Annotated in this window: 57 protein-coding genes (2 of these 57 cut by a window edge); 18 read left to right on the top strand and 39 right to left on the bottom strand. The window is 32.8% G+C overall.

The annotated features are described in order from the left end of the window. A protein-coding gene (gene gyrA / locus NQQ59_RS04715) for a DNA gyrase subunit A (RefSeq protein WP_144214371.1) crosses the window boundary here: on the top strand, positions 1 to 310 show its 3' end. 2,333 nt of this gene lie to the left of the window's left edge; the window shows 310 of its 2,643 coding nt (coding positions 2,334-2,643); its start codon lies beyond the left edge, outside the window; its stop codon occupies positions 308 to 310. A gap of 43 nt (positions 311 to 353) precedes the next feature. Next, a complete protein-coding gene (locus NQQ59_RS04710; protein WP_144214368.1) occupies positions 354 to 1,622 on the top strand; it encodes a tetratricopeptide repeat protein in 1,269 nt (422 codons plus the stop codon). A 66-nt stretch (positions 1,623 to 1,688) separates the two neighbouring features. Here NQQ59_RS04710 and NQQ59_RS04705 read toward each other — a convergent pair whose 3' ends face one another. The 7 genes from NQQ59_RS04705 to NQQ59_RS04675 form a co-directional block, all read right to left on the bottom strand. After that, positions 1,689 to 2,108, bottom strand: a complete 420-nt coding sequence (locus NQQ59_RS04705; protein WP_144214366.1) for an OsmC family protein — start codon at positions 2,106 to 2,108, stop codon at positions 1,689 to 1,691. A gap of 242 nt (positions 2,109 to 2,350) precedes the next feature. After that, positions 2,351 to 4,330, bottom strand: a complete 1,980-nt coding sequence (locus NQQ59_RS04700; protein WP_144214364.1) for a DUF349 domain-containing protein — start codon at positions 4,328 to 4,330, stop codon at positions 2,351 to 2,353. Between the two features lie 250 nt (positions 4,331 to 4,580). Further along, positions 4,581 to 5,327, bottom strand: a complete 747-nt coding sequence (locus NQQ59_RS04695) for a lipid A phosphoethanolamine transferase (protein WP_144214362.1) — start codon at positions 5,325 to 5,327, stop codon at positions 4,581 to 4,583. A gap of 68 nt (positions 5,328 to 5,395) precedes the next feature. Further along, entirely contained in the window at positions 5,396 to 6,148 is a 753-nt protein-coding gene (locus NQQ59_RS04690; protein ID WP_144214360.1) for a shikimate dehydrogenase family protein, read from the bottom strand. A gap of 2 nt (positions 6,149 to 6,150) precedes the next feature. After that, positions 6,151 to 7,545 (bottom strand): tetratricopeptide repeat protein, encoded by a 1,395-nt coding sequence (locus tag NQQ59_RS04685; RefSeq protein ID WP_144221491.1) that lies wholly within the window; start codon positions 7,543 to 7,545, stop codon positions 6,151 to 6,153. A gap of 207 nt (positions 7,546 to 7,752) precedes the next feature. Further along, entirely contained in the window at positions 7,753 to 8,946 is a 1,194-nt protein-coding gene (locus NQQ59_RS04680; RefSeq protein WP_144214358.1) for an aspartate aminotransferase family protein, read from the bottom strand. Between the two features lie 169 nt (positions 8,947 to 9,115). Then, positions 9,116 to 10,798: an OstA-like protein gene (locus NQQ59_RS04675; protein WP_257698140.1), complete on the bottom strand. Its 1,683-nt coding sequence runs from the start codon at positions 10,796 to 10,798 to the stop codon at positions 9,116 to 9,118. Positions 10,799 to 11,086: 288 nt separating this feature from the next. On the opposite strand from NQQ59_RS04675, the gene NQQ59_RS04670 reads away from it, so the two are divergent. Next, the gene (locus NQQ59_RS04670; RefSeq protein ID WP_144214356.1) at positions 11,087 to 12,958 is read left to right on the top strand and encodes an alpha-amylase family glycosyl hydrolase; all 1,872 of its coding nucleotides are present in this window, start codon (positions 11,087 to 11,089) and stop codon (positions 12,956 to 12,958) included. 146 nt (positions 12,959 to 13,104) lie between these two features. Here the strand turns inward: NQQ59_RS04670 and NQQ59_RS04665 are convergent, their stop codons facing one another. From NQQ59_RS04665 to rsfS, 8 genes are all read right to left on the bottom strand, one after another. Beyond that, positions 13,105 to 14,163, bottom strand: a complete 1,059-nt coding sequence (locus tag NQQ59_RS04665) for a glycoside hydrolase family 130 protein (RefSeq protein ID WP_144214354.1) — start codon at positions 14,161 to 14,163, stop codon at positions 13,105 to 13,107. A 68-nt stretch (positions 14,164 to 14,231) separates the two neighbouring features. Then, the gene (locus NQQ59_RS04660) at positions 14,232 to 15,011 is read right to left on the bottom strand and encodes a superoxide dismutase (RefSeq protein ID WP_144214352.1); all 780 of its coding nucleotides are present in this window, start codon (positions 15,009 to 15,011) and stop codon (positions 14,232 to 14,234) included. 7 nt (positions 15,012 to 15,018) lie between these two features. Further along, entirely contained in the window at positions 15,019 to 15,288 is a 270-nt protein-coding gene (locus NQQ59_RS04655) for an acyl-CoA-binding protein (protein WP_109192779.1), read from the bottom strand. Next, positions 15,289 to 15,942 carry a phosphatidylserine decarboxylase family protein gene (locus NQQ59_RS04650; protein ID WP_144214350.1) on the bottom strand — a complete coding sequence of 218 codons (654 nt, stop codon included), beginning with the start codon at positions 15,940 to 15,942 and terminating at the stop codon, positions 15,289 to 15,291. Continuing rightward, on the bottom strand, positions 15,932 to 16,822 hold the full coding sequence (locus tag NQQ59_RS04645) for a phosphatidate cytidylyltransferase (protein ID WP_144214348.1): 891 nt from the start codon (positions 16,820 to 16,822) through the stop codon (positions 15,932 to 15,934). Before NQQ59_RS04645 ends, NQQ59_RS04650 begins: the two co-directional genes overlap by 11 nt. A gap of 1 nt (position 16,823) precedes the next feature. Then, positions 16,824 to 17,429 (bottom strand): lactate utilization protein B/C, encoded by a 606-nt coding sequence (locus NQQ59_RS04640; protein WP_144214346.1) that lies wholly within the window; start codon positions 17,427 to 17,429, stop codon positions 16,824 to 16,826. Positions 17,430 to 17,545: 116 nt separating this feature from the next. Beyond that, the gene (gene ftsH / locus NQQ59_RS04635; protein ID WP_144214344.1) at positions 17,546 to 19,471 is read right to left on the bottom strand and encodes an ATP-dependent zinc metalloprotease FtsH; all 1,926 of its coding nucleotides are present in this window, start codon (positions 19,469 to 19,471) and stop codon (positions 17,546 to 17,548) included. Positions 19,472 to 19,486: 15 nt separating this feature from the next. Next, entirely contained in the window at positions 19,487 to 19,858 is a 372-nt protein-coding gene (gene rsfS / locus NQQ59_RS04630) for a ribosome silencing factor (RefSeq protein WP_007809313.1), read from the bottom strand. 95 nt (positions 19,859 to 19,953) lie between these two features. On the opposite strand from rsfS, the gene NQQ59_RS04625 reads away from it, so the two are divergent. Then, complete coding sequence (locus tag NQQ59_RS04625; RefSeq protein ID WP_144214342.1) at positions 19,954 to 20,682, top strand: biotin--[acetyl-CoA-carboxylase] ligase; 729 nt, start codon at positions 19,954 to 19,956, stop codon at positions 20,680 to 20,682. Between the two features lie 308 nt (positions 20,683 to 20,990). On the opposite strand, the gene NQQ59_RS04620 is transcribed toward NQQ59_RS04625, so the two are convergent. Together NQQ59_RS04620 and pyrE are read right to left on the bottom strand one after the other, a co-directional pair. Then, positions 20,991 to 21,383 carry an SRPBCC family protein gene (locus tag NQQ59_RS04620; protein ID WP_144214340.1) on the bottom strand — a complete coding sequence of 131 codons (393 nt, stop codon included), beginning with the start codon at positions 21,381 to 21,383 and terminating at the stop codon, positions 20,991 to 20,993. Positions 21,384 to 21,526: 143 nt separating this feature from the next. Beyond that, entirely contained in the window at positions 21,527 to 22,174 is a 648-nt protein-coding gene (gene pyrE / locus NQQ59_RS04615; RefSeq protein WP_144214338.1) for an orotate phosphoribosyltransferase, read from the bottom strand. A 7-nt stretch (positions 22,175 to 22,181) separates the two neighbouring features. Here pyrE and NQQ59_RS04610 point away from each other — a divergent pair, with 7 nt between their 5' ends. After that, positions 22,182 to 22,820, top strand: a complete 639-nt coding sequence (locus tag NQQ59_RS04610; protein ID WP_144214336.1) for an NUDIX hydrolase — start codon at positions 22,182 to 22,184, stop codon at positions 22,818 to 22,820. A 268-nt stretch (positions 22,821 to 23,088) separates the two neighbouring features. Here NQQ59_RS04610 and NQQ59_RS04605 read toward each other — a convergent pair whose 3' ends face one another. Then, positions 23,089 to 23,652: a hypothetical protein gene (locus NQQ59_RS04605; protein ID WP_144214334.1), complete on the bottom strand. Its 564-nt coding sequence runs from the start codon at positions 23,650 to 23,652 to the stop codon at positions 23,089 to 23,091. A gap of 130 nt (positions 23,653 to 23,782) precedes the next feature. Next, positions 23,783 to 24,508, bottom strand: coding sequence for a DUF6882 domain-containing protein (locus tag NQQ59_RS04600; protein ID WP_144214332.1), 726 nt, complete (start codon positions 24,506 to 24,508; stop codon positions 23,783 to 23,785). A 199-nt stretch (positions 24,509 to 24,707) separates the two neighbouring features. On the opposite strand from NQQ59_RS04600, the gene NQQ59_RS04595 reads away from it, so the two are divergent. Further along, positions 24,708 to 25,127: a helix-turn-helix domain-containing protein gene (locus tag NQQ59_RS04595; RefSeq protein WP_144214330.1), complete on the top strand. Its 420-nt coding sequence runs from the start codon at positions 24,708 to 24,710 to the stop codon at positions 25,125 to 25,127. A gap of 185 nt (positions 25,128 to 25,312) precedes the next feature. After that, positions 25,313 to 26,005: a hypothetical protein gene (locus NQQ59_RS04590; RefSeq protein WP_144214328.1), complete on the top strand. Its 693-nt coding sequence runs from the start codon at positions 25,313 to 25,315 to the stop codon at positions 26,003 to 26,005. 175 nt (positions 26,006 to 26,180) lie between these two features. Here NQQ59_RS04590 and NQQ59_RS04585 read toward each other — a convergent pair whose 3' ends face one another. Continuing rightward, positions 26,181 to 26,876, bottom strand: coding sequence for an HNH endonuclease (locus NQQ59_RS04585; protein WP_144214326.1), 696 nt, complete (start codon positions 26,874 to 26,876; stop codon positions 26,181 to 26,183). Positions 26,877 to 27,236: 360 nt separating this feature from the next. Between NQQ59_RS04585 and NQQ59_RS04580 the strand changes: the two genes are divergently transcribed. Both NQQ59_RS04580 and NQQ59_RS04575 read left to right on the top strand, forming a co-directional pair. Beyond that, positions 27,237 to 28,598 (top strand): DEAD/DEAH box helicase, encoded by a 1,362-nt coding sequence (locus tag NQQ59_RS04580; RefSeq protein WP_144214324.1) that lies wholly within the window; start codon positions 27,237 to 27,239, stop codon positions 28,596 to 28,598. Between the two features lie 164 nt (positions 28,599 to 28,762). After that, a complete protein-coding gene (locus NQQ59_RS04575; protein ID WP_113678277.1) occupies positions 28,763 to 29,206 on the top strand; it encodes a hypothetical protein in 444 nt (147 codons plus the stop codon). 397 nt (positions 29,207 to 29,603) lie between these two features. On the opposite strand, the gene NQQ59_RS04570 is transcribed toward NQQ59_RS04575, so the two are convergent. The 5 genes from NQQ59_RS04570 to NQQ59_RS04550 form a co-directional block, all read right to left on the bottom strand. Further along, complete coding sequence (locus NQQ59_RS04570) at positions 29,604 to 30,182, bottom strand: PhnA domain-containing protein (RefSeq protein WP_144214322.1); 579 nt, start codon at positions 30,180 to 30,182, stop codon at positions 29,604 to 29,606. An 88-nt stretch (positions 30,183 to 30,270) separates the two neighbouring features. Continuing rightward, positions 30,271 to 30,600, bottom strand: a complete 330-nt coding sequence (locus NQQ59_RS04565; protein ID WP_144214320.1) for a hypothetical protein — start codon at positions 30,598 to 30,600, stop codon at positions 30,271 to 30,273. Positions 30,601 to 30,792: 192 nt separating this feature from the next. Then, positions 30,793 to 31,251, bottom strand: a complete 459-nt coding sequence (coaD, locus tag NQQ59_RS04560) for a pantetheine-phosphate adenylyltransferase (RefSeq protein ID WP_026729362.1) — start codon at positions 31,249 to 31,251, stop codon at positions 30,793 to 30,795. Between the two features lie 120 nt (positions 31,252 to 31,371). Continuing rightward, on the bottom strand, positions 31,372 to 32,064 hold the full coding sequence (locus tag NQQ59_RS04555; RefSeq protein WP_144214318.1) for a DUF421 domain-containing protein: 693 nt from the start codon (positions 32,062 to 32,064) through the stop codon (positions 31,372 to 31,374). A gap of 173 nt (positions 32,065 to 32,237) precedes the next feature. Continuing rightward, positions 32,238 to 33,209 (bottom strand): D-alanine--D-alanine ligase, encoded by a 972-nt coding sequence (locus NQQ59_RS04550; protein ID WP_144214316.1) that lies wholly within the window; start codon positions 33,207 to 33,209, stop codon positions 32,238 to 32,240. A 321-nt stretch (positions 33,210 to 33,530) separates the two neighbouring features. Between NQQ59_RS04550 and NQQ59_RS04545 the strand changes: the two genes are divergently transcribed. Further along, positions 33,531 to 34,151 carry a PASTA domain-containing protein gene (locus NQQ59_RS04545; protein WP_144214314.1) on the top strand — a complete coding sequence of 207 codons (621 nt, stop codon included), beginning with the start codon at positions 33,531 to 33,533 and terminating at the stop codon, positions 34,149 to 34,151. After that, positions 34,141 to 35,184, top strand: coding sequence for an RluA family pseudouridine synthase (locus NQQ59_RS04540; RefSeq protein WP_144214312.1), 1,044 nt, complete (start codon positions 34,141 to 34,143; stop codon positions 35,182 to 35,184). The genes NQQ59_RS04545 and NQQ59_RS04540 overlap by 11 nt, the downstream gene beginning before the upstream one ends. 137 nt (positions 35,185 to 35,321) lie before the next feature. On the opposite strand, the gene NQQ59_RS04535 is transcribed toward NQQ59_RS04540, so the two are convergent. The 14 genes from NQQ59_RS04535 to NQQ59_RS04470 all read right to left on the bottom strand — a co-directional run bounded on the left by NQQ59_RS04535 (position 35,322) and on the right by NQQ59_RS04470 (position 46,897). Then, positions 35,322 to 36,560, bottom strand: a complete 1,239-nt coding sequence (locus NQQ59_RS04535; RefSeq protein WP_144214310.1) for an ATP-binding cassette domain-containing protein — start codon at positions 36,558 to 36,560, stop codon at positions 35,322 to 35,324. Between the two features lie 87 nt (positions 36,561 to 36,647). Then, positions 36,648 to 37,502 carry a sulfurtransferase gene (locus NQQ59_RS04530; RefSeq protein ID WP_144214309.1) on the bottom strand — a complete coding sequence of 285 codons (855 nt, stop codon included), beginning with the start codon at positions 37,500 to 37,502 and terminating at the stop codon, positions 36,648 to 36,650. Between the two features lie 9 nt (positions 37,503 to 37,511). Beyond that, positions 37,512 to 37,901: a DUF1398 domain-containing protein gene (locus NQQ59_RS04525; RefSeq protein WP_144214307.1), complete on the bottom strand. Its 390-nt coding sequence runs from the start codon at positions 37,899 to 37,901 to the stop codon at positions 37,512 to 37,514. Between the two features lie 126 nt (positions 37,902 to 38,027). After that, a complete protein-coding gene (locus tag NQQ59_RS04520; protein WP_144214305.1) occupies positions 38,028 to 39,017 on the bottom strand; it encodes an alpha/beta fold hydrolase in 990 nt (329 codons plus the stop codon). A gap of 105 nt (positions 39,018 to 39,122) precedes the next feature. Next, on the bottom strand, positions 39,123 to 39,965 hold the full coding sequence (locus NQQ59_RS04515; protein ID WP_222104876.1) for a maleylpyruvate isomerase N-terminal domain-containing protein: 843 nt from the start codon (positions 39,963 to 39,965) through the stop codon (positions 39,123 to 39,125). 4 nt (positions 39,966 to 39,969) lie between these two features. Then, positions 39,970 to 40,833, bottom strand: coding sequence for a mechanosensitive ion channel family protein (locus tag NQQ59_RS04510; RefSeq protein ID WP_144214303.1), 864 nt, complete (start codon positions 40,831 to 40,833; stop codon positions 39,970 to 39,972). An 88-nt stretch (positions 40,834 to 40,921) separates the two neighbouring features. Beyond that, a complete protein-coding gene (locus tag NQQ59_RS04505) occupies positions 40,922 to 41,305 on the bottom strand; it encodes a hypothetical protein (protein WP_144214301.1) in 384 nt (127 codons plus the stop codon). 12 nt (positions 41,306 to 41,317) lie between these two features. Next, positions 41,318 to 41,755 carry an acyl-CoA thioesterase gene (locus NQQ59_RS04500; RefSeq protein ID WP_057122622.1) on the bottom strand — a complete coding sequence of 146 codons (438 nt, stop codon included), beginning with the start codon at positions 41,753 to 41,755 and terminating at the stop codon, positions 41,318 to 41,320. Between the two features lie 80 nt (positions 41,756 to 41,835). Next, positions 41,836 to 42,255 (bottom strand): hypothetical protein, encoded by a 420-nt coding sequence (locus NQQ59_RS04495; protein WP_144214299.1) that lies wholly within the window; start codon positions 42,253 to 42,255, stop codon positions 41,836 to 41,838. A 32-nt stretch (positions 42,256 to 42,287) separates the two neighbouring features. Then, positions 42,288 to 42,749 carry an SRPBCC family protein gene (locus NQQ59_RS04490; protein ID WP_144214297.1) on the bottom strand — a complete coding sequence of 154 codons (462 nt, stop codon included), beginning with the start codon at positions 42,747 to 42,749 and terminating at the stop codon, positions 42,288 to 42,290. An 87-nt stretch (positions 42,750 to 42,836) separates the two neighbouring features. Beyond that, positions 42,837 to 43,304 carry a hypothetical protein gene (locus NQQ59_RS04485; RefSeq protein ID WP_144214295.1) on the bottom strand — a complete coding sequence of 156 codons (468 nt, stop codon included), beginning with the start codon at positions 43,302 to 43,304 and terminating at the stop codon, positions 42,837 to 42,839. A gap of 34 nt (positions 43,305 to 43,338) precedes the next feature. Continuing rightward, positions 43,339 to 44,610, bottom strand: a complete 1,272-nt coding sequence (locus tag NQQ59_RS04480) for a Na+/H+ antiporter (protein WP_144221489.1) — start codon at positions 44,608 to 44,610, stop codon at positions 43,339 to 43,341. Positions 44,611 to 44,621: 11 nt separating this feature from the next. Beyond that, positions 44,622 to 45,389, bottom strand: a complete 768-nt coding sequence (locus NQQ59_RS04475) for a hypothetical protein (protein WP_144214291.1) — start codon at positions 45,387 to 45,389, stop codon at positions 44,622 to 44,624. A gap of 20 nt (positions 45,390 to 45,409) precedes the next feature. Continuing rightward, entirely contained in the window at positions 45,410 to 46,897 is a 1,488-nt protein-coding gene (locus NQQ59_RS04470) for a TlpA family protein disulfide reductase (protein ID WP_144214289.1), read from the bottom strand. 284 nt (positions 46,898 to 47,181) lie between these two features. Between NQQ59_RS04470 and dnaK the strand changes: the two genes are divergently transcribed. The 7 genes from dnaK to NQQ59_RS04435 all read left to right on the top strand — a co-directional run. Beyond that, positions 47,182 to 49,065, top strand: coding sequence for a molecular chaperone DnaK (gene dnaK / locus NQQ59_RS04465; RefSeq protein WP_144214287.1), 1,884 nt, complete (start codon positions 47,182 to 47,184; stop codon positions 49,063 to 49,065). 165 nt (positions 49,066 to 49,230) lie between these two features. Then, positions 49,231 to 50,304, top strand: a complete 1,074-nt coding sequence (gene corA / locus NQQ59_RS04460) for a magnesium/cobalt transporter CorA (RefSeq protein WP_144214012.1) — start codon at positions 49,231 to 49,233, stop codon at positions 50,302 to 50,304. A gap of 66 nt (positions 50,305 to 50,370) precedes the next feature. Continuing rightward, on the top strand, positions 50,371 to 52,464 hold the full coding sequence (gene pta / locus NQQ59_RS04455) for a phosphate acetyltransferase (protein ID WP_144214010.1): 2,094 nt from the start codon (positions 50,371 to 50,373) through the stop codon (positions 52,462 to 52,464). A gap of 93 nt (positions 52,465 to 52,557) precedes the next feature. Beyond that, positions 52,558 to 53,742 (top strand): acetate/propionate family kinase, encoded by a 1,185-nt coding sequence (locus NQQ59_RS04450; RefSeq protein WP_144214008.1) that lies wholly within the window; start codon positions 52,558 to 52,560, stop codon positions 53,740 to 53,742. A gap of 22 nt (positions 53,743 to 53,764) precedes the next feature. Further along, entirely contained in the window at positions 53,765 to 54,190 is a 426-nt protein-coding gene (locus NQQ59_RS04445) for a DUF3995 domain-containing protein (RefSeq protein WP_144214006.1), read from the top strand. Positions 54,191 to 54,260: 70 nt separating this feature from the next. After that, the gene (locus NQQ59_RS04440; RefSeq protein ID WP_144214004.1) at positions 54,261 to 57,005 is read left to right on the top strand and encodes a helix-turn-helix and ligand-binding sensor domain-containing protein; all 2,745 of its coding nucleotides are present in this window, start codon (positions 54,261 to 54,263) and stop codon (positions 57,003 to 57,005) included. Positions 57,006 to 57,249: 244 nt separating this feature from the next. Beyond that, positions 57,250 to 57,671, top strand: the 5' end (the start) of a protein-coding gene (locus NQQ59_RS04435; protein WP_144214002.1) for a SusC/RagA family TonB-linked outer membrane protein. 2,584 nt of this gene lie beyond the right edge of the window; 422 of the gene's 3,006 nt are visible here — the first part of the coding sequence; the start codon lies at positions 57,250 to 57,252; its stop codon lies beyond the right edge, outside the window.

Below are 57,671 nucleotides of genomic sequence, written 5' to 3'. Positions count from 1 at the left end.
TAAATCAGGATTGACAATCAGAATGGCTATCGAGGATTTACGTGTTATGGGACGTGCAACTCAAGGTGTTAGATTGATTAATTTGAAAGGAAAAGATTCTATCGCTGCTGTTGCTAAAGTAATGAAAGACGATGCTGAAGAAGTGGTTGTTGATGAAGACGGAAATGTAATCGAATCTGCAATTGAAAGAGTTAAGCCAGATATGGAAGTTCTTGAAGACGATGGAACTGCAGAAGATGACGATGACGACTCTGATGATGAAGTAGTTGATGATGAAGATGACGCTGAAGAGGAAGAATCTGAAGAATAATTAAACAGAATAAAAAGAAATTTAAATACAAATAAATATCATTATGAAAAGTAAATATGTAATACTTGCTTCAGCGTTATTGATCTCTATGGCTTCTTTTGCACAAAAAGATCAAATTAAAAATGCTGAAAAAGCTTTAAAAGGAGGAGATGCTCAAGGAGCAGTTTCAATCTTAAATGATGCTGAAAATATGGTTGCAAATGCTAAAGATACAGAGCAGGCTCAATTCTATTTTGTAAAAGGAAATGCTTATTTGGAACTTGCTGATAAAAATATTGAAACAAGCAAAAATTTATCCCTTTCTGCTGAGAGCTACAAAAAATTAATTGAGATTGAAAAAACTTCTGGGAAACAGAAATTTTCAACTCAGGCGGCTACTTCAATTAGTAGTATTAAAGCTAAATTAATCAATTCTGCAATTGCTGATACTCAGTCAAATAAAAATGTTGAAGGAGCGAAAAAATTGTATGATGCTTATGCGTTAGACAGAAATGATACAATTAACTTGTACTATGCAGCTTCAACTGCGGTAAATGCACAAGATTTTGATCTTGCTTTGCCAATGTATGAAGAGTTGAAAAAATTAAACTATTCTGGAAAAGGAACTTTGTATTTAGCATTAAACAAAGCGAATAATAACGAAGATAACTTTGCAAATGCTAAAGAAAGAGATATGGCTGTGAAATTAGGTACACACGAAAAGCCTAAAACAGAAGCTATTCCTTCAAAAAGAGGAGAAATCTACAAAAATTTAGCGTTGATCTTAGTTCAAAAAGGACGTACTGAAGAAGCTAAGAAAGCAATTGCGGATGCAAGAAAAGCAAATCCAGAAGATACTTCTTTGATCTTAACTGAAGCTAATTTATATCTTGAAACTAAAGATTTTGACATGTACAAAAAATTAGTTGGAGAAGCTTTAGAGAAAGATCCAAATAATGCTGATTTAGTATTTAATTTAGGGGTAATTAGTTCAGGTGCAAAAAACAATGCTGACGCTGAGAAATATTACTTAAAAGCAATTGAAATCAATCCTAACTATACAAATGCTTACTTAAACCTTGCGGCATTGAAATTAGAAGCTGAAAAACCAATCATTGATGAAATGAATAAATTAGGTACTTCTGCTAAAGATATGAAACGTTACGATGTTTTGAAAGGGCAAAGAGAAACTGTTTTCAAAAGTGTAATTCCTTACCTTAAAAAAGCAAATGAATTAGATCCTAAAAACGAAGATGTTTCTAAAACTTTGTTAGGAGTTTATAGCGCTCTTGAAATGACTGCTGAAGCTAAAGCATTAAAAGCGAAAATGTAATAAGTCGTTTTGTAAATAAAAAAAAACCATTCGATTTCGAATGGTTTTTTTTTAATGCTTAATTTTTTAGCTAATTAATTCAGATGATAGCGTTATTGTTGTGTTTAACAATTTAGAAATCGGACAAATTTCTTTTGCTTTATTAGCTGTAGTAGTAAATTCTTCTGCAGAAATTGAAGGCACTTTTCCTTTTAAATCCAAATGAATTAAAGTTATAGAACCGTCTTCAAAAGTTACTGTCGCTTCTGTAGTTAAATCGTCTGCAGTAAATCCAGCTTCGTTTAATAAAAAGCTTAATTGCATCGTAAAACAGCCTGAATGTGCTGCGGCAACTAATTCTTCAGGGTTTGTTCCAACACCGTCAGCAAATCTTGTTTTAAAAGACAATTGTGCGTTATCTAAAGTAGTACTCTGTGTACTGATTTTTCCAGTTCCTTCCATTCCGGTTCCTTTCCAGTTGGCGTGCGCTTTTCTTGTAAATTTCATTTTTGTAGTTATTAAGATTAATAGAATATTTGTTATTTGTTTGATTTTCAATATTCAGTGGTCTATCAAATATAGCTAAAATTTTACATTTAATCTTTATGAATTTGTTAGGAGAAAGTAAAAGCATAAAAAAAGATGTAATGAATAGACATTGCATCTTTAAATTATAAAAAAAATAAAATTCCAAATTCCAATTGTAGTTAATTGGAATTTGGAATTTAAAAATTGGATTTTTTTGTGTCTTACTCTTGACCTAAGTTTCTCAATTGTTTCAGTTTGTCTTTCCAAACCTCAAGACTTTCCTTGTGAATGGCGATGTTTTTACGAACTTCTGTAACTATTGAATTTTCTTTTTTAGCGTTTTTAGTATTGGTAAAGAACTGGATGTTGTTTTCTAACTGGAAAATTTCATTTTGCACTTCGTCAATTTTACGCATAATAAAGATTTTTTCATTGTCTAATTTACGCGTATCGTTACTGTCAGATAAAGAATCTATACGGTTTGCAAAACGCATCATTTCAGACTCTTTTTTACTTAAACTTAATTTTTCAAAAAGTGCATCTAAGATTTTATTGAATTTCCCTTCGATGTGTCTTCTTGAAAATGGAACTTTTCCAAATCCTTTCCAGGTTTCAATATGTGCTTTTATAGCGTCTAAATCGGTTTTGTGATCTCCCGTTAGTTGGAAAGCTCTTAAAGTGTCTAGATAAGCCTTTTTATGGTCAAAAGCCGCTACTTCTTCACTGTTTTCTTCAGATTTATGTTCTTTAAGTTTGTCAAAATAATGATTGCAAGCATCCTTAAACTCTTTCCAGATTTTATCTGAATATTTTTTAGGAACATGACCGATTTGTTTCCATTCTTCCTGAATTTGTTTCATTACAGGAGTTGTAGTTTGAAAATCGGTACTTTCTTGCAATTCTTTTGCTTTAGCAACAAGCGCTAATTTTTTATTTAAATTATCGTTTTGGTCTTTTTTAATGTCTTTATAAAAAGAATTTTTAAAAGCATTGAAATTTCTAACAGCAGTTTTAAAAGCGGCCCAAGTTTCTTCATTTACCTCTGAAGGTACTTTTCCAGCAGCAAAAAACTCATTTCTTAAGTCTTCTACTTTTTGAATTTGTACCAGCCATTGTGAATGAGAATTTACTTTTTCAGTTCCTAAAACTTCGATTTTAGCAATTATTTCTTTCTTAACTTCAAGATGTTGCTGTTCATTAGCTCTTTGGTTTTCGAACAAAACTTCTCTCTTGTCGTGGATTTTTTTAGTCAATTCGCTAAATTGATTCCAAATCGTATCACGGTGTTCTTTAGAAACAGGTCCAATATCCTCTTTCCAAATACGGTGTAAATCTTGTAATTCGCGGAACGATTTGTTTACATCAGTATCGTTAACCAATTCCTCTACACGAGCAATTATTTTTTGTTTTAATTCTAAGTTGTGTTTAAAATCTAAATCTCTAGCTTCACGATCTAAGTGAAGATAATCGTAGAAATTTTCAACGTGGAAATGGTAGTTATTCCAAACATGATTGTATTTGTCTTTTGGAATAGCGCCGGCATTTTTCCATCTTTCTCTTAATTCATTAAAATGTTTAAGAGTATCTTTTATATTTTCTTGCGGATTGATAAGTTCTTTTAATTCTTCAACGATTGCTAAACGAGTTTCTAAATTCGTTTTTAGATTCGTTTGTAAATGTTTAAAATGATCGTTTCTCTTATCTCTAAAAACATTATAATATTCGTCAAATTTTAGTTTTAAAGGAAGATGATATTCGAATTCTTCATTTGGATCTGGATTAGAAGCAAGGAATTCTTCTTTCTTTTCTTCCAAAAGATGATGATATTGCAGTAGGAATGCTTTTTTGATTTCTTCAATATGATCTTTTACAGACATTACTTTGTCTGTATTGACCAATTTTTTTAGTTCATCAACCAATGCATCTAAAGAAAAGGTGTTATAATCCTGCATAGGAATGTCATGACGTTCTTTTAAAGTTTCGTCTTCACTTTCTTCAGCATTTGAATTTGTTATAACATCTAGGGCTTCCTGATGAACATTTTCATTAGTATCTACTGTTTCATGAACTTCTGAAGTTGGATTTTCAACTACAGTTTCAGAATTAGATATTTCAGTTGCGTCATTTTGTATAGAATCGTTTATTTCGATTCCAGATTTTCCGTCTGCTTCATGCAGGTTATCATTCTTTTCTTCTAACATCTTTAAATGTATAAGGTTTTTATTTTAAACAGTGCGAAAGATAGTAAAGGTGTTTCTAAATACAAAATAAATCGCTGGATTATGCTGTATTTTACCACGAAATTCTTATTCTTTAGCCTTATTCTATAGTATGTCTGGTCTGTTTTTTAAGATTGTATGAAGGATATGTAAATTTAAAATGTGCATTGTTTTGTGTATTATTTCTATATAAATATAAATTAATAAGGTTCTATTTATTTTTTTTGATTGTTTAGAAAAGAATCAAAACACCCATTTCAATTCCGAAATTATAAGTTCTGTTTGCTCCAAATCCAGCACTTGGATGTATGTAAACTAAATTTGTAGGCGTAATTTTTCTCCCAAATTCTACAAAAGCATTGTTTTGAAAGCCGTTTATGATGCCATTGTATCGAAATGCAACATCGCCAGCGACCCAATTTTTTCCGAAAAAATGAAAAAATACATTTTCAAAAAGAGTTGTACTTATATCATTGCGATCATCTTCGCCTGCAAAACTCGTTTGATATTCTAAGGTCGAAAGCCAAAGAAACTTTTTATTATAAAGGTATTTTCCATAAATAACTGCTGGCATAATAACCCATTTTCCAGTCCCAAAATTCGGATCAGCAGCTGTATTGGCATAAACTCTTGTTCGTAAAGCAATACCGTTACTGTTTTTCATGTACGGAATATAACTTATTCCCATACCAACATCTCCGATTGCCGTTTTATTTATGGAATTGGTATTTGCGGAAACTAGGGGAAGATCAAATCTCAAATTCCAAGCTTTATTGCCAATAGGGAGTAAAACACGAACTTGCGTGGTATTAATAGATCCGTTGTCAGTATCTAGATATTCGTCGAAGAGAAGAATTGTTTTGAGAAAATAATGATAACGTGGCTCAGAAAAAGGACTTTGTAAAGTATCATTTTCTTGAGCGGAAAGTAGATTGTGAAATAAAAAAAATAAAATGCTAAGTAATTGTATTTTTCTCATAACCACTTGTTTATAAGTGATTTAAAAATACAAAAAATACGTTAACATTTTATTTTTTATCTCTTGTTTTATTTGTTCCAGATTTTCCAGGCCTTTTCAGCTTGAAAAATCAGCATGTCGTGACCATTTTTTATAACAGCGCCCTTTTCTTTTGCTTTTCTTAAAAAAGTGGTTTCTGCTGGGTTATAAATTAAATCGTAAGCGATATGTTTTTCTGTAAAAAACTCATAAGGCAAGTTTGGGCAAGCATCAATATTTGGACTTGTTCCAACTGGCGTGCAATTGATTATGATTTGAAAATTGTCAAACGTAGTAGCATTAATCAAATCGTAGTCAATAATATTTTCTTTCGCTTCTCTAGAAACAAAAGTGTACGGAATATTTAGTTCATCCAGAGCAAAAGCAACACCTTTAGAAGCGCCTCCGGTTCCTAAGATAAGTGCTTTTTTATGATGTGGTTCCAATAACGGTTCTAATGATTTTTTGAAACCATAATAATCCGTGTTGTATCCTTTTAATTTTCCGTTTTTGGTAAATTTAATGGTATTTACAGCACCAATTAAAGTTGCTTTACGCGATAATTTATCTAAGAATGGAATAACTTGTTCTTTGTATGGAATAGTGACATTTAAACCTTTTAAATCTGGATTGTTTTTAACCAATTCAGTGAAATAATTAATTTCAGAAATGTCAAAATTCTCATAGCTGTTTCCAGCAAAAACTTCATTATTAAATTTTTCTGTAAAATAACCTTTTGAAAATGAGTAACTAATGTTGCGTCCTAATAATCCAAAACGTCTTCTTAATAAAATATCAACCATTCTTATTTACGATGTTTTTCTATATAATTTTTTACCATTTTTTTTGCCCAAACAACTGGAAACAGATCTTCTATTAAGATGTAATTCTCAAAATTAAGACGTAAGCCATTGCTTAAGTGAAATTTAGCTTTTGTATTATCCTGGATCATAAAATACAATCCAGCTAAGCGGTATTCAATTTCATTTTCTTCTGGAAAATATTCAGAAGCTTGTAATAAAGTTTGAATAGCAGTTTCAAATTCTCCTAAAAATTGAAGAATATCAACCCAGTACAACCAAGTATCTAATGCATAATCTCCAAATTCAACTGCTTTTCTAAAACCGAATTCGGCTTCTTCAAAAAAGTTCATGTGTTTGTTGATTGTAGCATATCTTTTCCAATACAAACGATTTTGATTGTCGATTGCCAAAGCTTTATTCACAAAAAACAATGCTTTTTGATAGTTTTTTTGGCGAAGATGAAAATCTGTTATTGCAATCCATCCTTTGTCTAAAAGCGGATCTTCATGTACCGTTTGGTTATAATATTGAATAGCTTTCGCTAAATTTCCAAGTTTTTCATAACATTTACCAATTCGAAGAAGTGCATACGATGTTGCATCGTCTAATTCGATGGTTCTGTTATAACTTTCAATTGCTTCATTGTATTTTTTCAGACGTTCGTAAGCTTTTGCTTTTTCCATAAAAGCACCTAAAAATTCATCATCAATCAGCGTTGCGTAATCAAATGCGCGAATGGCATTCTCATATTCTTTTACACCGTAATGAAGACGGCCAAGCTGATGCCACGCGATTTCGCTGTATGGATTTCTGTTGATGTAATCGTTAAGATATACAATAGCTTCCTGATTTTGATCTAAAAACTCAAAACAATACACCACGTTATAAAGAGCAGATTGATCTTCTAAGTCTTCTTCAAGACATTTGATAAAGCTCTCTTTTGCCATCTCGAGATTATCCATAAAAAGATATTCCATTCCAATCAAGTTGTATACATCCGCGTAATCATCGGTGTATTGCAATGCGATTTTTAAGAGTTCAACTGCTTTTTCGTGTTGATCTCTCTTCGAACATATATTGGCTTTCTGGATATAGATTTCCTCGTTGTTAGGTTCAATTGCGTACAACTCGTTCAAAAGCTTCTCAGCGATATCGAGTTTGTCATCATAAACCAGCATTTCTACTTGTACTAATTTTAAGCCTGTAGATTTTGGATGTTGGTCTAATGCAAGTTTTAAGGCTTTTTTTGCTAAATTAGCCTTGCCTATGTCTAAATAATGAAGAATGATTTCCTCGAATTCTTCAGAATCAAAAAAGAGTACTTTGTTAGTTTTTAACATCGACTCAAATTTAGATAGGGATAGGTTATAATCTTCTTCTTCGTTGCTTAATTGCATACTTCGTAATTTTGAAATTAGCCTATTATAAATTTAGGCAACCATATAATTGTTGTAAGGATAGGAAATTATTTGTTTTGAACAATTTAATTAACAATATATAGCGTTTTTTATTCTGTTTTGGGAAGAAAACTCTCTTGTTATTAGGGAGTTATCTTCTTGTTTGCTGTTTTTTTTTATTACCGACGAAAAATTTCGCTTTGGATTCTATTGGTTATTCTTTTTCATTATTTCATCCATAACTTCCAAAATAATCGAACAGCCTTCTCTGATTTCGTCTTCTGAAATAGTTAAAGGAGGTGTAATTCTTATGGCACATCCTTCAAATAAAAGCCAGAATAAAATAAGACCTTTGTCTTGACAATTTAAAATGACTTCGTTGGTAATTTCAGCCGATTCTGTCATGGCGGCCAGCATAAGTCCTTTTCCTCTAACTTCTGTTATCAAAGGATGTACCAAAAGCGATCTGAAGAGTTTTTCCTTTTCTAATGTTTCGGCCATTAAGTTTGTTTCAGTTAATTCCTGCAAAGTGGCTAAACAGGCTGACGCAATGACAGGATGACCTCCAAAAGTCGTTATATGACCCAATTTAGGGTTTTCGGTTAAAAGATCCATTCTTTCTGCTGAAGCTGTAAAAGCGCCAACTGGCATTCCGCCACCCATTCCTTTACCCATTACTACAATATCGGGAACAACGTCGTAGTTTTGAAAACCGAATAATTTACCTGTTCTTCCAAAACCTGGCTGAATTTCATCGACAATCATTAATGCTCCAACCTCATCACAACGTTTGCGGACTTTTTCAAGAAAATTATTTTCTGGCTGAATAAAACCTGCGCCTCCCTGAATGGTTTCTAAAAGAATCGCTGCAGTTCGGGTAGTTATTTTCTGTAAATCTTCTTCGTTGTTGAAAGTGATAAAATCAACATCTGGGAGTAAAGGTCTAAAAGCTTGTTTGCGTTCTTCAAATCCCATAACGCTCATAGAACCCATTGTGTTTCCGTGATAAGCATTATGACAAGATATTAACTGACTTCTACCTGTCGTTCTTTTTGCTAATTTTAAAGCGCCTTCAATAGCCTCTGTACCTGAATTGACCAAATAGGTTTTATTTAGAGATTCTGGAAGAAGTGAAGCCATTAATTTACAATATTGTACAGCTGGACTTTGTGAATATTCTCCGTAAACCATCACATGAGAATATTTGTCCAATTGATCTTTTATGGCCTGATTTACTCTTGGATGCTGATGTCCTAAAGTACAAGCTGAAACTCCGGCAACAAAATCCAAATATTTTTTATCGTTTGTGTCGTATATGTAAGAACCAATAGCGTGTGAAACCTCCATTCCAAGTGGGTAAGGGGAAGTCTGTGCCTGGTATTTTATAAAATCTGGATTCATTTTTTTTAAAGGTGCTTAGTTGCAAAGATACTGAGGTTGTAAGGTTTTTTTACTTTACGCTTAGGTTAACTTTTTTAGAGGATCAAAGTTGCAAAGGAACTAAGGTTCTAAGGTTTTTAACTTAAAGTAAACTGCGACTGCGACTGAAAACTGTGACTGCGACTAAAAACTATTTAGTTTTAGGCTTAGTTTCTTTCTTGACTGCTGGTTTTTTCTTGTCGTAATCTAACGTTTCCTTTCGGACTTTCATTGGAACATTTTTTCCTTTTTCCTCTTCTTCTTTACCTTCTTTAATCAGTTTTTCATTCATTTCATTTTCTTCGGCGGTAAAAATATCGTCTTTCGATTTTATTCTTTCGCTACCTCGCCAAACCATTCCTCTGAGTTTTCGGGCATTTTCAGGAAGTTCATCTTCGGGATAAATATCTCCGTCTACTTTGTTGAAAAACGTAATGGTTTCGACAGCATTATTTTCTAATATCATATTGATCTTACTGCTGACATTTTTATTAATTCCGATTAATTCATTGGCGTCATTCCGCATAAAATAGACGACTTCCGTATTTTTGATGACATCGACATCATGTAATTTTCCATCTCGGAATTTTCCAAATAAATTGAGTCCCTTGACCTGATTATAGCCGGTTCCGAGTGTGTCTTTGGAGATCAGGAAAGTGTTATTTAAAACTTTAAGCGAATCTATTTTTCGCGTAGTATTATCACCAATCAAGTGCATTATATCTCCGGTAATCTGGCTTTCACCATTCCACAAAATCGGATTTCCAATTAATTTGGTCAAAGCACTTTTTGAGTCAGAATGTATCGAGTCACATTTTCCGCTCATATCAATTTTATAAAAACGAACATTTTTATACGCTCTTAAAATTCTTTCCCCTTCTTTTCCGGTTACTAATAACTTTTGACCGTGAATATAAACCGAGTCATTTTCAACTAAATTAATAGCAACGGCTCTTTTGGTTACAAACATAGAATCTTTGAGTTTGTAAAGCTCGGCATAATGACCTTTTACGATTCCTTTATTGATGGAATCTGTAATTTTTACATTTCGTGTTGCCGATGCAAATTCAGTATTTCGATTATAAAATAAACTGTCGCCTTCTATGAGTCGATCATCGTATTTAATGTACGATTTCCTAAGAAAATGCGCCAGGTTTTTCTTCGTATCATAAAATCCTTTTTCGGTATAAATGTAATTTTCCTTGCTTGTAATGGTTGATGGTCCCAAAAGATAAGTGTGGCCAGAATTACTATAATAATCCAAATGATTCGATTTGATTATATATTTAGGATTTGTAATAGTAACTTCCGTTAGAAACTGGAATTTCTTTTGTTCAACATAATATCTTCCCGATTTACTGACCAAAGTATTGTCTTTGTTTACAATTGTTCCTTTTGTATTATAAAAAACTTCTTGTACGTTTCGGTCAAAATTAATGGTATCCGTTTGTAGAGTAGCATCTGGAGAAGTTAAAACGGCATTTCCTGTCGCAAAAGCTTTTCTTGCATTACCACTATATTCTGCATACTTACTATTCAAAAACAAAGTATCTCCCTGTACTAATTGTACATTTCCAAAAGCTTTTAAATAGTTTTCTTTTTGAAAGTAATACGCTTTGTTGCAGGTTAATACGACACCATCATGATTTACTTTTACATTTCCGGTAAGTAAAAGTGCATCAGGAACGTTCACCTGATCAACATCAGAATAATCAGCATTCTCGATGACGATGGTTTTAGGAGCTTGTGCAGGTTTTTTTTTTGCTTGCGCGAAAGTGAATTGAACGCTTAAAAAAGACAGACAAATAAATATGAAAAAGAGTGATTTCTTCAACTGATTAAATTTTTGTCAAATTTATAAAAAAGCTTACAACCTGTCACCGATATTAGGATTAATTTATAAATAGTCATTAACACTCCAATTGAAAAAATGAGTCTGATTTATTTTTTCAACAAAACAACGAACTCTCACGTTGTAGTTGTGCTGTTTTGGTTCTAAATGGCTCTCAGAGGAAAAGATCATGCGCTGAATTTTAAAAAATGAGGTACATTTAGAAAATTGTTTTTAAAACCTGTATCAGGTATTTAGAATTTTAAAGATTATATTAGAGTAACCCAAAATATGATAAGTAAAAGATTAATTACAGCTGGAATTACGTTAACTGTACTGTTTTCAGCATGTAAAACACAGGAATTGAAAATGAGTACAGCAAAAGAAGAAACTACAACAGAAAAAAAAGTTGTGGTCTATCAAGTTTTTACACGCCTATTCGGAAATAAAAATAAAACCAATAAACCCTGGGGTACAATTGAAGAGAACGGAGTTGGAAAGTTTAATGATTTTACAGATAAAGCGCTTCATGAAATCAAAGATTTAGGAGTAACTTATATTTGGTATACAGGTGTTCCGCATCATGCTTTGGTACGAGATTATACAGCTTACGGAATCTCAAATGATGATCCCGAAGTGGTAAAAGGACGAGCAGGATCTCCTTATGCGGTTAAAGATTATTATAATGTAAATCCTGATTTGGCCGTTAATCCTGCAAAACGATTAGAAGAATTTGAAACGTTAATTAAACGTACTCATAATACAGGTTTAAAATTGCTTATTGATATTGTTCCGAATCACATTGCTCGCAAATACGAAGGGAAGTCAAATCCTGAAGGTGTAAAAGATTTTGGAGCAGATGATGATGTGACGGTTGAATACAAACGTGATAATAATTTCTATTATATTCCAAGAGAACATTTTGAAATTCCAGATGGAGATATACCGTTAAATGGAGAAAAAAATCCGCTTATTGATGGACGATTTGATGAGAATCCGGCGAAATGGACAGGAAATGGTTCTAGAAAAGTAAAACCGGATCAAAACGACTGGTACGAAACGGTAAAAGTTAATTATGGAGTTCGTCCAGATGGGGCAAAAGATTTTCCTGAACTTCCTATTGGCTTTGATCAAAAATCATATCAAGAACATTTTGCTTTTTGGCAGGATAAAGAAGTACCTGATTCTTGGAAAAAATTTAGAGATATTGCTTTGTATTGGACTGCAAAAGGCGTTGACGGATTCCGTTATGATATGGCTGAAATGGTTCCGTATGAATTTTGGAGCTACATGAATTCTTCCATTAAAATGAAAAATCCAAAAGCTTTTTTATTGGCAGAAGTTTATAATCCGAATGAATATCGCAATTACATTCGTTTAGGAAAAATGGATTATCTGTATGATAAAGTAGAAACCTATGATAAATTAAAAGATATTATTCACGGAAAATCGTCTCCAGATGAATTGACAAGTATTCAAAATAGAATGACGGATATTGAACATCACATGCTTCATTTTTTGGATAATCATGATGAACAGCGATTGGCAAGTTCAGAATTTGCTGGAACTCCAGAAAGAGGAAAACCTTTAATGGTGGTTTCGGCAACTTTAAGCACGTCGCCAACGATGATTTATTTCGGACAAGAAGTAGGGGAGGCGGGACTTGAAGATGCTGGTTTTGGAAAACCTACAAGAACTTCAATTTTTGATTATATCGGAGTTCCAAATCATCAGCGTTGGATGAATGATGGTAAATTTGATGGAGGACAACTTTCAACTTCTGAAAAAGAACTTCGTGATTTTTACAAACGATTATTAAATTTTACCATTAACAGTAGTGCTTTGATGGGAAGTTTTGAAGAAATTCAAGCTGCTAACCGTCAAAATAATTCAAATTATGATGCTTTATTGTATTCGTATGTACGTTGGTCAGAAAATCAAAAGCTGATTGTAATTGCTAATTTCTCTTCTGAGCAAGCAAGCGAATTTGATTTAAAAATTCCTTCTTCAATTATTTCTAAATGGAATCTAAAAGACGGAGAATATGAATTAAATGAACAATTATATAAAACCAAAAAGTTTATTCTTAAAGTAGAAAATGGAGAAGGAGTGGCTAAAGTTGCGATTCAGCCTTTAGAATCTTTGATTTTGGAATTGAAATAAAGATTTAATTTAAACACATAGAAACATAGCTTTCAAAACTAATAAAAGGCGCTTCACTAGGTTTGAATGCACATAGTCGAGCTATGTGTGGAAACTAGTTTCTTTTGTATTCTTTTTTTTTTGCAAAAATCTATGTTTCTATGTGTTTAAATGCTTTTTAATAACGAAAGAATTTCTTTAATTGAAAATTGAGCTCCACAAACAAATTCGTCTGAAGCACCGTAATAAACAGTAAGTGTATCGCCATCAGATTCTAGAATATGGCCGTTTGTAAAAACAACATTTCCGAAAAAACCACTTAATTCATAATCGGTTTTAGGAAACATAATAGGAGTTTCGGTCCTTGAAATTACTTTTGAAGGATTTTTTAGATCCATTAAAAAAGCGCCTAAGCAATATTGATGAAATTCATTTGCTCCATGATAAATCTCCAGCCAGCCAAATTCTGTTTTTATTGGAGCAGCACCTGCGCCGACTCTTTTACTATCCCAATTTCCTTTTCTGGTTTTGATAATACATTTGTGATTTCCCCAATGAATGCCATCAGGAGACGAGGCAATCCAAATATAATTTCCGCCAATATCTACACTGCTCGGACGATGTAAAGCGTAGAACAAACCGTTTATTTTTTCCTCAAAAATAGCACAGTCTTTATTATGCGGTGGGAAAATCATTCCGTGTTTTTCAAAGTTTATCCAATCGGTTGTGGTGCGTAAACCTACCCCAACGCCATTCCCAGAAACCGAAGTAAAAGTCAAGTAATATTTTCCTTCAATGAAGGAAACGCGGCAATCTTCAATTCCAAAAGTTTCTAATATTCCTTCACCAACCAAATAAGGATAATCTTCTGGTTCGTAAAAGTGTTTTCCATCATCACTGCAAAGTAAACGGATGTGAGAAAGGGTGGTTAAATAATCAATTCCTTGGTAGTTAATTACACGTGCATCTGTAGCAACAAGTTCAGGATGATCTTTTAAAATTTCTATAATTTCAATTAAACCATTTTCTGTCAGTATTGGAAAAGAGATAATATCTTCAGCTTGTTTTGGTCTTTCGGCAACTCTTACTGCTAGCCAAGTTTTATTTTGAAACTGAAACACACCAGGATTTAGAAGGCAAGTAATTTCTAATCCTTCTCTGCTTGGAGGTAAATCTGATGGAGAAATTAATGGGTTTTCTGCAAAACGATTGGCAATATCTTTCATGTTCTTTGGATATAATAACATAAAAGGTATAAAAAAAAGCTGATACTTAATTCGTACCAGCTTCTTTTCTATACTTTTTTGACCTTTTTGAGAGCTTCAATATAATATTCGTTTACTTTTTCCCAATTGATATGTTCGTAAAAAGCGTCAATATAACTTCCTTTTCTGTTTTGATAATCCAGATAATAAGCATGTTCCCAAAGGTCAATTCCTAAAATTGGTGTTCCGGGAACTATAGCATTTTTCATCAACGGATTATCTTGATCCTGAGTTGTTGTAATTTGAAGTTTACCATATCGGTCAACCACTAACCAAACCCATCCTGAACCAAATTGCTTTTCAGATTGTGCTTTGAACTGATTTGTTAAGTTGTTAAAAGAACCAAATTCTTTATTAATAGAGCCTGAAAGAGTATCTTTTGGAGTTTGTTCTTTTGGACTTAAAATATTGAAATAAAGCGTATGATTGTAATATCCACCAGCATTTTGACGAAGTTTGGCGTTATTCAAATCCATCTTTTTTAAAATATCCTCAATCGGCATATTTTCAAATTCTGTCGATACGATTTCTTTGTTGAAATTGTTAGTGTAAGACAGATAATGTTTAGAATAATGCGTTTCCATAGTCAATGACCTTATTGCGGGAGAAAGACCATCATAAGCAAAAGACAGTTTGGTCATTTCAAAAGATCCGGGATCAGCTTTAACATCATTAGGCGAACCTATAGTGATTTTCTCTTCTTTTGTTGGAAGAGGAACCTCAACTACTTCAGTCAGCTTATCTTCTTTACAGGAAAATAATAGTAAAAATGAAGCTAAAGCAGTAAAAAGAACAACATTTTTCTTCATAATATATTTATTTTGATGTTAATGAATTAATGATCTCGATATAATTTTCTTTCGCTTCATCTACAGACATGTGACTGATTTGCATCCAAGCATTTGTTTTAAAAGCATCTCTTAAATCAAAATTCTCAGATTGATTGTAGACAGCTGTACCAAAAGTTGCTTGTTTATAAAATGCATAAAGTCTTAACTGCACATCTTGCGGCAGTGAAGCCTGAGTCATTGTCATTGCAATTTCTACAGCTTCCGCAAAGCGAATATCTAAATCTTTTTCTGTCATTTATGCTTTTGTAGCAATAATTGTTTTTCCACCAATCGCTTTTTGATTCAATTCAACGTTAATTGGTGTACCTAAAGGTAAAAATAAATCTACTCTTGATCCAAATTTAATGAAACCAGCGTCAGTTCCCTGAACAACCTGCATTCCTTCTTTAGCATAATTTACAATTCTACGAGCCAAAGCTCCTGCAATTTGTCTGTATAAAATAGCTCCGAAAGTTTCGTTTTCGATAACTACTGTAGTTCTTTCGTTTTCTTCGCTCGCTTTTGGATGCCAAGCAACAAGAAATTTACCAGGATGATATTTGCTGAATTTAATGATACCATCCATTGCGTAACGTGTTACGTGCACATTGATTGGCGACATAAAAATAGATACCTGTAAACGTTTATCCTTAAAATATTCTCCTTCATAAACTTCTTCAATAACCACAACTTTTCCATCAACAGGAGCCAGGATATGATCGCTGTTTCTAACGGCAATTCTTTTAGGATTTCTAAAGAATTGTAAAATAATGATTAGAATTACTAATGCTGCAATTTGAACAGCAGTTCTTAGCCAATTGATGTCAATGAATTTCTCAGCTAATAAAACCACAACAACAGTGAAAACTACACCTAATAAAATGGACGGGCCTCCTTCTTTATGAAACATAATATAAAATTTGATAAAATAAAAATATAATGGGTGCTACAAATATAACACTATCTAATCGATCTAGAATACCTCCGTGACCCGGCATGATGGAACCACTGTCTTTTACGCCGGCAATTCTTTTGAATTTGGATTCAATCAAATCTCCGATAGTGCCAAAAATACTGACAATTAAAGCAATACTGGTCCAGATTATAATAGACATACTACTAAACTCAGGATTGGGTTTAATATAGAGCTTAGAGATTAAAAATCCTGCAAATGCTGCAAAAACGACACCGCCAATAAAACCTTCGATGGTTTTTTTAGGAGAAACTCTCTCAAACAATTTATGTTTTCCCATTGATTTTCCAACTAAATAAGCAAAAGTATCATTGGTCCAGATTAAAACGAATAAGCCAAGAATAATCTTCGGGTTATAAGAATGTGTTCCAAAAGAAATTTTTACTATGAATAGAAAGGGCAGGGTGATGTAACCAAGAAGATACAAGTATTTTGAAGAAGTACTTATATTTTGTACAGAATCATAAAATAGAAAAATGATGCATTTGATTGAAACCACAAGTGTAATGGCAAGCAGAATTAAATCCATTTGCTGAATGTTTGTTTCTAAGCTTATATTCAAATTAAATGTATCGTTTAAAAACTTACTGGTCTGTTTGTTGTAATGAGTTACAAAGACAACTATGGTATAAACAAGTGTTCCAAAAAGTATAGAAAAGACTTTGTTTAGATTTACGATATTAGAAAATTCATAAATCGTAATGATTAAGAAAATACCAAAAAGGAGAATGAAGCTTTCAGTAGAAAACAATATCGAAGTTAATAGTAGAGCGATATAAACAGCACCAGAAATGGTTCTCTTAAGTGTTTCGTTCATCTTAAAGGTCTTCTAAAAGCAGTAAATAAAGGTTCTTAGCAACACTTCCGTATTGGGTAAAGTCTTCTTCTTTTGCTTTTTCGAAATATTTTATTGTGGTAATATTGGTAGGATAGTCTCTTTCGTATTTACGTTTTATAGCGCTTAGTCCGTCACTTTTCATTGGTAGGATTTGGCTTGTAGTTGCTATAATAACAATATTGGCTGGTAATTCGTTTGGTTTATTTTGTCGAATTTGTTTGGATGAAAATAAAATAGAACCTTCGTCGGCAATAAGGTTCTCACAGCTTGCCAATAAGAATCTTGGATTTGAAGGAGCAATGTAGAATAATTTATTTTCTTCTAATAAGCCAAAAAGGGATGGTTCATAGCATAAAGCTTCTTTTTCGAACCAATCATTTTCTTCTAATATGTTTTCAAACTGTTCAGTAACTTCACTCTTGTTTTCACAATACAAAAATTTACCTCCATTTTTCTTAAAATTGAAAATAAATTGTTCGTCCAAAGATAAATGGCTGTTCTGAGCAGATGTACCTGCATATTCGCTTTCGTTCTCTTCGTCAGAAGGGGCTTCACTCGAGCCAAATATTTTTTTGAAAAAATTCATTTTTTATATGAAATACTTTACATGTTAATTGAAAACGTTCAAAGATAAAAAAATCTTAATTCAAAAGGGACTTTTGAATTAAGATTTTGAAAATTTATTACGTTTTTCGTAATTATTTATGAAACTACTTCTTCTAAGTTTTTATCAAAAGTACGTTTCCCGAATATGTTTTCTAAGTCATCTTTAAAGATTACTTCTTTTTCAATCAGAATATCAGCAAGTTGGTTCAACTTGTCCTTGTTTTCTTCTAATATCTGGATAGCTCTTTGGTATTGTCCTTCAATTAATTCTGAAATTTCTGCGTCAATGATTTTTGCTGTTTCATCAGAATATGGTTTAGAGAAATTGTATTCGCTTTGTCCTGTTGAATCGTAATACGTAACGTTTCCAATTTTATCGTTCAATCCATAGATCGTTACCATTGCACGAGCCTGACGTGTTACTTTTTCTAAATCACTTAAAGCACCTGTAGAAATTCTGTCAAAAGTTACTTTTTCAGCAGCTCTACCTCCCATAGTAGCACACATTTCGTCTAACATTTGATCTGTTCTCACGATTTGTCTTTCTTCTGGTAAATACCATGCAGCTCCTAAGCTTTGTCCACGTGGTACAATAGTTACTTTAATAAGTGGAGCAGCGTGCTCTAACATCCAACTTACAGTTGCGTGACCTGCTTCGTGAATCGCGATTGCTCTTTTTTCTTCAGGAGTGATGATTTTGTTTTTCTTTTCTAGACCACCGATAATTCTATCCACTGCGTCAAGGAAATCTTGTCTGTCAACTGCTGGTTTGTTGTTACGGGCAGCAATTAATGCAGCTTCGTTGCAAACGTTAGCGATATCAGCACCAGAGAATCCTGGAGTTTGTTTTGCTAAGAAATCTAAATCAAGACCTTCAACTTTTTTGATAGGGGCCAAGTGTACTTTGAAGATTTCAGCTCTCTCGCGAATGTCTGGTAAGTCAACAAAAATTTGTCTGTCAAAACGTCCGGCACGCATTAAAGCTTTGTCTAAAACGTCAGCTCTGTTGGTTGCTGCCAAAACAATTACGTTAGAGTTTGTACCAAAACCATCCATTTCAGTTAATAATTGGTTCAAAGTGTTCTCTCTCTCGTCGTTTCCGCCAGACATGTTGCTTTTTCCTCTTGCTCTACCAACAGCATCGATCTCATCAATGAAAATGATAGCAGGAGATTTTTCTTTTGCTTGTTTGAATAGGTCACGTACACGAGATGCACCAACTCCTACAAACATTTCTACGAAATCTGAACCTGATAAAGAGAAGAACGGTACTTGCGCCTCACCAGCAACGGCTTTTGCTAATAACGTTTTACCAGTTCCCGGAGGTCCTACAAGTAAAGCTCCTTTAGGAATTTTACCCCCTAAGTTTGTATATTTTTCAGGGTTTTTAAGGAATTCAACAATTTCCTGAATTTCTTCTTTAGCACCTTCTAAACCAGCAACATCTTTAAACGTGGTTTTGATATCTGTTTTTTCGTCAAAAAGTTTAGCTTTCGATTTTCCGATATTGAAAATCTGTCCGCCACCTCCAGCGCCACCACCAGACATTTTACGCATAATGAAAATCCATACACCCACAATGATGATGATAGGAAGTAAGCTGATTAAAATATCGCTCCAGTTGTTTTTCTGTTGGAAATTGTAATCTTTTAATTTGCCTTCTGTAACCGCTTTTTCTAATTTAGTCTGAAAGATTTGATCGTTACCAATTTCCAAAGTGTAATGTGGACCTTTGTTTGGTTGTTTGAAAATATCTTGAGCTACATTTTTATTTGCGGGATCTTTAAGAGCGGCAGCATTTAAATATACCTCAGCTTCTGCTTTGTTGTAAACAATTACTTTTTCAATCTGTCCTTTTTCTAGTAAGGTGTTGAATTTAGAAGAAGTTAATTGAGCAGGTTCGCTTAAGCTTGATCCTCCTGTGGCAAAACTTATGAATAAAAAAACTAAAAGTATTGCGGTATATATTAACCAAGGACTTATTTTAAATTTATTCGGATTTGGATTATTATCTTTAGCCATTTAATGAAAGTTTCTTTAGTATTTGTTCTCGATTGTAGTTATTTTGGCATCGCCCCAAAGGCTCTCGATGTTGTAATATTCGCGAATATGCTTCTGGAAAACGTGTACCACAATGTGTACATAATCCATTAAAACCCATTCTGCGTTATCGGTTCCTTCTACGTGCCAAGGTTTATCTTTTAAATCTTTTGATACTGTTTTTTGAATTGAGTTTACGATGGCGTTAACTTGGGTATTTGAGCTACCATTGCAGATTACAAAATAGTCGCAAACAGCAGTATCTATTTCTCTTAAGTCAAGAATATCGATATCATTTCCTTTTACTTCCTCAATCCCTTTGATTATGTTCGCCAGTAGAACATCATTATTAATCGTCTTTTTCGCCATGAATTATTTTATATGTGAATTTGTAAAGTTACCAAATTTTGTGATTATTTTTGATCCTTAACAAAATATTAAATTAAGTTATTCAAATTATTTTAATGAAACTAATCAAACTCGATGCCATAGATTCGACAAATGATTTCCTGAAAGCCTTATCAAGTCAGGATGAACTAGAGAATTTTACAACGGTAACAGCTGAAAATCAGACAAAAGGCAAAGGACAAATGGGAGGGAAGTGGGAGTCTGAAGTCGGTAAAAACCTAATTATGAGTGTATTGGTGAAAGAATTTCTTTATAATCTTGAAGAAGTTTTTAATTTAAGTCTTGTGGTTTCTTTATCAGTTGCAGAGGTTTTAAAATCGTTAAATATTCCTGAAATCTGTATTAAGTGGCCAAACGACATTCTGTCATATAATAAGAAATTAGTTGGCATACTAATCGAAAATACTATAAAAAGCGATGGCAGAATCGTGTCAGTTGCTGGAATTGGAATGAATGTAAATCAAACCAATTATGACGAATTGCCGAGCGCTTCTTCATTGGCAGTAATTGCAGGTAAGCCTTTTGATAAAGAAAAGATCACAGTTTTAATAGTGGAAAAAATCAAAGAGAACATTCAATTGTGGCAGACTTCTTCTCAGGATTTATGGAATAATTATTACAATACATTATTTAAAAAAGGAGTTCCAACAGCATTTAGAGGCAAAAATGACCAAGATTTCATGGGAATTATTCAAGGTGTTTCTCCAATCGGAAAACTGCAGGTTTTATTGGAAGATGATACTGTGGCAGAATTTGAGATTAAGGAAGTGAAGATGCTTTATTGAGAGGGACAAAGGGGCATAGTAACAAAGGGACAAAGGTTTCTTTCGTTGTGAATAAAATCGTTTAGTTTGTCATTTCGAGGAACGAGACCCAAGCGATAGCGAAAAGGCGAAGCAAATCGCACTAGTAGCCCAATAAAGAATATTTCCAATCTTTGCGGAATCCCGCGTGTGATTTCTCCTTACGTCGAAATGACAAAAAATGCGATAAAAACTTTGCGACTCCGCGACTTTGCGAGTGCATAATAAAAAAAGCCCAATCGTTAGATTGGACTTTTAATTTATAATTCACAATTAATAATTAACCATTATTAAAGTTTGTGCATATTATTTGCTAAAGTTTCAATAAACTTACTGATTGGACCTTTAACCATCATCGCCATCATAGCGTTGAATTCGCCTTCAAAGAATAATTGAACAGCACTTTCTGAATCAGAAATAGTGTCAATGTTTGAAGTCAGCGTAAACGGAAGTTTATCACTTGCAGCACCCAAAACGATTTTGTTTGGAGCTGTTTTTTCTTTCATTTTCAATTTGATTTCAGGCATTCCTTTCAATCCAAAAATAAAAGCGTCTTCGCCAGTCACTTCAAATTTAGCAATGTTATCTGGCATTAATTTTTCGAAGTTCTTAACGTCAGTCAATTGATCAAATAAATCTTGAGCTGATTTTTGAACTGTAACTTTTGGACTTTCTAAGTTCATATACTATTTTGTTTATTATTTATTTGAAAATAAATTCCAATTTTCTAAATTGTTTCACCTGTTCGCTATCGCTCGAGTCCAAATTCCAAAAAAGAGTGAAGCAATTTTTAAGAAATCTAAAATCTGCAATCAGAAATCTAAAATTATCCTTCTTGTCCCCAAGTAGATGGACTTTCGTTCCATTCTAAAAGAGTAGATTGTTGCTCTTCTGTGATATATTGTTTTTGAACAGCTAAATCCAAAAGATTTTCGTAGTTGCTTAAAGTAAATAAATCAATATTAGCTTCTTTGAAATTTTCTTCGGCAACACCAAAACCGTAAGTAAAAATAGCAGCCATACCTTTAATATTAGCACCTTCGCTTCTTAAAGCTTCCACAGCCATTAAACTGCTTTTTCCGGTACTAATTAAATCTTCGACAACTACAACATTTTGACCTTTTTGTAAAAAACCTTCCACTTGGTTTTGTCTTCCGTGTTTTTTAGGTTCCGGACGCACGTATACAAATGGAAGACCTAAACTTTCGGCAACCAAAATTCCAACTCCAATGGCTCCAGTAGCAACACCAGCGATCACATCAGGTTTTCCAAATTGTTTTTCGATGTTTTTAGCAAATTCATCACGAACATAGTTTCTGATGCTCGGAAATGAAAGAATTAACCTATTATCACAGTAAATAGGAGATTTCCAACCAGAAGCCCATGTAAAAGGATTTTCGGGATTCAATTTAATTGCATTTATTTGCAAAAGCAATTCGGCTGTTTTTTCGGCAGTATCTTTATTAAAAATCATAGTACAAATGTATAAAGTTTTTGTAAACGACAAACCACTTTTTTTGACAAATGAAATCTCTAAGGAAACAGATTTCCAATTGTTCTTGTTGGAGAGTATTGATATAGAACAGCTTATTATAAAAATTTTTCAAAATAAAATTCAAAAAGCGATTCTTTATCATCCCGACGAAAGTGAAATGATGAAAACACTAAAAGCTAAAATTCCCGTAAATAAAGCGGGCGGAGGCTTTGTGTACAATAAGAAAGGCGAGGTTTTATTTATCTTCAGAAACGGTAAATGGGATCTTCCAAAAGGCGGAATCGAGAAAGGAGAGGAGATCGAAGCAACGGCAATGCGTGAAGTTGAAGAAGAAACAGGCGTAAACCAACTTCGTATTACAAACAAACTACAGAAAACCTACCATATCTTTAAACGTAACGGAAAATACAAACTCAAAATCACACATTGGTTCGAAATGTTTTCCGATTTTGAAGGAACTCCACACGGACAATTAGAAGAAGGAATCGAAAAAGTGGCCTGGTTAAACCCAGAACAAATCAAAGAAGCACTAAAAAACTCTTACGAAAACATAAAATTGTTATTCGAAGAAGATAAATACGCTTCGGTAGATTTTAAACCCAAAAAAGAAAATTTAGAGTCTTAAGAACCTCAAAACTTAGCATCTTAGAACCTCAGCACCTCAGGATCTTGAAAATTAGGGCGTGCCACCATTTAAAAAAAGGCCCAATCAACTTTGCGTTCATTGGGCCTTTTCTTAAATGCTGTCGGGCTATCCGCGCTACTTCGGTAGCTAGCTTCTATCCCTCACGCAGAGACATGCTTTGTCGTTATGTTTTGTTTGAGGTTTAAAGTTTCAAGTTTCAAGTTTCAAGTTTTTGCTGGCGCGAGCGTCCCGCTCTTGTTAGCGGCTATTAATTAATTCTATTAAAAAAATCATATATTCTTATATAATTAACCAGTTTCTCATTTTCAATTTCTGTGAGATTAAAAAAGGGCTCTGAATTTGAATAATATTTAAATATGATATTATTTTTTTTTACTAAAAATGTATAATATGTGCAATCATAACATAATCCGCAAAACTGAGAAAAAGCTTTTTCTTCAATTGTGTTCAAATGGTCTAGGACAAAATCATCTGGAATTTCTAATTTAGATTCTGTTTTTTTGTCGTTTTCAATCTTTACTTGTTTCCATTCTCCGGAACTTGTTTTAAAAAATCTTAGTAGTTTATAATCTCCAATTCCTTCTACATAACTATAAATAAGTATTTCAAAGTCATTATTTTCATTATAAAATTTATCAAGTTCAATAGAGGTTATATGGTATTCATTATCTGAAAAAGAAACTTTGGATAAATTATCAGGATAGATTTTACATGTGTTTTTTTGAGGTACATTTTTTTGTTGAGAGCAGCTCAAAAAAAGAATTGTAACAAAAAAAAGAACAATTTTAAGATTGGTTTTTAAAATAATCATAATCTGTTTATTTGATTATAAATTTAATTCTAAGATGAAACACAAAAAGTCTCTTTGGACTTCTGAATTTCATGTTTTTTTTCGCTTAGGTAAAAGTCTTTCACGAAAAGAAATCTAACCTCTCAAATGTTTAAGAATTACCATTTAAATTGATCAAAAGATCGTTTTCATTAAAAACCACATTAATTACTTTGCCATTCTTTTGAGCTTTTACTTCATTTTCATTTGAAATCAATTCAAAACCTTTTTGAGAAAGATAATTCGTAAAGGCATTTTTATGATTTTGAATTTCAAACGTAGAAATCAATTCTGGGAAAACGGTTAAAATTCTAGAGAATTCCTCGCTTTCAATATTGTCTATTTTATCAGATTTTATTGTAACCACCATGGTTCCTTGACCATAATTTCCAAGATAATAACCGCTTGCATTAAACATTGTTGTAGCAACCATTCCAATAAGATGTAAGTCATTAGGAACAGCGTCAAATTTTCCAACAGATAATAACTCAATATTGTTTTCTTCTCCGTATTTCTTTAATGAAAGTGCTTGTTGCATGACAGATTCTGCATAACCGCCCGCTTTATTTTCCCAAAGCCAAAGCCAAGTTTCTGACGAATGCGAAAAGGAACCCAAAACCTGAATTGGAAAAGTAAGTTGATCTCCAAAAATGATTTCTTCTTTGTCCATATCGACATTCCAAGAAAGTCCGCCTGTTACTTCGTATAGATTTCTTTGTTTTTCTAAAGCAAGTGCTCCAAATTTTTCTAAGAAATCATTTTCAGATGTAAAATGGATATCGTTTTGTGATTCTGTTTTTTCTTCTTTCTTTTTGAAGAGATTATTGAATATTCCCATGTTTTGAGGCTTTTGTTATTTTGAAGTTACTGTTTTCAAATATATAACTTTTAAAAATAAGTAGGAAAATGATTAATTGGAATAATTGATTAATATTTGTTTGTACTTTTGTTCGGGATGCAGTAGTAAAATACATTTTTCAACATCAAGATGTTTTTTATAAATTGCCAGTTATTATCCTTAAATACTCTTTTGAATTATGAGCACACTAACAAAACCAAACCACATAGGAAGAAAAATAAGCCGAATTCGTGAACTTAGAGACATGAAACAAGAAGCTTTGGCTCAGGCTTTAGGAACCAACCAACAGGCAATTTCTGCTTTGGAAAATAGTGAAACAATAGATGATGAAAAACTGAAAGCTATTGCAAAAGCTTTAGGTGTAAATGTGGATGCTCTCAAGAATTTTTCAGAAGAAGTAGCAATTAATTATTTTAATAATTTCTATGATGAAAGTGCAAAAGGACAAATATTAAATAATTCTTGTAGTAATCTTACTTTTAATCCATTAGATAAATTAATTGAGATTTACGAAGAAAATAAAAAGCTTTACGAACGTTTGGTTCAAGCTGAAAAAGAGAAGGTTGAGTTTTTAGAAAAAATATTGAAGGATAAATAAGTTTTTTTTGTTCTCTTTGAAATAGAAATAGCCTAATAAATTTAGTTTTACTAGGCTTTTTTATTTTTATTTATGTCGCGTTAGCAAGGTAATATTGTGTGTAATTTTCAGATTTTATGACTACTACGTTACTTAAAGTGTTTCAAGTATAATGATTGAGGAAAACAAGTAAAAATTAAGTAAGAATGGAAAGAGCGGAAGCAAGACAAATAGCGCTATCTACTTTAAAAGTTTATTTTGATAAATTAGGCTATACTTTGAATTCAACCCCTAATTTGACAGATGATTTTGAGAAAAAAACTGATTTTGGGTTAATAAAGGTCGGTTTTTATTTTAAAGATAATGGTTATCATGTTTTTAATAAAGTGAGTATTTCATTTTTGGAAGTGGAATGCATTATTATTGATATAAAAAATCCACATAATGATTTTTCTAGTCAAATTGAAAATGGAGATTATCATCTATCTACGGTTTATGATTATCAAACTATTTTGCCTTATGATGAACCATTGACCAAAAAGTCGGCCAACGTTAAAAATGCAATAGATCTCGAATTAATGGTAGCTAGAATAATTGATTATATGGATGGAAAAGGTTTACAATTTATTGAAAAATATAACTCCTTGTCAACTGTATTGGCTGAAATGAATAGATTAGAAAAAGAGGGAAGATACTGGAATGAGGAGATTTTATTGGGTGGTTCAGATTCTTTTTTTCGAGGTCTAATAATATCTAAACTATGTAATGATATTGAGTTTGATAAAAAAGTACAAATGGTAGATAAGTTATTTTATGAAGATTTAAATGATCCTTGGATACCTTACTACGAAAGATTAAAAGAAAGACTAAAAACAATAAAGCCAAAGTATAATTTGTGAAAATAAAAGCATTTGAAACCTAAGATTTGTAATCACTTGATGGACATTGTTATAAAATAAAGAAGCCGTATATTTTATACAGCTTCTTTTGTTTTTAACTTTTTGCCCATTCGTGACTTTCTCAGACTGGATTCATTATTGATACGCTTGTTTTAACAGGTTTTAATTTTTGCCTTTACTTTTTAAAAATCTGATCATAATGAAGCATTAAATACTTATTATTAGGAGGATTTTGTAAAGGTTGTCTAAAAACTAGATCCTTAACGTGATAATGCACACTTTGCTTTAGTTTTTTTGAAACAACAACATTATTTTCATTGATGGTAATAAAGCCTTTGTCAAACAACTTGTCGTGTAGTACACATAAAAGAATACAGTTTTCTAATTCTAGTCGGGCTGTTTCATTTAAACTCCAGGGTACGATATGACTGGCAATCAATAACTCTGATTGGTCAATGTCGCAAAGAGCACATTTATGATTGTAATTTTCTAACAAATATTCTTTTAAAACATCCTGATACACTCGAACTTTTACATTTGCATTTCTTTCTGTTTTGTTTTTATTTGGGTTTATAGGCTTTCTTTCGATCAAATTTTTGGCTTCAATTCGAGCTTCGATGAAACTTTCAATCAATTCTTTTGCTTTTTCATCTAAATCAGAAATGTTATCGTAGTTTTTACTCAGTAAACCTTTGTGTTCCTCTTTGATATTAAAATGATGTAAGATGTCCATTGCAACATATCCGCCTCCATTTGCTTTTGCGGGTAAACCCAGAACTTCTTTTTGAATCGATCTGTGACTTTTTTTGTCAACTAAATAGGCATATAAAACTTTGAAAGCGGTATAATCGTCAAGATTTTTAATTCTCATTATTATTAATTTATTATTGGGTTATGTGTTTTAAACTCACCGAAAATCTCAAGTTTTTACGATAAAATCTTCAAAAGATCGATCATAGAAAATGAAATAAAAATGGTAAAAAGTTTTATAGTTTCAGTTTTTAAAGGAAGTCAAATATAGCTTTTTTCTTTCAGGTTTTGAGTTTTGGATTGATATGCATTGTGGTTATTTTTTTCTCGCAGATTGAGCAGATTAAATTGTGAATATTTGAATAAAAAAATCTGCAAAATCTGCAAAATCTGCAAAATCTGCGAGAGAGGAAATCTTACTGTTAAACAACTTAAAACGGAGAAAGCCTGAAACGTAAAACCTTTTAACTACTTTTGCAAAATGAAAAAACACCATTCCAACGATATACTTTCGAATTTAGGAATTCAGAGCCTGAATGAAATGCAGGAAATGGCACATGATGCTATTTTGAATGAAAACAATACTTTATTACTTTCTCCAACTGGATCTGGAAAAACTCTAGCATTTTTACTTCCGGTTTTAGAATTATTGCAACCTGAAATTTTATCGGTTCAGTGTTTAATTTTGGTTCCGTCTCGCGAACTTGGATTACAGATTGAACAAGTTTGGAAAAAAATGGGTACGCAATACAAAGTAAACATTTGTTACGGTGGACATTCAATTGATACTGAAATCAAAAATTTAAGCAATCCGCCGGCGGTCTTAATTGGAACGCCAGGAAGAATTGCTGATCATATCGATAGAGATAGTTTTAGAACAGATAAAATTCAGACTTTAATTTTAGACGAGTTTGACAAATCGCTTCAACTTGGTTTTCACGAACAAATGTCTTTTATAATCGGGAGATTATCGAAAGTAAACAAACGAGTTTTGGTTTCGGCGACTTCAGATATTGAAATTCCAAAATATACAAGAGTTGTAAATCCGACTGTTTTGGATTTTCTTCCTGAAGAAGAAGAAAAGACCAATCTTTCTATGAAAATGGTGGTTTCACCAGCGAAAGATAAATTGCAGAGTTTATTCAATTTGATTTGTTCTTTAAAATCAGAGTCGGCTATTATTTTCTGTAATCATCGTGATGCTGCAGAACGTATTAGTGATACATTAAACGAAAAAGGAATTTATTCGGTGTATTATCATGGCGGAATGGATCAGGAAGAACGCGAACGCGCTTTGATTCAGTTTCGAAATGGAAGTGTTACTTATTTAGTCACAACCGATTTGGCTGCAAGAGGTTTGGATATTCCGGAAATGAAACATGTTATTCATTATCATTTGCCTTTAAAGGAAGATGAATTTACACATAGAAACGGCCGTACAGCGCGTATGCAGGCAACTGGAACCGCCTATATTATCATTCACGAAAGTGAAAAAGAATTAGACTACATTGATTATGAAATGGAAGTTTTGAATGTTGACGGAAATGTTTCTTTACCAAAACCTCCACAGTTTCAAACCATTTATATTAGTGGTGGAAAGAAAACCAAACTGAACAAATTTGATATCGTAGGTTTCTTTTCTCAAAAAGGAAAATTAGAAAAAGACGATTTAGGATTAATCGAAGTAAAAGATTTCGTTTCGTTTGCTGCGGTAAAGTATAATAAAGTAAAGGATCTTCTGAAAAATATCAAAGATGAAAAAATGAAAGGCAAGAAGTTCAAAATTGAAGTTGCCCGAAATGTCATCAAAAAAGTAGAAGAGGAGAAAAGAGGGAAATACTAAAATTTAGATTAGAAAATTTCTCTTATCTGTTTGTATTTCAGGTTTTTATGAAATAGTAGGTAAGTTTTACAATTTTATGTTAAAAAAATAATGGTTTGATAGGTGTTTTTTCAATATTTCTATGTTTTTTTGTGTTCGTAAAATTGTAAACCCCAAATACTATTATGAAAAAGATTATTACTCTTGCCGCATTGTTTTTTACTTTTGTTTCGTTTGCACAGGTTAAGGTTTTAGAAACTGTTCCTGTAGAAAAATTAGGAAAAGTAAATAACAACTACATTCAGAAAATTGGTGACGAATACACTGTGTATTACACTATCGTTCAAAGTGATGATGACTCGACTTTGAGAAAATTTTCATTTAAAAACATCGATAATGCTTACAACTCTTTATACAGTATTATCATGGGCGGATTTACAGCTTCTCCATTGTACGATATCAAATTAGAGTTGCCTAACAACTACATTTGGTTGCACTACACAGGAAATGTGGTTCCAGACAAAGCAACAGTTCAGTTTATGGTTTCTGGTAAAGAAAGAGACGCAGCAACAAACAACGTTTCTGAGCCATTCGTAAAAGATCAAATCAATAAATTATTTCAAAAATAGTTTTTTTGAGGTTCAAAGGGACAAAGTAACAAAGGGACAAAGTTTTAATCTTTGTCTATTATATATAAAGAAAAAGCTGTTCTTAATTGAACGGCTTTTTTGTTTTTAGGTTCAAAGGTTCAGAGTAACAAAGAGGCAAAGGTTTGGTTTTAGTGGAAAAAAGCTTCAAGTTTGACATACTTTGTATATAGTTTTACTGCAACCCCGATAGTTATCGGAAGCTAAGTTTTTTGTTTACAACCTTTTAAAAAGCGAAAAGTTCGCAAAGCTTTAAATAAAACTTTGCGAACTTTTATTTTCCCAATAGCTATCGGGATTATGTTCTTTGCGGTTATAATAAGAAGTATTCCAAGAAACCTTTGTCCCTTTGAGCCTTTGTTACTTTGTCCCTCAAAAATTATATTTTCTTCACGTACTGTGTAATAATCACGATTTGCTGACCATCAACTTTTCCTTCAATGTATTCGGCGTTTTCGTGGTCTAAACGGATGTTTCTAACAGCAGTACCTTGTTTGGCTACCATACTTGATCCTTTTACTTTAAGATCTTTGATTAAAACTACAGAATCTCCGTGTTGTAGTACTACACCGTTACTGTCGCGGTGAACTAATTTGTTTTCGTCATCTTCGCCTTCTCCAGTTGCTTTTGCCCATTCTAAGGTATCTTCTTCTAAATACATCATGTCAAGCAATTCTTGTGGCCATCCTGCAGAACGCAAACGGCTTAACATTCTCCATGCGACAACTTGTACCGGAATATTTTCATTCCACATGCTGTCGTTAAGGCATCTCCAGTGATTTAAATCGACATTGTCTGGATTTTCAATTTGGTCAATACAGGTATTACAGGCTAATATAGCTTCATCAAGACCACCTTTTCTAGTTGGCAGAACCTGATAAACTTTTAAATTTTCTTCAGCACCACAAAGCTCACATTTAGATCCGCTTCGTTTGCTTAATTCTCTCTCGATGCTCATTATTATTGTTTGTTTTAAAATGCGAAATTACTTATAATTGATAAGCATTGCAAATTATGTTTAAAGTGTTTCCTTTAAAGAATACAGTTTATTTTTGTAATTCTTGTAAAAGAGAATAATGTGCAGTTTTTAAAGATCTAATTAAGTTTCTTTTCTCAGAACCGCCCGACATATTCTTGTAAAGACCAATTTTTTTATAAACTTTATCTCCAATTTTATAGTTAATAGTCGATACCATTGTTGCAGATGACAAATCAAACATCCAAGTAATGTCCGTTATTTCAGCATCCACATTAATGTTAGCATCATTAACTGCTTGATTTTTGAAATATTTTACTTTTAAATTTATTTTGGTTTCTTTAGCCAATTCTGAAACAGATTCGTTGAAAGTTTCGATGATATCTGGTCGCCTTTCCATTCCTGCCCTTGGGCCAGTTTTCTTTATGCTTTTGACACTATTTTCATTAACTGAAAATACGACTGTCTTATCTTTAAAAAACTCTTGATTAAGGTTGTTTTTTGAAAAATTACTTTTAGTAGTGCAGCCAAATAAGCTGAAAATTAGTAAACAGATTACTATTTTGTTGAATTTCATATATAACAGAATAATTTATTTCTTAACTCTTACTGCATCAGGAACCAACATTTCATATTCACCTCCATGACGCAATACATCGCGTACAATGCTGGAACTGATAAATGAAGTACTTGCAGCCGTTAATAAGAATACTGTTTCTATTTTAGAAAGTTTTCTGTTAGTGTGAGCGATTGCTTTTTCGAATTCAAAATCGGCTGGGTTGCGTAAACCTCTTAAAATGAAATTGGCTTTTTCTTTTTTAGCAAGATCAATTGTTAGACCTTCATAAGTAATAACTGAAACTTTTGGTTCGTCTTTGAAAGTTTCTTCAATAAAGCGTTTTCTCTCTTCTAATGAAAACATGTATTTTTTTTCGGCATTGACACCAATGGCAATTACAATTTCATCAAACAAAGGAATTCCTCTTTTGATAATGTCTTCGTGTCCTAAAGTAATGGGGTCAAATGATCCTGGGAATATGGCTTTTCTCATTTTTTTGAGGTTCTAAGGTTTTGAGATTCTAAGTTGCTAAGTTTTTAAACTGCTACTAAAATTGAATTTTGATATTGATATTGATATTGATATTTTGAATTTATTTTTTAGAATTTCCCCTTACGTTATTCTCTTCGTGTTAATAGACTCAACCCATTCGTCTTTTTTACAGACTTTACAATTTGCTGTTCCTGCTTTTTGTTCTTCTGTATTTCCGCAGAAACTGCAAGAATAAAAACCGTCAGTAGGAATGAATTTGCTTTTTGCATAAAATAAAGAAGGCAGAATAGGTAATCCGTATCCAACCTCTTTGTCTTCGTAGTAAAAAACACTTATTTCACCGCTGGTTTCTATAAAAGCATGTTTGACTTGTCCTAAATGTTCAATCGATTTGATACGCAATTCTGCGAAAAACTCATCCTGAGCCAAACTTTCTTTTCTGAAAGTAGAAACAGAAAACTTTCCATCATTGATTAAACATTCGGTTTTGCCTTCTATAAATTCTTCAAACTTTTTACTTTTTCCTGTCAGCCAGGTTACAGATCGATATAAAATAATTATCGTAGTAAAAACAATCGCTGCAGGAATAATTCCAACATCTTCATAAAACATCGGGTCGCCGGCGGCAGAACCTAATGCAATTATAATTACGGTTTCAAAAATAGATAACTGTTTTACGCCTCTTTTTCCTGCCAGTTTAAGAGTCAGTAAAAGAATAATAAACATTATGGTTGAACGAAATATTACTTCAAAAATAAAGCTCTCTGGTAGATTATTAAAAAGAAGTCTTTCCCACTCGAAAATTTGTTTCATTTTTTTATTACTAAAGTTAGTTATCTAAGGTACTAAGTTTTAATATCAAAGATGTATTTAAATTTCCATGTCGTAAGTTGTACTTTTCTGTGAATTTTGATAAACCAGCAACTCAAAAAAAATAAGGTTCTGAAATCTTAGTGTCTTAGAAACTCAGAACCTTAGTATCTTTTTTAAGCAAGAGCTAACTCAATTGCATTTGTAAATAAATCTTCCAGAGAAATTCCGGCTGCTTTTGCTTGTTGCGGAATCAAACTTTCTGTTGTTAAACCTGGAATCGTGTTCATTTCAAGCATGTGTGGTTCATCGTTTACAATAATGAATTCACTTCTTGAGAAACCTTTCATTTTTAGAACTTCGTAAGCACGTTTTGCTGTTTCGCTTACTTTTTTAGTCATTTCGTCAGAGATTCTCGCTGGTGTTATTTCTTGCGATTTCCCTTCGTATTTTGCTTCATAATCAAAGAAATCATTTTCTGATACAATTTCTGTAATTGGCAAAACTTTGATTTCGCCTTGATAATTAATTACTCCAACAGAAACTTCAGTTCCGTCAAGGAAACTTTCAATGATAATTTCGTTGTCTTCTTTGTAAGCTACTTCAATTGCAATAGGAAGTTCAGCTTCTGTTTTTACTTTTGAGATTCCGAAACTAGAACCTGCTTTGTTTGGTTTTACGAAACAAGGAAGTCCAACTTTTTCTATGATTTCTTGAGTGTTAATTTTATCTCCTTTATTCAAATAATAAGAAATAGCTGTTTTGATTCCGTATGGTTTTAAAACAGACAATAAATCTCTTTTGTTGAATGTTAAAGCCGATTGGTAATAATCGCAAGAAGATTGTGGTAGACCGATTAATTCGAAATAAGCCTGCATTAATCCGTCTTCACCCGGAGTTCCGTGAATGGCATTGAAAACACAGTCAAATGTTATTTTTTCTCCGTTTACAGTTACAGAGAAGTCATTTCTATCAATTGGAAATTCGGCATCGTTTTGGTCTACGTAAACCCATTTTTCTTTAAAAATGTGAATACGGAATCCGTTGTATTTTGTTTTGTCAAGATATTGATAAACGACATTTCCACTGATTAAGGAAATTTTATATTCGCTAGAATAGCCGCCCATGATGATGGCAATGTTTTTCATTGTATGTTTTTATTTTTTAATTTTTAATTGTTTTAAGTTTAATGTTTCAAGTTTCTGTACGAATTGTTTAAATTATTCGTTCTTATGAAACCGAGTGCCCTAGCCCTGATAGAAGCGACATCCTTTTATGGTGGGGTTCACCATAAAAGATATAGCGGATAGCAGGAATCAGCTCCTGAAAAATAAAAAATCAAATTTTGAAATTGCTTCGCCTGTTCGCTATCGCTTGAGTCCAAATTCCAAGAGATCTCTGTTTTAAACAAAATTATCATTTTTTTTGAAACGAAATACTTTATCTTTGTCGCTACTAAAAATAAATTTATGAGTTTACGTCAGTATTTAACAAGCCGAGTTTTTTTTCTACAATTGCTTGCTGCCGCTGCGATTATTGCAGTTATTGGTTATTTATTTATGCATTGGTTGACTTTTACAACTGATCATGGACATGAAATTGCTGTTCCGAATTTATCAAAACTAACTGAGGAGCAAGTAGAACAAAAATTAGACGAACTGGATTTAGATTATGTTCTATTAGACAGTGTTGATTACAGAAGTGAATTCCCTAAATATAGTGTTGTTGAGCAAGATCCACTTCCTGGAACAAAGGTAAAAGTGGGAAGAAAAATATACATTAAAATTAATGCATCAGGTTTTTCATCAGTTAAAATTCCTGATTTAATTGAAAAAACATACCGTGAGGCTGTGCCAACTTTAAAGGCGTTAGGTCTTGAGCTCGGAACGATTACGTATATTCCGAATCTTGGAAAAGATATGGTTTTGGAAATGCGTTTGAAAGGTAGAAACTTAAAAGTAGGAGACCGCGTTTTGAAAGCGTCTAAAATCGACTTGGTTTTAGGAGACGGAAAAGCGAGTTATGTAGATGAAAGCCAGGCGACAGATAGTACTGCGGCGCCTGTAGAAAACCCACAAGATGAACAATAATATTGAAGAAAATTTAGATCTGGAAGACGAATTATTCGAACATTACAGATTTGAAGTCCCAAAAGGTCAAGCGTTTTTGCGTATTGACAAATATTTAATGTATTTGATTCCGAATGCCACAAGAAATAAAATTCAGAATGCGGCGACTAATGGAAACATTTTTGTAAATGATATTCCGGTAAAATCAAATTATAAAGTAAAACCTTTTGATGTGATAACGGTTATGTTGTCGCATCCACCATTTGAAAATCATATTCTTCCTGAAGATATTCCGTTGAATATTGTTTATGAAGACGATGCCCTTTTGTTGATTAATAAAGAGCCTGGAATGGTTGTGCATCCGGGTCACGGAAATTATACCGGAACTTTGGTAAACGCTTTGGCACATCATTTTGATAATCTGCCAATGAACTCAAGTGAACGCCCAGGTTTGGTGCATCGAATTGATAAAGATACTTCTGGTCTTTTGGTTGTAGCCAAAACAGAAGCCGCTATGACGCATTTAGCAAAGCAATTTGAGGCTAAAACAACCGAACGTGAGTATATTGCTCTTGTTTGGGGAAATGTAGTGGCAGACAGCGGTACAATTGAAGGAAACCTTGCAAGACATTTGAAAGACCGTATGCAAATGGCGGTTTTTGATGATCCTGAAATAGGTAAACCTGCCATTACACATTATAAAGTTTTGGAACGTTTTGGTTATGTGACGCTTATTTCTTGTAAACTAGAAACAGGAAGAACACACCAGATTCGTGCACACATGAAACATATTGGACATCCGTTGTTTAACGATGAACGTTACGGAGGCCACTTGATTTTGAAAGGAACGACTTTTACAAAGTACAAACAATTTATAGAAAACTGTTTTAAAGCTTTACCTCGTCAGGCGCTGCATGCTAAAACGCTTGGATTTATTCATCCGAATACTGGTGAATTGATGCGTTTTGATACAGAACTACCTCAGGATTTTAAAGATTGTATCGAGAAATGGCAGAATTATGTGAAGTCGCATAATACCGATGAAGAGAATTAATTAGATAATGTGTCAATTTGAAAATTAGATAATTTCTTGAATGAAATAAAATAAAAAATGCTCCTATAAGGAGCATTTTTTATTTTGAATTTTACACATTATCAAATTTTCTAATTGCCACATTTTCTATTTTTTTTTTAATTTGATTCTGAATGATATTTTATTTTTCCGATTGATCCAGTTTCCGATGGTAAAAGTTCGAAAACAGAAGTAGGAGCAAGACCTTGTTCTATTCGGTGGGAAACATAGAGAATAGATACATTTGTTTCTTGTTTGATGGTATTGATTAGTTGAATTACCAAATCTACGTTTTCGTCGTCTAATCCTTCTACAGGTTCGTCTAGAATTAATAATGGTGGATGTTTTAAAACGGCACGAACAATTAGTCCGACTCTCTGTTGTCCGACGGAAAGATCAATGAAACGTTTTTTACGCAAATGTGCCATTTCGATTACTTCCAGCCATTGCGTTACAATATTTTTTTGATGTGTTGTAGGTTCTGTGTAAAGTCCGATTTGGTCAAAGAATCCTGATAATATCATTTGTTCTAAAGTATGGCCTTTTTGAAACAAATCCATCATTGCGGTTGTGTAGATTCCGATTTGTTTTTTGATGTCCCAGACGCTTTCTCCAGTTCCTTTTTTTCTTCCGAATAGGAATAAATCTTGCCCAAAACCTTTCGGATTATCTCCTGTAACTAAAGATAAAATAGTACTTTTCCCAGAACCGTTTGGACCAATTAACTGCCAGAATTCGCCTTGTTTTATTGTCCATGAAATGTTGTCAAGAATCTTTCTTTCATCATAACTTACAGAAACATTTTCCAGTCTAATTAGTGTGTTTTCTGGAAACATATACACTTCGGTTGCTTTTGGAATAGCAGTTGTATTTAATGTTTTGAAATGACTTTCGCTTTTGACAAATGGATGCAGTTCGAATGTGTTGTCTTTGATTTGAGCTTTATTAGGGACAAATTCAAGTACATCAACGGTACGATTTAAAAGCTGAATAATCGCAATATCATTCGTCAGATCTTTTAAGGAATCAGCTAAAACTACTCTCGAAGCCTGATCTAAATGATCAAAAGGATTATCAAAAATGATGAAATCTGGTTTTTGGTTGATACAGTATTTTAAGAACTCTTTTTTACGTTCGCCCGAAGAAAAAGTTCGTAATTGTCTGTTTGAAGTTGAAGCTTCAACGCTGTCATATTGAAATTCTTTTTCGATGAATTTCTCAATTGAAATATCTGAGAAAAGAATTCCTTTTTGATTGTTAAAAACGGCTAATTCTCCAGTTGCTTCGCCATTTAATATGTTGTCTATTAGTTTTTTTTTGTTTACCTGATTTGATAAAAGTATATCCCAGTGTTGCATTGTATTGTTGAATTTTGAATATTTTTTTAGCCAAAGATTAATAAGGTTCCAAAGATTAATCTTTTTAATCTGTTGCTAAATAAGGTTTTATTCTGATTTTTTTGTTGCCATTTCGCGGTCATTACGAGACCATTCGCTCCAAGAACCCACATAGAGTTTCGGGATTGGAAGTCCAGCGTAATCCATTGCTAATAACGTATGGCAGGCCGTAACTCCAGATCCGCAATGTATGATTATGTTTTCGTCTTTTTTATCTCCAATTATAGATTTATATTTTTGGGCTAATTCTTCAGAAGATTTAAAGAGCCCGTTTTCATCTAAATTTTCAGTTAACGGAACATTGATTGCTCCAGGAATATGACCAGCAATTAAATCCAAGAGTTCTGTCAGTCCGTCAAATCTGTTTTTGTCTCGAACATCAATTACAATGTTTTGATCGTTTTTACGGGCTTTTTCGACTTCATTTATATCGGCTAAAGCCAATTCCCATTTTTGCGAAGGATATGCTGTTTTTTCAAAAGTCTCGTTTCCAGAATTTGTTGGAAAACCAGCTTGAATTGCCGTTTGATAACCGCCATTTAAAACCTGAATTTTCTCATGTCCAATGGCACGCATCATCCACCAGAATCTGGCTGCGAAGTTTGAGCCATTTTTATCATCATAAACTACAATATGATCTGTAGGCGAAATTCCTAAAGTTGAAAGTGTTTTTGCAAATTCTTCGGGAGAAGGCAAAGGATGTCTTCCGCCATTTGTGGGATTTTCTGGAATAGATGCCAAATCACGATTTAAATCAACAAAACGAGCGCCTTTTAAATGTTCTTTTTGATAATTTTCAAAAGTGTTTGCACCAGCTCGAGCATCAAGTAAAATGATTGCAGAATCTGAATTGACTTCAATTAATTCTTGTGCGGTAATCAAGGGAGAAATTGCAGTAGCCATTTTTAACTTTTAGCTTGGAATTTTTTCAATCAAAATCTCATTTTCAGATTTATCAAAATAGGTACAAGTCATTTCTACGATATCAACGCGCCATTTTGCAATTCCTGCTTGCGCACAATGATTACAGAAAGTCATATAATCGGTTTCGCCATGCTGATGTTTTACCAGATTTTCTATAAAAAGTTCTTTGTTTGGAAAATCGGCTACTTTTATTTCAGGATATTTTTCTTCTGCTTCTGCCGTGTAATTATTTAATCCATAATACACAACACTTCCGTCTTTCACGTAAGTGTCATAACCTTTTACACCTAAAATGATTAGATCCTGAATATAATTTGGAAAATCTGCTCCAGATTTTACTTTCGAATGTGCTTCTTTTATTTGTTCTATTGTAAACATAATTTTATATAGTTTTAAGTTCGTTTTTTTTGCCACGAATTACACGAATTAGCACTAATTTTTGTTTAATTCAAGAAAAATTAATTCGTATAAATTGGTGTAATTCGTAGCAAATCAAAAAAGTTTTTATTTCAAAAATACGATTAATGCTTTTATAAACGAATCAAAAGATTCAATATGTGGCAAATGTCCTGTATTTGGAATTTCGACCAATTTAGAGTTTGGAATTGCCTTTTGAGTTGTTTTGCCTAATTCGGCATAATTTCCCATTGTTTTTTGTACTTCTGCAGCAACAAGAGGTTTTCCTAAAGCCGTTTTATCTCTCGTTCCAATTATTAAAAGTGTCGGACTTTTGATGTTTTTGAATTCATACAAAACGGGCTGTGTGAAAATCATATCGTACAGAAGAGCCGAATTCCAGGCGACTTTATTATAATCTGGAGCGGTTGTCCAGCCAGCTCCTAATTCTGCCCATTTTTGATAATCGGCGTTCCATTTTCCGTCGTAATAATTCGCCATTTGGTATTTTTTTATGCCTTCGTAATTTTGTTTTAATTCCGATTCGTACCACCAGTCAACTGGTTTGTAAGGAACGATTAATTTCCAGTCTTCCAACCCAATCGGATTTTCTAAAACTAATTTTTCAGTAGTTTGAGGATACATCAGAGCAAAACGACTTGCCAGCATTCCGCCCATAGAATGACCTAAAACAGTTGTTTTTTCGATTCCGAAATGATCTAAAAGTTTTTTGGTGTTTTCTGCTAATTGCTGAAAAGTATATTGAAAATTATCTGGTTTTGTCGATTTTCCAAAGCCAATTTGATCGGGAACAATTACTCTAAAACCTTCTTTTGTTAATGCTTTTATAGTCGTTTCCCAATAAGCACCGTTGAAATTTTTTCCGTGAAACAGTAGAATGTTTTTATTGTTGTAATTATCAGGCTTAATATCCATATAAGCCATTTTCAAAGTTTGCCTCTGATTACTCAATTCTAAAAACTGAACCGGAAACGGATATTCGTAATTCGTTAAATTAATATCTAATTGCTTGATTTTCTGTTCTTGTGCCAAACCAAAAACAGGTAATAAAAGTATAAGGAGTTTTAAGGTTTTCATCTAGAAACGGTTTTTTTATTAAGAATTATAAAATTACCGCTATGCATTTTTAAAACCAAAAAATACAGACTGAAAGTTATCTCAAAATAGCGATTGAGTTAAAAATTAAGCCATTACAGCAATAATGTTCAAGGCTATTCTGCCAAGATCTTCATTTCCTGTAATTTCTACTTTTTCTAATGCATCATTTGGCGTCATTCCTTTGGAAAATAAAAGCCAAGCATCTTGTGGATTAATTTTTATAATTGAAGTTGCCTTTTCTTCAAAAGAATCTACAAATTGCCAATCGTTTTCTTTTTTGATAATACTCCATTGTCCGCCAATTTCTGTATTGACAATCAAGGTTACAATGGTATTTACTGGAGCTTTTGTTTCTCTGTAAGTATGAGGTAAAGCTTGAGCGAAGGTATTTATAAATGGATAAAATAATTCTTTAGTAAAAAGTGCCTGTTTTCCAACAGCGTCTCTAATTTGTTGTTGATGCAGGAATTTTTCGGTGTATTCACGGGCAATATGAAACCAGTTTAACGAAGTTTCTTCGCCAGCCCAAGCAACAGAAAAAACAGCATTTTCTAACGGATTTAAAGATTGTATATGTTCGCAAAACTCTTTTCCGGTGGATTCTAATAAATTGATTAAGACAGCTGGACTCAATCTTTTTGTAGCATTTGTCCAAGTCATATTCAGCTGATTTAAAAAATTGATTAAATCGCTGTATGAATTTATATTTTCAGGAATTTCTCCAAAGTATTTATCTCTCGAAATAGATAATGTTCTCAGATTTCCATCTAATAAATGAGACGCAATATCTTTGACTAGCCATTTTTTTGCAACGGTTTGTTTCTGCCATTCTTCTTCTGTTAATGATTTTAAAAGATCAAGTAATAACTGATCCAGAACAGGAAAGAGGTGTGAAGTCTGAATTGGATTTCTTTCTGAAATTTTCATGATATTATTTTTGATCTGAACTTTTAAAATCGCTGTTTTTTAAAGTAATAACACGCTGTGGATATGGAATGTCAATATTATTTTCGTCAAATTTCTTTTTTATACTTTGCAATAAATCACAGTACATCACAAATCCGTCGGTAGAATTTTTGGCCCAAGCCCATGCTTTTAAAGTAACGCTGGAGTCAGCCAGAGCCACGACGCGTGCAATTACCAAAGGTGTTTTTTCTTTTTTAGCTTCAGCAGTTCGAGTATCAATAAATAATGGATGTTTGGCGATTTCTTCTTTCATTATTTCTAATGCTTTTTCTAGATCAGATTCGTAACCAATTCCAATTTCGATTATTTTGCAGCATTTGGTATCGTGCATATTGGTGTTGACAATAATTTGCGCACTTATGACAGAATTAGGAATTATAATTCGGTTATTTTCGGCATCTTTTAAAACAACTTGTCTTAGGTTGATATCTTCAACCGTTCCAACAAAGTTGTTGATTGTGATTTTATCATTGATTTTAAAAGGTTTGAAAATCACTAAAAAAATACCACTCACAATATTACTCAGTGCTTGTTGTGAAGCCAAACCAGCAACAAGCGAAATAACTCCTGCACCAGCTAAAAAAGAATGTCCAATGATTTTAAATTCGGGGATTTGAATTAAAGCAAAGGCAAAACCCAAAATGTAAATTACAGTTATGACTAAATGTTTTAAAAACCTAAATCCCGTCGCATCATATTCTTTGTTGCTTAGTTTGCGATATAAAAAATAACGAAGAATACGGTCTGTTAATGCACCTAGAAGAATAGTTACAATAGCAATTATGGTAATAAAAATACCGATTCTAAAATCTTTTATATAATCAATCATAAGGTTGTTTTTTTTAGCTTCTGAGTTTCTAAGATGCTAAGCTTCTATGTTTTATTAAAATTCATTATGTGGCGTAAAATGTACAATTTTAATGAGAGATAACAGATTCGATTAGCCATTTGTTATTTACTTTCTTCAGATTAAATTCCATAGTAAAAACTACCTCTTGATTTGGAGTAACTATAATTTGGGCAGTCGAATCTGTTATTGTTTTTTCAAAATATTCGGCATTTTTTTCTTTATTCAAAAATCTAGCTTTCTGATCATCAGGAAGACTTTTTTCCATCTTTTTAAGCGTTTCCAGATTGAGTTTGTTTGCTGGAGTTGGAATTAGTAGTTTTTCTGCATTTTTTATGTCAAAGCGATTTGTAGCAGCTATATAAGCAACAACAGTTTCTTTTGGAGTTTTAAAAGATGATTCACAACTCAGAAAAAGAAACAGAAAGAATAAATATGTGATCGAATATTTCATTTGTTTCTTGTTTTACAAACCAACAAAATCATCACTTTTCGGGAAAATGCTCAAAGCCTGAATTGCAATTTCAGGAGTAGGAGAAGCTAGTTTACGAAGTTTTGTATCCATCCACGCACCATCAACTGTAATAGTGGCGCAAAGAGTGTCGTCTTCTCTTCTAAATTCGTGAATGATGGACCAGCGAGAAGCATCAGCTTTCATTTTTGATGTTTTGGTATGAATAAATATTTTGTCTGAAAGCTTTAATTCTTTTCTAAAGACACATTCTTCTCTAAATAATACTGGACCAAAACCTTGTGTTTGCATTACTTTTAATGTCAAGCCCAATTCTTCTAGGATTTCGATACGATGTTGTGCACCAAAATCATAATAAGCACTGTGACGAACGTGAAAATTTGGGTCAAGATCTGACCAACGAAAAGATATTTCTTTTGTAAATGAAGCCATTTTGTTATTGTATTTTTATGATAAACCGAAATTACGAATAAAATGCAAATTGGATTTAAGAAGCAAAAAATAAATGAGATTTACTTTTTAAATAATGCTTCAATTTCAGAATATTTTCCTTCTAAAAAGAACTTTAGGTATTTTAGAGATTCATCAAGATTAAGAGACCAGAAATCGTCTACAACCATTTTTTCAGATTCTCCAAGTAAACCAAACAATACTTTGACTTTTTTTGGACGATTATACCATAATGAAAACATTGGATTTTTATGCTCGTCATAATGTGCTGTTAGGCAGAAACTTTTTCCGTTTGCGGTATTTTTAAAATCTAAGGAAGGGTTAAAGTAAATTTGATCAGGAGAAATGGAGTCAAGAAGGTTTAATTTTTGTATCCAAGAATAATTTGTGGCTATTTCTAAAACTTCATTAGAAGAAATAACCTTAGTTATACATTCTATTTCCTTTTTATCAGGATGGCAAATAGAGTAGGTGAATGTCATGAAGAATTTAATTTTTAAAGTTTTTTTGATAATTATAATTTCATTTTAGACAACTCAACTTCCAGTTTATCAAAGTTTTCTTCGTTCTTATCTACAACGTAAGGTTTTAGTTTCTGGCATTCTTCTTCTGTTTCGAAAAGCATTTTGAAAACGACTTTCGTTTGATTTTCTGCAACCGTTTCGAAAGTTGTCAGAATCTGAAAAAGAGGTTTGGAATGGCGTTTCCAGGCGATAAGGTTGGGTTTGTCTATTTTGATGAATTCGCATTCGTTAGCATAATTACCCACTTCTGGACCATGCATAATGAAACTCCATTTACCACCTTCACAGAAATTAAATTCATGAAAAGTATTACTGAAACCTTTTGGTCCCCACCAATTTTTTAAATGTTCAGGATCACTCCAGGCTTTAAAAACCAATTCTTGCGGGAAATTTAAAACTCGTGTTGTAACGATTTCTGAATCTGGTGTTGTGGAAAGAATTTTTGAAGTCATTGCTGTAAAGTTTTAAATTGTACAAAAACTTGATAGTGATAAAGTTAAGATTATTTTGTTAACTGGTTATCTATCAGTTTTTCTAAATTAAATAGTTTCGCGATTGTCCCATTCGTACTCAATTTTGTTTACTTTGATATAATACGGAATAAGTAGTAAAATTTCTAGACGTAAAGGGAAATGCCCATCTTCTCTTGTAAATGGTAATATAAACATGGAAGCTAAGCAGATTACAACTCCGACGATTGCATCAATTTTAGCAATTGATATGGCATTATCTTTTTCAAACCAAAGCGAATAAGCTGCAAAACCTTTTAACGCCATAACTGCAATAATAAAGATTCCAATTCCTGAATAAGCAGTATTGCTTGAAAAACCATAAAGAGATAATTCAACGTTGTCTGTAAAGGCATTTCCAATTAATGATGCCAAACCGCAGACCGCTAAAATCATAAAAATCCAACAGAAAGTTTTAATCCACCACGGTAATAATTTACGTCTAATTACTGTAGATTTTTCAAATTCATCAAAATTGCTTTTTAGTTCTTGTTCCATGTTTTATTTTTTTGGTTTTAATTTTTATTTGGTTTTAAGATTCTATTTGTTCTTTTTTTGAGTTCAGTTTTTTAACGATCCAAGGTAAAGTAAGACCTTGTCCAATGAGTGTAAAAAGTACTACAGCAACAGAAATGAAGATAATCGCATTTCTTTCCGGAAACGGATCTCCATTTTCAAGCACTCTGGGAAGTCCAATTGCAATGGCGAGCGATACAATACCACGCATTCCTGACCATCCTAAAATAATACTATTATTAAAATCGAGAAGAGCATCTTCGCTGATTTTTCTTCTTCCGCCACGGTTTTTCTGAAACGCTTTTTGAAGATTAATCTTTTGAAGAAATATCCTGACAAATCGTATTAATAATGCGACGATAGTAATAATGAATGCATAGCCAATGTAGGGAAGTATCATGTCGTCATCGATATCTTTTAGTACATATCTAAAATTAAGTCCGATCAGGATAAAAATTAATCCGTTCAATAAAAAGATGATAATGTCCCAAAGGCTTCGTGAGCTGTTTTTAAGGTTTTCGGGAAATACTTTTTTGCTAAAACGAGCAATTGCCAGTCCGGAAATGACCACAGCGATAACTCCGGAAACATGCAGATGTTCTGCAATTAAATAAGTTACGAAAGGCATTAACAACATAAAACTAATAGTGACATTGGTATTTTTGTGTACCTTTTTTAAGATAACAGAGAGGATTTTGGACATTACAAAACCTACTAGAAAACCTCCTCCTAAAAGTACAACAAATTGCAATGTTGCTTTCCATATTATAAAAGCAGAGCCCATAACGGCAGCAACAGCAAATCGATAAGCTACTAATGCAGAGGCATCGTTTATTAAGCTTTCGCCTTCCAAAATGGTAATTGTTTTATGAGATATTCCTAATCCTTTTGTGATGCTTATGGCAGCAACAGCATCAGTTGCAGAAAGAATGGCTCCAAGTACAAATGCCAGGGACCAGGTTATATTTGGAATCATATAATGTGCCACTACAGCAATCCAAAAAGTGGTCAGGAAAACCAAAGTAATCGCGAGCGTGCTTATCGTATTTAAGTTTGTTTTAAAATCTTTCGGCGAAATATTAAAGGAAGCATCATAAAGTAACGGCGGAAGGAATAACAGGAAAATAATTTCAGGATTAATTTCGATTTCATTCATCGTTGGAATAAATCCAATCGCAATTCCAACAATTACAAGAAGAATAGGATAGGGTAATTTTGCTTTGTCAGCAAAGGCTGATAATCCAATTACAATGGCGAGTATAAATATAATGATGCTGTAGTTTTCCATTATTGTGAAAGCTATTTTTTAAGTTGAGTATTATCTCCATTATAAAAATCAATAATTGAAGTGTCTTCAAATAAATAAGATTTTAATTTTGCTTTGGTAGTTTGAGATGTTGTGGGTTCATCTTCTTTCATTGTATTGGTTTCGGTTTCGGTTATTTCTCCTTTTTCAAAATCATAAAAAAGACCTGAACGACCTCCGGCGCCACTAAAGTAAGTTTCCATATTGTAAAGCACAAAATCATTTTTTATGTATTTAAATGCACTTATAAATGTACCGCTGGGACCCATTCCATAAAGACTGATGTGTAATTCACCATTTTCAATTATAACATCTTCTGTATCATAAAGTTTAAAATCGTACTCATTGTATTCAACTGGCATTACTATCTCAGAAACTTTGTCCAAACGATACGATTTATCTTCATTTCGCAAGAGAACCAGCGTTGGTCTTTTTAACGTATTACTTTCTTTGTGTTTTAATACAATAACAGCATCGGCTAAACCGTCGTTGTTTAAATCTCCCTCAGCTTCGTACTGAATAGCATAGATATCAAGTTTAGGAAGAAAATCGGTCAATTTATTTCCTGTTTTTGGATAAGTAACTTCGGGTTCTTCCGGATCATTTTCTTCGTATGCTTCATCAGCAGTTTCAAAGTTGTGATTAGGCAGACTGTCTACAACTTCTACGTTTTTAGTATTGCTGTTTTTTTCTATTTTGTTACAAGATTGAAAGGCAAAAATAAATAAAAGAGCTATAATAATTGAGGCGATTTTTTGCATTAAAATAGTAGTTTATATAATTAGTTTTGGATAAGCTGTTTTTCTAAATTTTCAAGTTGAGAAGGGCCGCTTAGTTTTTTATTAATGATCATCCCGTTTTCATCTGCAAGAAAATGCCAAGGAATAGCAAGTGATTGACTACCATTTAAAGTTCTTAAATCAGCATCTAATTTTTCATTAACTCTAATGTGATAACCTTCCAGATTGTAAAAATGAGCCATTTCTCGCCATTGTTTTTCTCTGAAATCTTTGTCAAGAGAGATGTAAACCATTGTAATGTTTTTAGATTTTAGCAATTCGTACAATTTGGCATTGTGCTTAAATTCCTCTTTACAGGGACCGCACCAAGTTGCCCAGATATCTACATAATATTGTTTTCCTTTTAGCTCTTTTAAAGCGTCTTTTACAGAATTGAAGCTTGCTGTGTTTTCTACAAACTTAATTTTTTCGTTTAAAGATTCCTTTTGCTTGTTATGAAAATTAATGACAGGAATAATAACAGGCTCTAAAAATGAAGTAAAACGACTTGAAGTGTATTCTTTTTTAAATTGGTCAAATAGTGTAATCAGTTCTTTTTCGTAATTCTGATTAATTGCATTGTAATAGATATATGAAGCAGTGTAGTATTCTAATTGAAAGCCAGATAAATGTTTTTTTGCGTTTTCTATATTATGGGTATGAATAAGTCCTTGTTTGCTAATTTCTGATAATTGAGAAATAGCTACTTTTTCTAAAAGAAGTTCATTATAACGCAGATAATTTTCGACATAAAAGTAAAACCAGGGCGAACTTAAAAGTTTTGGGTCTGTGATGGGATTGGATTGAAATATGGCTGACCAAAGTTCAGAATATTGTTCTTTGTTTAATGTGTTTTTGTTTCTTTCTGAATTTAGCAAGTTGATAAAAGCCAAACTTCCCTGAGCTCCTTTGTAAAAATAATCCCGATCTGATTCAACAAGATCATAAAAGTTTTTTGAAATCTTTTTCTCGTTTAATAATTTTTTAAATCCTGTAATTTCGGTTTGGTAGCTTAGATTAAGTTTTTGTTTGATATCAGAAACAATGCTGTCCTTTTGATAACTTCTTGTTTCGAGTTCAAAATGTCCTCCAACGATCATATTGCGGTTAGGAATCAAATTGTATAATTGTTGTCCTTCCTGATTTTTAGATTCTATTCGGAATTTATTTTCTTTATTTTCAGTATCGATATAAACTTTGTAATTCATTCCGGGTTCGACGATCAAACTTCCGTATGATTTAAATCCGTTTACTAAATCTAAAAAACAGGTTTTATCCGAGTGAAGATTGATTTCAAAATTGCCGTCAGGATCTGGTTGTACAGAATTAGTGAATCCAAAAAAGTCAATTCCGTTTATGGGGATTGTGTATGCAATGACATCAGGGATTTTTCCGTTGATCTTTCCGCTGATTTTTATATTTTCTTTTTTTTGCTGACAAATGGCAAACCAAGGCAACAGAAGTATTAACGTTAATTGAAATATTTTCATTGTCTTTAAAGTTATGTCGGATAGTTGGTTTTTCAAATATAAAGAAAGTATTTATAAGATAAATTTTATTTTCCTGTAGAAAAAAGCGAATACTCTTTCCTAAAATGACATAAAAAACAGGGTTGTGCCACGACTGTCAGGTTTGAAAAATGTCATGTTGTCAGATGATTATTGTCGTGCCAATAGCAAAACTGACAATTTACTTTGGTTTTTTATATTGGCACAAAGATTGACTTATGCCACCTGAGTTATTAAAATAAAATCAAAAATTAAATATATAAAAAATGGGTAAAATAATCGGAATTGACTTAGGTACGACGAACTCTTGTGTTTCTGTAATGGAAGGTAACGAAGCAGTTGTTATCCCTAACGCAGAAGGAAAAAGAACTACACCATCTATCATCGCTTTTGTTGAAGGTGGAGAAATTAAAGTAGGTGATCCTGCAAAAAGACAAGCAGTAACTAACCCTACAAAAACGATTGCTTCTATTAAACGTTTTATGGGACACACTTTTGCTGAAACTCAAGAAGAGGCAAAAAGAGTTCCTTACAGTGTTGTAAAAGGTGACAACAATACGCCACGTGTGGATATTGACGGTCGTTTATACACTGCTCAAGAATTGTCTGCTATGACACTTCAAAAAATGAAAAAAACTGCTGAAGACTATTTAGGTCAAACAGTAACTGAGGCAGTTATTACAGTTCCTGCTTACTTTAACGATGCGCAACGTCAAGCTACAAAAGAAGCTGGTGAAATTGCTGGTCTTAAAGTTATGCGTATCATCAACGAGCCAACTGCTGCTGCACTTGCTTACGGATTAGATAAAAAAGGAACTGACCAAAAAATTGCTGTTTACGATTTAGGTGGAGGTACTTTTGATATCTCTGTTCTTGAATTAGGAGACGGTGTATTCGAAGTATTGTCTACAAATGGTGATACTCACTTAGGTGGTGATGATTTTGACCAAGTTGTTATTGACTGGTTAGCTGACGAATTCAAATCTGAAGAAGGAATTGATTTACGTTTAGATCCAATGTCATTACAGCGTTTGAAAGAAGCTGCTGAGAAAGCTAAGATTGAATTATCATCTTCTGCTGAAACAGAAATCAACTTACCATACGTAACTGCTACTGCTTCTGGACCAAAACACTTAGTGAAAAAATTATCTAGAGCTAAATTTGAGCAATTATCAGATGCATTAGTAAAACGTTCTATGGAGCCAGTTGCTAAAGCATTAAAAGATGCAGGTTTATCTACATCTGATATCGACGAAGTAATCCTTGTAGGAGGTTCTACTCGTATGCCAAGAATCGCTGACGAAGTTGAAAAATTCTTCGGTAAAAAAGCTTCTAAAGGAGTTAACCCTGATGAGGTTGTTGCTATTGGAGCTGCTATTCAAGGTGGAGTTTTATCTGGAGATGTAAAAGATGTATTGTTACTTGACGTAACACCTCTTTCTTTAGGTATCGAAACTATGGGTGGTGTATTGACTAAATTAATCGAGTCTAACACAACTATCCCAACTAAAAAATCTCAAGTATTCTCTACTGCTGCTGATTCTCAACCATCTGTTGAAATCCACGTATTACAAGGAGAAAGAGCAATGGCTGCTGATAACAAAACTATCGGTCGTTTCCACTTAGATGGTATTCCACCAGCACCAAGAGGAGTTCCTCAAATCGAAGTAACTTTCGATATCGATGCTAATGGTATCATCAAAGTTTCTGCAACTGACAAAGGAACAGGAAAATCTCACGATATCCGTATCGAAGCTTCTTCTGGATTGACAGCTGAAGAAATCGAAAAAATGAAAAAAGACGCTGAAGCTAATGCTGATGCTGACAGAATCGCAAAAGAAAGAGCTGAGAAATTAAACGAAGCTGACAGTACTATCTTCCAAACTGAATCTCAATTGAAAGAGTTAGGAGATAAATTGACAGACGATCAAAAAACAGCTATCGAATACGCTTTAACTGAATTGAGAATGGCTCACCAATCTCAAGATCTTGACGCAATCCAAAAAGGATTAGACAATGTAAATGCAGCTTGGAAAACAGCTACAGAAGCAATGTACGCTCAAGGAGGTGAAGGACAACAAGCTGCTCCACAACAAGAGCAGTCTTCTGGAGATAACGTGGAAGACGTTGAATTCGAAGAAGTAAAATAATTTACTCTTTAATTGAATATAAAAACCGAGTCAGAAATGGCTCGGTTTTTTTGTGTCTAAAAAATAATGTAGAAACATATCTTACCGCAGTTTTTCTACAAACTGATAAATGTCATTTCTTCTTCGAATTCTTTTTCGTAATATTACTATTGTAAATTTTCACGAATGAGAAAGATCAAATACAAAAAAGGACGCAAGGTTCAGCACATCACATTAGAGTATACAGGTACACACAAAGAGCACGAAACCGAAATGCAACTTTTTGTGTATGATGATGCAGATGTTGTAGAATATGATAAGTTTTCTGTCTTGGCTTTAAATTCTTGTTTTGATTACACCAAAAATAACTGGCTTAATATTCATGGTTTAAATGATATTAATCTCATCAAAACTATCGGATCTCATTTTAAATTAGATGATTTCCTGCTTGCCGATATTTTAAACACAACAAAAAGAACCAAATTAGAAGAACAACAAAACGTTTTGTTCTTTAACATAAAATCGCTGCTTCCTTCTGAATATTCCGATAATATTAGCGTAGAACAAATTAGTTTTATTTTGAAAGATGGAATTCTGATTTCTTTTCAAGAAAAACGAAGCGATTTCTTTACGCACATTCGTGAGCGTTTACGTACGCATGCAGGAATTGTTCGAACTAAAAAGGTAGATTATCTCTTGTATCTGCTTTTAGACGCTGTAATGGAGAATTTCTACATTACGCTCGAAGACGAGGAAGATAAAGTAGAAGAGTTGATTAATTTAACTAAAAAAGATGCTAAACCCATTATTTTAGAAAAAATTGAAAATCACCGTGATAATTTAAACTTTTTAAAGCGTTCTATTGTGCCACTTCGAGATTCACTTTATTATTTAAAAACGAAGAAAGATGATGACGATGAAAACGGCTTAATTCAGAAAGAAACGTTTAATTTCTTTATCAGATTGCATCAAAAAAGTCTAGAACTTTTGGAACAGATTGAATCTGATATGAGTGCCTTAGAGAGCGCATCTAATTTTTATTTTTCGGAACAAAGCCGAAAAATGAATGAAATCATGAAAACGCTGACCATCATTTCGGCGATATTTATTCCGTTGACTTTTATTGTTGGGGTGTACGGAATGAACTTTGAAAACATGCCCGAACTCAAAATGCAAAATGGCTATTTTGTTGTAATGGGAATAATGTTTTTGCTAGTAATAGCCCTAATCATTTATTTTAAAAAAAGACGCTGGTTTTAACGTTTGTTTGTCTTCGAAAAACTTGATTTTGTATAAATTTGTTATTTAGAATAAATATAAATAATTATGAGTAAAGCAATATATATAGCCACTAGCGATTACAATAGTGGTAAATCGATTATTACGCTCGGGTTGATGAGTATCTTAATTGGTAAAACGGCCAAAGTAGGATATTTTAGACCTATAATTGAAGATTTTGTTGATGGTGAAGTAGACAATCATATCGAGACGGTTTTGTCGTATTTTAACCTCGATATTGATTTTAAAGATGCTTATGCCATTACCAAAAGCCAGTTAATTAAGAAAAAGAATAAAGGTAAGATTGGAGAGGTCTTAGATACAATAATAGAGAAATACAAAAAACTAGAAGAACGTTTCGATTTTGTTTTGGTTGAAGGTACAAGTTTTACTGGCGAAGGAACTTCTATCGAATTAGATTTAAACGTTTTAATTGCTAAAAACCTTGGAATTCCCACCATAATTGTAAGTTCTGGAGTGGGGAAAACCTTAGAAGAATTTCTAGATAGTTTATATCTGGTTTATGATTCTTTCAAACTAAAAGAGGTTGAAGTTTTATCTGTTTTTGCCAATAAAGTACAACCTGAGAATATTGAGCTGGTGACGAGCAGTTTACAGAAAACTTTGCCTTCGCATGTTTTGGTAAATACGATTCCACTTATTTCAAGCCTGAATAATCCAACCATGCAGGAAATTGTAAATGTTTTGGATGCTAAAGTCTTATTCGGAGAAAATTATTTAAATAATGAAATTGGACATTACAGCGTTGGAGCGATGCAGCTTCATAATTATTTGGTTCATTTGAATGATAACGCTTTAGTAATTACTCCAGGAGATCGTTCAGATATTATTTTAGGAGCTTTACAAGCAAATGAATCTGCAAATTATCCAACAATCTCAGGAATTATCCTTACGGGAAATATTGTTCCAGAAGAAAGCATTCTAAAGCTTATTGAAGGACTTTCTGCGATTGTGCCAATTATTGCGGTTGACGGCGGAACTTATCATATTACCAACAAAATTGGTTCAATCAAATCGGAGATTTATGCCAATAATACACATAAAATAGAAACGTCAATAACAACATTCGAGAAATACGTTGATAACGAAGCGCTGTCTGAAAGATTGATCACTTTTGTGGCTGAAGGTATGACACCAAAAATGTTTCAGTACAATATGGTCAAAAGAGCCAAACAACATAGAAAACACATTGTATTGCCAGAAGGAAATGATGACAGAATCATTACTGCAGCATCAAGATTGTTAGATATGGATGTGGTTGATATTTCAATTATTGGAGATAAAAAACAAATTGAAAATAAAGTAGTTGAACTTGGAATTACATTTGATTTTTCTAAAGTAAATATTATCAATCCTAAAGAATCTGAACTTTACGAAGATTATGCTAATACGTATTATGAGCTAAGAAAAGCGAAAAACGTAAGTATAACGATGGCAAGAGATTTAATGGAAGACGTTTCGTATTTTGGAACGATGATGGTCTACAAAGGACACGCAGACGGAATGGTATCTGGTGCCGCACACACTACGCAACATACGATTTTACCAGCATTACAATTCATTAAAACAAAACCCAATTCATCCGTAGTTTCTTCTGTATTTTTTATGTGTTTAGAAGACAGAGTTTCTGTTTTTGGAGATTGCGCCATCAATCCAAACCCAACGGCAGAACAATTGGCAGAAATCGCAATTTCGTCTGCAGAATCAAGTTTGACTTTCGGAATTGAACCTAAAATAGCGATGCTTTCTTATTCTTCAGGATCATCAGGAAAAGGAGATGAGGTTGACAAAGTAAGAACAGCAACAGCAATTGTAAAAGAGAAAAGACCAGATTTAAAAATTGAAGGTCCAATTCAATACGACGCTGCTGTGGATTTAAGTGTCGGAAAAAGCAAAATGCCAGATTCAGAAGTGGCAGGGCAGGCGAGCGTACTTATTTTCCCTGATTTAAATACAGGAAATAATACTTATAAAGCCGTTCAAAGAGAAACCGGAGCTTTGGCCATCGGACCAATGTTGCAAGGTTTAAATAAGCCCGTAAACGATTTAAGCCGTGGTTGTACCGTTGATGACATTATCAATACAGTTGTCATTACAGCGATTCAGGCGCAAGGAATGTAGATTCAATTAAAAATTAAGAATTAAAAAATCTTAATTTTCAGTAAATAAAAAATAAACTTAGTGACTTAGCGCCTTTGTGGCAAATAAAAAAAAATGAAAATACTTATTATAAACTCAGGAAGTTCTTCAATTAAATATCAATTAATGGTCATGCCAGAAAACGAAGTAATTTGTTCGGGGATGATTGATCGAATTGGTTTAGAAACTTCAAATATTACTTTTAAAACAGCCATATCTTCACAGGAAGAAATGTTGCCAATTCCGAATCACAAAGTAGGTTTACAAAAAGTAGCCAATATGCTTTTAGATGCAGAAAAAGGAGTGATTAAATCAACTTCAGAAATTGCTGCTGTGGGGCATCGTGTCGTGCATGGCGGAAGCGATTTTAGCGATACGGTAAAAATTGATGATAAGGTAAAAGAAAAAATCAAACAACTTTTTGAATTGGCACCATTGCACAATCCAGCTAATTTAGAAGGAATTAATGTTGCTGAAGAAATTTTCAGTTCAGCTGAGCAAATTGCAGTTTTTGATACGGCTTTTCATCAGACAATGCCAGAAGTGGCTTATAAATATGCTATTCCAAATTACCTTTTAACTGAAAACAAAGTACGTGTGTATGGTTTTCATGGAACCAGTCACAAATATGTTTCTGAAAAAGCGATTCATTATTTAAAAGATAATTCTAAAATAATTACCATTCACTTAGGAAACGGTTGTAGTATGGCCGCAGTTAAAGATGGAAAATGTATTGATACTTCAATGGGATTCTCGCCTTCAAATGGTCTTATTATGGGAACTCGTGCAGGAGATATTGACCAGTCTGTGGTGTTTTATATGATTAAAAATTTAGGATATACTCCAGACGAGGTAAATGCTGTTTTACTGAAACAAAGTGGTATGCTTGGACTGACAGGTTACAGTGATTTACGTGATATTGAAGCAGAAGCAGAAAAAGGAAATAAAGATTGCAAGCTGGCATTACAAATGAATGCATACAGAATCAGAAAGACAATTGGGGCTTATGCTGCAGCTTTAAACGGATTAAATGCGATTGTTTTTACAGCCGGAATTGGAGAAAATTCTTCTTTCATGCGTAAGTTAATCTGTACTGATATGGATTATTTCGGAATCGAAATTGATGCAGAAAAGAATCAAATTCGTTCTAAGGAATTAAGAGAAATCAATTCTGAAAATTCAATCGTAAAAGTTTTGGTGGTTCCAACAGACGAAGAATATGAAATCGCCAATCAGGTTTATCAGTTATTAGAAAATTAAGCCTTTAAGTTAAACTTCAACAATGGCAAAAATCATTGCGGTATTATTATTTTCGATATTTCTTTTTCTTTCATTAATTCATTTTTATTGGGCTTTTGGAGGAAAATGGGGAACAAAAGGTGTTTATCCGACTCCTGATGTACAAACTCCTCCAAGAAATCCAGGAATAATGGCTACATTGATTGTTGCCATTGTTTTGTTTGGGTTTGGTGTTTTTTATTTAATAAAAGTCAGAATGCTTTTAGTTGAGCTGCCTTTCTGGCTAGATAGGTATGGACTTTGGATTCTAATTGCAATATTCGCTGTAAGAACAATCGGAGATTTCAAATATCTTGGCTTTTTCAAAAAAGTAAAAAACACCAAATTCGGACAAAATGATACTAAATATTTTGCTCCATTATGTTTGGTAATCAGTATGCTAACAGCAATTTTGTTAGTGATAAACTGATTCTGTTCTTCTTTTTTAAATCCAAAAATTAAATATTTTGTGAGTATATTTGGGTTTAAAAACGAATATCTTGAAATCGATCCTATTTAAATCAGTTTTCTTCTTTTTCATCGCTTTACAACTTCAAGCACAAGAATTACTTCCTTTTGTAGAAAATTACAGTAAATCTGATTATCAGGGAGATAATCAAATCTGGAACGTCGCGCAAGGAAATGATGATGCGATGTATTTTGCCAACAATCACTATTTGCTTCGTTATGACGGAGTAAAATGGGAAAAATATACACTTCCAAACAAAACCATCATTAGATCTATTTTGATTGAAGGTGATAAAATCTATTCTGGCTCTTATAAAGAATTTGGTTATTGGCACAGAAAAAACGGAACAATGCACTATGTTTCGATAACTAAAAATCTAAGATTGTTTGACGAGAGAGATAATGAAGAAATCTGGAAAATTTTCAGGTTTAATGGTTCGCTTTATTTTCAGTCTTTCAATGATGTCTTTATTTATAACGGAAAAACGATTAAAAAAATAAAATTTCCTTTTCTTATTTCGTACTGTTTCGGTGTAGATAAAAACCTTTATGTTGCTTCTGTGCAGGATGGGATTTTTAAAATGAATGATAAGTACATTTCTAATCCAAAAGGATGGAATGTTCTTAAAAAGACAGTTGTTCATGCCATCGAAAAGTATGAAAATAAGACCTATATATTTACACAGAAGAAAGGGGTTTTTATTGTAGAGAAAGATGGACTAAAAAGTTGGGACAATCCGATAAATGAAACTTTAAAATCGGCTACTATAAATGTGGCGAAATTTATAAAAGGAGAAAAATTAGTTATCGGAACAGGAAATAGAGGAATTATTATTCTGGATCTAAAAAACAATTCCTATCAAAATATTGAGCGTGACAATGTTTTAATGAATAATTCGGTATTAAGTATCGGATTTGATAAAGAAAATGATTTGTGGGTTGGACTTGATAATGGTATTGCACATGTTGAGGTCAATTCTCCGATCTCTTTCTTTTATGATAATTCAGGACTTTTAGGTTCAGTTTATTCTGTTGCGCCTATAAACAACGGTTATTTAATTGCTTCAAATCACGGAATATTTGAATATAGTGCTGGGAAATTCAATATGATGCCCAACACGCAGGGACAAGGCTGGAATATTTCTTTAATAAATGGTAAATATATTATAGGGCATAATGATGGAACTTTTTCATACGAAAATGGCGTCTTGACCAAAATAAACGGAGTCAGCGGAGGTTGGAACATGTCAAAAAGCAGTATCAATGACACTTATTTCCAGTCCACTTACAGCGGTATTTTGGTTTATAACGATGCTTCTGATCTTTCTCATTATAAAATTATCAAGGATCTGGCAAAACCTATAAAATATGTAGCCCAGAACAAAAAGAATGAAATTTGGGCTGCAGATAATTATCGTGGTTTGTACCGTGTTTTGTTAGATGATAATTTCAACACTTTAAAAGTTGATAATGTTACGCAGCAAAGTAAAATAAAAAATGATTTTGGTATAAAAATCTTCGAATTCAGAAAAGAGATTCTCTTTCTTATAAATAACTCCTGGTATACATATAATTCGATTTCCAATAAATTACAGGAAAATGAATTGTTTAATGAAAACTTTAAAAATGTAACAGATATTATTTCGATAGATGAAGATCATTTCATGGTGCTGCAAAATGGAATTCTGTATCATATTTATGTGAAAGGAAATAAATTCATCTGGAACATTATTCAGGAGAAATATTATAAAGGGAAATTGATCAATGAAAATTTGAGAATCTTTAAAAAAGACAATTATTACCTTTTTAATCTCGATGACGGATTTATTTCGCTTAAGCTGAAATACGAAAACAGACAAAATTCAAAAATTAAGATCGAAGCTTACAGTAATGATGTTTTAGTTCCGAATGAATCGAAAATTAAATTCAATACCGAATTAAAAATTGATGCTATTTCTGGAATTTATGGAGCGAGCAAACCCAATTTGTTTTATAAACTCGATAAAGCAAAAGATTTTGTACCCATTTCTGACGGATTGATTATCTTGAATAATTTAAGTAGTGGTTATCATAGTGTAGAAATATTTAAACATGACGGAGCAACTTATGATAAAGTATCTTTTTATAAGTTTAAAGTTGCCGAACCGTGGTACTTTTCATTTTGGATGATTCTTCTTTATTTATTAATAATTGGAGCTGTTTTATTTTTCTATTATAAATGGAATAAGTTCCGATACATGCAAAAACTAAAACTTCAAGCCGAAGAATTAAAACACCAGAGGGAAATTCTGGAAATGGAGTTGAAAAAAGAAAATGAGCTTAATCTTCAAGAATACGAAAAACATATTCTTGAACTTGAATTACAGTCAAAATCTTCAGAAGTAGCTGGAAAATCTTTATCAATTGCTAAGCAGACTGAGATGATTGATAAAATTCAGGGAATTCTGGAAACAGAGAAGGACTTTTCTAAACTTAAAAGTGAAATCAAAAAAGCAATTAAGATTAATGAAGTAAATAAACACGAATGGGAAATATTTGAAACCAATTTGAATCAGATCCATAATGAGTTTATTATAAATCTTTCTAAAAAATACCCACATTTAACTCCAAAGGATATTAAGTTGTGTGTTTATCTTAAAATGAACCTTTCTTCGAAGGAAATTGCTCCTATGATGAACATCTCTTTTAGAGGTGTAGAATTGCATAGATATCGTCTCAGAAAGAAGTTAAACCTCACACAAGAGGAAAACCTGTCGAAATTTTTATTAAGTCTGTAAGATTTGATTTTATTTTTTACAGATATTCTATTTTTAGATCTCTATTTTTACATAATTCTAATACATCATTACTACATCATAACGTTGTGTTAAAGGAAATTCATTGAAATGTATGGTTTTGATAATCAGTATTTTATTTGTTAATTTTAACACAATGATGTAGCTGTGTTGTAGTGGTGTATGATGTACTACAACGTTGTAATTGTTTAATTTGGCTCTACTAACTTAAACGATTACGTACTGTATGAAAAATTTTATTTTTAGCTTTTTAGCTCTCTTGTTGCTGCCTACATATATGATGGGGCAAGCTCAAGCAATTAAAGGGAAAGTAGTTGACGGCAGCGGAATGGGAATTCCAGGAGCAATTATTGCTTCCTCTGATGCTAGGGCAACTGCAGATGCAGATTTCGACGGAAACTTTACAATTAATGCAAAACCTGGAGACATTCTAAAAGTTTCTATGCTAGGCTTTGATTCGGTTTCTTTACCGGCTACAGCCGCACCAATGACTATTACTTTAACAGAATCAAGTGATACTGCCTTAAAAGAAGTAGTGGTAATTGGGTACGGTACAAGAAAGAAAATTGATAATACTTCTGCTGTAAGTTCTTTAAAATCAGAAGAAATTACAAAAATGAAGGTAGCTAACGCGACTCAAGCTATTCA

The organism is Flavobacterium panacis, assembly GCF_024649945.1.
GTDB classification, from domain to species: Bacteria; Bacteroidota; Bacteroidia; order Flavobacteriales; family Flavobacteriaceae; genus Flavobacterium; species Flavobacterium panacis.
Note: the sequence above shows the minus strand (reverse complement) of the source record. Positions and strands in the feature narration are given on the sequence as shown.

Excerpts from the sequence above, each read along its gene's own strand:
- NQQ59_RS04710 (WP_144214368.1), top strand. The coding sequence starts at position 354 with ATGAAAAGTAAATATGTAATACTTGCTTCAGCGTTATTGATCTCTATG.
- NQQ59_RS04705 (WP_144214366.1), bottom strand. The coding sequence starts at position 2,108 with ATGAAATTTACAAGAAAAGCGCACGCCAACTGGAAAGGAACCGGAATG.
- NQQ59_RS04700 (WP_144214364.1), bottom strand. The coding sequence starts at position 4,330 with ATGTTAGAAGAAAAGAATGATAACCTGCATGAAGCAGACGGAAAATCT.
- NQQ59_RS04695 (WP_144214362.1), bottom strand. The coding sequence starts at position 5,327 with ATGAGAAAAATACAATTACTTAGCATTTTATTTTTTTTATTTCACAAT.
- NQQ59_RS04690 (WP_144214360.1), bottom strand. The coding sequence starts at position 6,148 with ATGGTTGATATTTTATTAAGAAGACGTTTTGGATTATTAGGACGCAAC.
- NQQ59_RS04685 (WP_144221491.1), bottom strand. The coding sequence starts at position 7,545 with ATGCAATTAAGCAACGAAGAAGAAGATTATAACCTATCCCTATCTAAA.
- NQQ59_RS04680 (WP_144214358.1), bottom strand. The coding sequence starts at position 8,946 with ATGAATCCAGATTTTATAAAATACCAGGCACAGACTTCCCCTTACCCA.
- NQQ59_RS04670 (WP_144214356.1), top strand. The coding sequence starts at position 11,087 with ATGATAAGTAAAAGATTAATTACAGCTGGAATTACGTTAACTGTACTG.
- NQQ59_RS04665 (WP_144214354.1), bottom strand. The coding sequence starts at position 14,163 with ATGAAAGATATTGCCAATCGTTTTGCAGAAAACCCATTAATTTCTCCA.
- NQQ59_RS04660 (WP_144214352.1), bottom strand. The coding sequence starts at position 15,011 with ATGAAGAAAAATGTTGTTCTTTTTACTGCTTTAGCTTCATTTTTACTA.
- NQQ59_RS04655 (WP_109192779.1), bottom strand. The coding sequence starts at position 15,288 with ATGACAGAAAAAGATTTAGATATTCGCTTTGCGGAAGCTGTAGAAATT.
- NQQ59_RS04650 (WP_144214350.1), bottom strand. The coding sequence starts at position 15,942 with ATGTTTCATAAAGAAGGAGGCCCGTCCATTTTATTAGGTGTAGTTTTC.
- NQQ59_RS04645 (WP_144214348.1), bottom strand. The coding sequence starts at position 16,822 with ATGAACGAAACACTTAAGAGAACCATTTCTGGTGCTGTTTATATCGCT.
- NQQ59_RS04640 (WP_144214346.1), bottom strand. The coding sequence starts at position 17,429 with ATGAATTTTTTCAAAAAAATATTTGGCTCGAGTGAAGCCCCTTCTGAC.
- ftsH (WP_144214344.1), bottom strand. The coding sequence starts at position 19,471 with ATGGCTAAAGATAATAATCCAAATCCGAATAAATTTAAAATAAGTCCT.
- rsfS (WP_007809313.1), bottom strand. The coding sequence starts at position 19,858 with ATGGCGAAAAAGACGATTAATAATGATGTTCTACTGGCGAACATAATC.
- NQQ59_RS04625 (WP_144214342.1), top strand. The coding sequence starts at position 19,954 with ATGAAACTAATCAAACTCGATGCCATAGATTCGACAAATGATTTCCTG.
- NQQ59_RS04620 (WP_144214340.1), bottom strand. The coding sequence starts at position 21,383 with ATGAACTTAGAAAGTCCAAAAGTTACAGTTCAAAAATCAGCTCAAGAT.
- pyrE (WP_144214338.1), bottom strand. The coding sequence starts at position 22,174 with ATGATTTTTAATAAAGATACTGCCGAAAAAACAGCCGAATTGCTTTTG.
- NQQ59_RS04610 (WP_144214336.1), top strand. The coding sequence starts at position 22,182 with ATGTATAAAGTTTTTGTAAACGACAAACCACTTTTTTTGACAAATGAA.
- NQQ59_RS04605 (WP_144214334.1), bottom strand. The coding sequence starts at position 23,652 with ATGATTATTTTAAAAACCAATCTTAAAATTGTTCTTTTTTTTGTTACA.
- NQQ59_RS04600 (WP_144214332.1), bottom strand. The coding sequence starts at position 24,508 with ATGGGAATATTCAATAATCTCTTCAAAAAGAAAGAAGAAAAAACAGAA.
- NQQ59_RS04595 (WP_144214330.1), top strand. The coding sequence starts at position 24,708 with ATGAGCACACTAACAAAACCAAACCACATAGGAAGAAAAATAAGCCGA.
- NQQ59_RS04590 (WP_144214328.1), top strand. The coding sequence starts at position 25,313 with ATGGAAAGAGCGGAAGCAAGACAAATAGCGCTATCTACTTTAAAAGTT.
- NQQ59_RS04585 (WP_144214326.1), bottom strand. The coding sequence starts at position 26,876 with ATGAGAATTAAAAATCTTGACGATTATACCGCTTTCAAAGTTTTATAT.
- NQQ59_RS04580 (WP_144214324.1), top strand. The coding sequence starts at position 27,237 with ATGAAAAAACACCATTCCAACGATATACTTTCGAATTTAGGAATTCAG.
- NQQ59_RS04575 (WP_113678277.1), top strand. The coding sequence starts at position 28,763 with ATGAAAAAGATTATTACTCTTGCCGCATTGTTTTTTACTTTTGTTTCG.
- NQQ59_RS04570 (WP_144214322.1), bottom strand. The coding sequence starts at position 30,182 with ATGAGCATCGAGAGAGAATTAAGCAAACGAAGCGGATCTAAATGTGAG.
- NQQ59_RS04565 (WP_144214320.1), bottom strand. The coding sequence starts at position 30,600 with ATGGAAAGGCGACCAGATATCATCGAAACTTTCAACGAATCTGTTTCA.
- coaD (WP_026729362.1), bottom strand. The coding sequence starts at position 31,251 with ATGAGAAAAGCCATATTCCCAGGATCATTTGACCCCATTACTTTAGGA.
- NQQ59_RS04555 (WP_144214318.1), bottom strand. The coding sequence starts at position 32,064 with ATGAAACAAATTTTCGAGTGGGAAAGACTTCTTTTTAATAATCTACCA.
- NQQ59_RS04550 (WP_144214316.1), bottom strand. The coding sequence starts at position 33,209 with ATGAAAAACATTGCCATCATCATGGGCGGCTATTCTAGCGAATATAAA.
- NQQ59_RS04545 (WP_144214314.1), top strand. The coding sequence starts at position 33,531 with ATGAGTTTACGTCAGTATTTAACAAGCCGAGTTTTTTTTCTACAATTG.
- NQQ59_RS04540 (WP_144214312.1), top strand. The coding sequence starts at position 34,141 with ATGAACAATAATATTGAAGAAAATTTAGATCTGGAAGACGAATTATTC.
- NQQ59_RS04535 (WP_144214310.1), bottom strand. The coding sequence starts at position 36,560 with ATGCAACACTGGGATATACTTTTATCAAATCAGGTAAACAAAAAAAAA.
- NQQ59_RS04530 (WP_144214309.1), bottom strand. The coding sequence starts at position 37,502 with ATGGCTACTGCAATTTCTCCCTTGATTACCGCACAAGAATTAATTGAA.
- NQQ59_RS04525 (WP_144214307.1), bottom strand. The coding sequence starts at position 37,901 with ATGTTTACAATAGAACAAATAAAAGAAGCACATTCGAAAGTAAAATCT.
- NQQ59_RS04520 (WP_144214305.1), bottom strand. The coding sequence starts at position 39,017 with ATGAAAACCTTAAAACTCCTTATACTTTTATTACCTGTTTTTGGTTTG.
- NQQ59_RS04515 (WP_222104876.1), bottom strand. The coding sequence starts at position 39,965 with ATGAAAATTTCAGAAAGAAATCCAATTCAGACTTCACACCTCTTTCCT.
- NQQ59_RS04510 (WP_144214303.1), bottom strand. The coding sequence starts at position 40,833 with ATGATTGATTATATAAAAGATTTTAGAATCGGTATTTTTATTACCATA.
- NQQ59_RS04505 (WP_144214301.1), bottom strand. The coding sequence starts at position 41,305 with ATGAAATATTCGATCACATATTTATTCTTTCTGTTTCTTTTTCTGAGT.
- NQQ59_RS04500 (WP_057122622.1), bottom strand. The coding sequence starts at position 41,755 with ATGGCTTCATTTACAAAAGAAATATCTTTTCGTTGGTCAGATCTTGAC.
- NQQ59_RS04495 (WP_144214299.1), bottom strand. The coding sequence starts at position 42,255 with ATGACATTCACCTACTCTATTTGCCATCCTGATAAAAAGGAAATAGAA.
- NQQ59_RS04490 (WP_144214297.1), bottom strand. The coding sequence starts at position 42,749 with ATGACTTCAAAAATTCTTTCCACAACACCAGATTCAGAAATCGTTACA.
- NQQ59_RS04485 (WP_144214295.1), bottom strand. The coding sequence starts at position 43,304 with ATGGAACAAGAACTAAAAAGCAATTTTGATGAATTTGAAAAATCTACA.
- NQQ59_RS04480 (WP_144221489.1), bottom strand. The coding sequence starts at position 44,610 with ATGGAAAACTACAGCATCATTATATTTATACTCGCCATTGTAATTGGA.
- NQQ59_RS04475 (WP_144214291.1), bottom strand. The coding sequence starts at position 45,389 with ATGCAAAAAATCGCCTCAATTATTATAGCTCTTTTATTTATTTTTGCC.
- NQQ59_RS04470 (WP_144214289.1), bottom strand. The coding sequence starts at position 46,897 with ATGAAAATATTTCAATTAACGTTAATACTTCTGTTGCCTTGGTTTGCC.
- dnaK (WP_144214287.1), top strand. The coding sequence starts at position 47,182 with ATGGGTAAAATAATCGGAATTGACTTAGGTACGACGAACTCTTGTGTT.
- corA (WP_144214012.1), top strand. The coding sequence starts at position 49,231 with ATGAGAAAGATCAAATACAAAAAAGGACGCAAGGTTCAGCACATCACA.
- pta (WP_144214010.1), top strand. The coding sequence starts at position 50,371 with ATGAGTAAAGCAATATATATAGCCACTAGCGATTACAATAGTGGTAAA.
- NQQ59_RS04450 (WP_144214008.1), top strand. The coding sequence starts at position 52,558 with ATGAAAATACTTATTATAAACTCAGGAAGTTCTTCAATTAAATATCAA.
- NQQ59_RS04445 (WP_144214006.1), top strand. The coding sequence starts at position 53,765 with ATGGCAAAAATCATTGCGGTATTATTATTTTCGATATTTCTTTTTCTT.